The following is a 56799-nucleotide window of genomic DNA, read 5'->3' as shown; positions in this document are numbered from 1 at the left end:
GCTGGAATGAGTGGTTGGTGAAATGAAAGTCGCCATCAACGCCCTGCAAAACGCGCAAGGTGCCCCCACGGGCGCCGGCGCTCCGGGGACGGCCCCGCGCCGCATAAGCCTCGGCCAGCGCTGGAAAGGCAGCCGCAACCTGTTGCCCGCCCTGCTGTTCCTTGGCCTGTTCTTCTTCGCCCCGCTGATCGGCCTGTTGCTGCGCGGCGTGCTGGAGCCGGTACCGGGGCTGGGTAACTACGAGCAGCTGTTCGCCAACTCGGCGTATGCGCGGGTATTGTTCAACACCTTCTCGGTGGCCGGCGTCGTCACCCTGATCAGCGTGTTGCTGGGCTTCCCGCTGGCCTGGGCAATCACCCTGGTGCCCAACGGCTGGGGCCGCTGGTTGTTGAACATCGTGCTGTTGTCGATGTGGACCAGCCTGCTGGCGCGCACCTATTCGTGGCTGGTGCTGCTGCAGGGGTCAGGGGTAATCAACAAGGCGTTGATGGCGCTGGGCATCCTCGATGCCCCGCTGGAAATGGTGCACAACCTGACCGGGGTGGTGATCGGCATGAGCTACATCATGATCCCGTTCATCGTGCTGCCGCTGCAAGCGACCATGCATGCCATCGACCCGATGGTGCTGCAGGCAGGCTCCATCTGCGGCGCAAGCCCCTGGACCAACTTCTGGAAGGTGTTCCTGCCGCTGTGCCGCTCGGGGCTGTTCTCCGGTGCACTGATGGTATTCGTCATGTCGCTGGGCTACTACGTCACCCCGGCACTGCTTGGTGGCGCGCAAAACATGATGCTGCCCGAATTCATCATCCAGCAGGTGCAATCGTTCCTTAACTGGGGCCTGGCCAGCGCCGCCGCCGCACTGCTGGTGGTAATCACCCTGGTGCTCTTCTACCTGTACCTGAAGCTGCAACCGGAGTCCCCGGTCGGCAACGCGAGGTAAACCGCCATGCTTCTGTCTCCCAATGCCATGGGGCGCCCGCTGCGTACGGGCCTGTACCTGACCACCGGAGTGATTGCGGCCTTCCTGCTGCTGCCGGTAGTGTTCATCATCCTGCTGTCGTTCGGCTCATCACAGTGGCTGGTATTCCCGCCACCAGGCTGGACCTTCAAGTGGTATGCGCAGTTCTTCGCCAACCCGGAGTGGATGGACGCCGCCCTGGCCAGCTTCAAAGTCGCCGTGCTGACCACCATCGCCGCCGTGCTGCTGGGCCTGCCTACCGCATTCGCCCTGGTGCGCGGCCGCTTCCCCGGCCGCGAGATGCTCTACGGGCTTTTCACCATGCCCATGATCGTGCCGTTGGTGATCATTGCAGTGGCGGTGTATGCACTGTTTCTGAAGCTCGGCTACACGGGCACGCTGTTCGCCTTCGTGGTCAGCCATGTGATCGTCGCCCTGCCCTTCACCATCATTTCGATCATCAACTCGCTCAAGCTGTTCGACCAGTCGATCGAGGATGCCGCGGTGATCTGCGGTGCCTCGCGCCTGCAGGCGATCTTCAAGGTGACCTTCCCGGCCATTCGCCCGGGGATGATCGCCGGCGGTCTGTTCGCCTTCCTGGTCTCGTGGGACGAGGTAGTACTGAGCGTGATGATGGCCAGCCCCGACCTGCAAACCCTGCCCGTGAAGATGTGGACCACCCTGCGCCAGGACCTGAGCCCGGTGATCGCCGTCGCCTCGACGCTGCTGATCGGCCTGTCGCTGTTGGTCATGGTCATTGCCGCCGCCTTGCGCCGGCGCACCGAAACGAACGCCTGAGCGCCCGGAGAAAACAACAATGAGTGCAGTGATCAAAGACAACGCGCACAACAAGACCCTGGTCAGCCTGCGCGGCCTGAACAAGCATTACGGTGACTTCACCGCCGTGGATAACCTCGACCTGGAAATCCAGGACGGCGAGTTCCTCACCTTCCTCGGCTCCAGCGGCTCGGGCAAGTCCACCACCCTGTCGATGCTGGCCGGGTTCGAGACGCCCAGCAGCGGCGAGATTCTGGTCGAGGGGCAGTCGCTGGTGAATGTGCCACCGCACAAGCGCGACATCGGCATGGTGTTCCAGCGTTACTCGCTGTTCCCGCACCTGAATGTGCGTGACAACATCGCCTTCCCCCTGGCCATCCGCAAGCTCGGCGCTGCCGAAACCAAGAAGCGGGTCGACGCCATGCTCAAGCTGGTGCAACTGGAGGCGTTCGCCCATCGCAGGCCTTCGCAGATGTCGGGCGGCCAGCAACAGCGTGTGGCGATTGCCCGCGCCCTGGTGTACGAACCGCGCATCCTGCTGATGGACGAGCCACTCGGCGCGCTGGACAAGAAACTGCGCGAAGACCTGCAGGATGAACTGCGCCAGCTGCACCGCCGGCTGGGCATCACTATCGTCTACGTCACCCACGACCAGGAAGAAGCCATGCGCCTGTCCCAGCGCATCGCCATCTTCAGCCACGGCAAGATCGTTGGCCTGGGCACCGGCTATGACCTCTACCAGAACCCACCCAATGCCTTTGTCGCCTCGTTCCTGGGCAACTCCAACTTCCTGCGCATCACGGCCAGCAGCAACGGTGCCGGCAGTTTCGAAGGCCAGCCAGTGGCGATCCGCCTGACGCCTGGCCTTGCGGCGGGGCAGGATGCGCTGATCATGGTACGCCCGGAAAAGGCCCTGGCACTCACCACCGACCAGGCTGCACGCGAACCGTTGCCAGCGGGCTGGAACGAAGTGATCGCCAAGGTCGGCGAGGTGCTGTTCCTTGGCGAAAGCCAGACCTGCCACGTGATGACCCCAGGCGGTACTGAAATGACCGTGAAAGCACTGTCGGCTGCGGGTATGTCCATGCAGCCCGGAGACACCGTGAAGGTCCGCTGGGCGGTTGCAGATGCCTGCATCTACACCGAATGGGCGCAAAGCGACCTGAGCAAGTCGGCCGGCGCGCACTGAGCATCAGCAGCAGGTAAATGGTTGACGCGCATTCCGACCAATGGTCATATGCGCGCCAGTTTCAGGTGTCCTGCGCCGCCGCGCGCAGGGTGAAACGGGAAGCCGGTGCGTCGTGGTTCACGACAAGTCCGGCGCTGCCCCCGCAACGGTAAGCGAGCGAAGCCTTCGACACACCACTGTGCACACGCATGGGAAGGTGAAGGCCTCATGACCCTCGCAAGCCCGGAGACCGGCCTGAAGCTTCACTTGGCAACCCGCGGTGGGCGGGCGCAGGCCGGTATCCGCGTGCGCGCCTGCGCCCGTGGTGGTTGTGCCTTTGCGTGTTTTCCACCGGGATCCATTCATTCCTGCAGCAGTGGAAAGACATGTCCCGTTTCTTCAAGCTTCACCCTCTGGCAGCCTGCCTGGCCGTCGCCCTGCCGGCCCTGGCCGATGACCACGACAACCCTGCGGTGGCGCTGCCATCCACAGCCATCACCGACACCCGCGCTGAGCAAAAGGTCGACCTCGCCACGCCGACCCAGGCCGGTTCACGCCTGAACCTCAGCGCCCTGGAAACCCCGGCCAGCACCACGAGCATCACCGCCGAACAGATCCAGCAGCGCAACAACCTCACCGTGCAGGAGGCCGTGACCCGCTCGCCGGGCATCACCTTCATCGGCAGCCCAGGCGATGGCGGCACCGGCCTTTCGGCGCGCGGCTTTACCGGGCACGGTTCAGTGATGACCCTGTTCGACGGCGCACGCTTGTATACCGGGGCCGGCACCCAGACCTTTCCAGTCGACCCGTGGATGGTAGAGCGCATCGATGTGATCCGGGGCCCGGCCTCGGTACTGTATGGTGAAGGCGCCACCGGCGCGGTGATCAACGTCATCCCGAAAAAGCCGTTCACCGGCGACATTCACAACCACCTGCGCCTTGGCTATGGCTCCTGGGATCGCCAGCAACTGAGCCTGGACAGCGGTGGCAGCCTCAGCAAGCGCCTGAGTTACCGCCTGACCCTTGACCAGCAGGCTGGCAATGGCTGGGTCGACCGCACCAACTCGCGCAGCCTTGCCCTGAGTGCCGCACTGCAATTCGATGCCACTGACGACCTGAGCTTTACCCTGGCCCACGAGCGCGGCGACGCCGAGCCCGCCAATTACTACGGTACGCCGCTGATCGACGGCCACTACCGCAGCAGCCTGCGCAAGAAGAACTACAACATTCAGAATGACGTGCAGCGCTACCATGACGAATGGACCCGCTTCACCACTGACTGGGCTATCAGTGACCAGCTCAGTGCCAGCAACCAGCTGTACTACATCAAGAGCCGCCGGCATTGGCGCAATGCCGAGGATTACAGCTGGGACGCCGACCGCCAACAGCTGCTGCGCCAGAGCTACCTGCAGATCAAGCATGATCAGGAGCAGATAGGCGATCGCCAGACGTTCACCTTCGACCATGCGTTGTTCGGGCTTGCCAGCAGGACGATGGTTGGCGCCGAGTACAATAAGGTGCGCTTCAACGTTGACAGCAACTCGCCGTACAACGATGTGGGCGGCGACTACATCGACCCGTGGCAACCAGCCCCGGGCTGGTTCCACAGTGCTTCGCCCCTGCGACCGCAAACCTTGTCCACGACCCACACCTTCGCTCTGTTCGCCGAAAACCGCCTGCAGCTGACCGATCGCCTGTCGCTGGTGACCGGCGTGCGTCGCGACCAGAACCACATTGACCGCAACAACCTCACCGACGGCACGCGCAGCGACCGTAGCCTGCAAGGTGGCAACTGGCGCGCAGGGCTGGTGTTCGCCGTCAGTGACGACCTATCGCTGTACGGCCAGTACTCCACCAGCGAGGACGGGGTGAACGACCTGATCAGCCTCAATCCTGCGCAACTGAACTACGACCTCACCGAGTCCAAGCAGACCGAGCTGGGCCTGAAGCAGCGCTTCTGGGAAGGCCGTGGTGAATGGACGCTGGCGGCCTATCACATCGTCAAGAAAAAGCTGCTGGTGGATGACCCTATCACCCATGAAAAACAGCAGGCTGGGCAACAAACCTCCGATGGCCTGGAGGCGAGCCTTGAGCTGGCCTTGCCGCAGCAGTGGCAGGTCTCAGCCAATGCGTCACTGGTGCGCGCAAAGTACGATGAGTTCGACGAAATGGTGGCTGGTGTAACACAGGATCGCGCCGGCAATCGCCCGTCCAACGTGCCACGGCGTACTGCCAACCTGTGGCTGACCAAGGGCTTCGGTCAGCAAGTGGAGGCCGGCATTGGCGCACGGTACGTGGACGACCGCTATGCCAATACGGCCAACACTCAGCGTGCGCCGGGCTATACCGTGGTCGATGCCAACATCGGCTGGCAGCTGTTGCCGGATGTGCGCCTGGGGCTGCAGATAAACAACCTGTTTGACCGGGAATATGTGGCTTCGGCGTTCAGTGGCACGCAATGGATCATGGGCACGCCGCGGTCGTATTTCGCGACAGTGGATCACAGCTTCTGATTTGAGCTGACTCTAATGGCCTTATCGCCACTACAAAAACCACTACCCGGCACAAATGAAATTGTTATAAGATAACGTTTCATTTGACATCCATTCCTGCCTGCGACCCCTCCATGACAAGTGCCGCCGCCACCCCCACCCAGCTCACCCAGCGCCTGCAGAGCATCGATGCCCTGCGCGGCCTGGTGATCCTGTTCATGCTGCTTGACCACGTGCGCGAGACATTCTTCCTGCACCGCCAGGTCAGCGACCCGATGAGCATCGACGCCACCGACCCGTCCCTGTTCTTCAGCCGCACCCTGGCCCACCTGTGTGCACCAGTGTTCGTACTGCTCACTGGCCTGTCAGCCTGGCTGTACGGCGAGAAGTATCAGGGCCGCAGCGATGTCTCGGCGTTCCTGTTCAAGCGCGGCCTGTTCCTGGTTGTGCTGGAGTTCACCTTGGTGAATTTCGCCTGGACGTTCCAGCTGCCGCCCAGCGTCATCTACCTGCAGGTGATCTGGGCCATCGGGGTCAGCATGATCGCCCTGTCGCTGCTGGTGTGGCTGCCGCGCCCGGTGCTGGTTGTGCTGGGCGCAGTGATCATCGCCGGCCACAACCTGCTCGACGGCCTGCACTTTGGCACGGAGTCGGCGATGCATGTGCCGTGGGCGATCCTGCATGACCGTGGCTGGCTGGAACTCTCTGAAAGCCTGCGCCTGCGCACCTCCTACCCGGTACTGCCGTGGATCGGCGTAATTGCCTTGGGCTACGGCCTGGGCCCTTGGTTCGCCCGTGGCAGCGATGCCGGCCAGCGTCAGTATCGGCTGCTGCTGGCAGGGCTAATCGCCCTGCTCGGCTTCATGGCGCTGCGCATGCTCAATGGCTACGGCGAAGCGCCGTGGAGCGGCTACCCGACGCTTACCCAGACCGTGATGAGTTTCTTCAACATCACCAAGTACCCGCCTTCGCTGTTGTTCCTGGCCTTGACCCTGGGCTGCGGCCTGCTGTTGCTGCGCGCCTTTGAACGCGCAGGGCAAGCCCGCTGGATCGGCGCTCTGGCGGTGTTCGGCGCGGCGCCGATGTTCTTCTATCTGCTGCACCTTTATGTACTGAAACTGATGTACCTGGCCAGCGTCGCCCTGTTCGGCCGCAATCACGGCGACTACTTCGGTTTCGACGGCATTGGCGCTGTGTGGCTGGGTGCTGTGCTGCTTGCCGTGGCGCTGTACCTGCCGGTGCGCTGGTTTGCCAGGCTCAAGGCGCGCCGACGCGACATCACCTGGCTGAAGTACTTCTGATTTAGCGTTTTCACCGGCTGCCTGATGGTCTACCATGCGGGCCGCCGGTTTCCACCACGGAAATAATAGGGAATCCCAGGCCGCCCAGGCGCGCCAAACGGAACTGCCCCCGCAACTGTAAGTGCCGAGCCCGCTCCATCGATGCCACTGGATCAGCCGATCCGGGAAGGCTGGAGCCGGGTGATGACGCACCAGTCAGGAGACCTGCCGGCTTACATTCACCAACCGGCGGGGTGTCCGGGATTGGCCATCAGAGTTGCCCCTGTCGCCTGCAGGGGCTCGGCGATGCCTGTCCGTGCGTTCCTTCCGTGAACTGTCTGATAGGAGATCGCCCCGCATGCTGTCCCGTTTCGCCACCCTGCTCGTCGGCTTGAGCCTCACCGGTGCGGCACAGGCCGCCGCCACGCACTACCCGCTGACTGTGGACAACTGCGGCATGCCGCAAACCTTCACCCACGCCCCAAAACGTGCAGTGACCATCGGCCAGGCCGGCACCGAAATCCTCTACGCGCTGGGGTTGGGCGACAAACTGGCCGGCACATCGCTGTGGTTCAACAACGTCCTGCCCGAGTACAAGGCGCAGAACGACAAGGTGCCGCGCCTGGCCGACAATGACCCGAGCTTCGAAGCGGTAGTGGGCAAGCGCCCCGAACTTGTGGCGGTGCAGTTTGAGTGGATGGTCGGCGCCCAGGGCGTGGTCGCGACCCGTGAGCAGTTCAACGAACTGAAGATCCCCACCTATCTGCTGCCCTCGGACTGCGAAGGCAAGGACAACCTGGTGGGGGCCGATGGCACTCGACTGCAGGCATTTCAGGTCCAGAGCATCTACAAGAGCGTCAGCCAGCTGGCGGAAATCTTCGACGTCCAGGACCGCGGCGCGGCACTGAACAGCGACCTCAAGGCACGCCTGGACAGCGCCAGGCAACAACTGGCCGGCAAAGACCTGAGCCAGACCTCGGCACTGTTCTGGTTCTCTAGCGCCGACCTCGACATCGACCCTTATGTTGCGGGTCGCCAGGGCGTGGCGGACTTCATGCTGCGCACCCTGGGTGTACGCAACGTGGTCGAGTCCACCGAAGAATGGCCCACAGTGGGCTGGGAAACCATCGCCAAGGCCAACCCTACGTGGCTGATCATCGCCCGCATGGATCGCCGCCGCTTTCCGGCCGACGACTACCAGAAGAAGCTCGAATTCCTGCGCAACGACCCGGTAACCCAGCACATGGATGCCGTGAAGAACAACCGCATCATCATCCTCGACGCCGATGCCATGCAGGCCGGTATCCGTCTGTTCCAGGGCCTGCAGACCCTGTCGGCAGCCTTCGCCAGCGGTAAAGCTGCACCGTGATGAACCGTATGCTGCCTTACTGTGCCCTGGCCCTGGTTGCCTTGCTCGGCGCGCTGCTTGCCGGCACTGCCATTGGCGAGACCACCGTGTCACCCAGCGTGGTGTACCAGGTACTGGCCAACCACCTGTGGCAGGCCGGTTACCCGGTTGACCCGATCGACGCCGGTATCGTCTGGAACTACCGCCTGACCCGCACGCTGGTCGCCGCAGCCTGTGGCGCAGGGCTGGCGACCTGCGGGGTGATCCTGCAGGCGCTGCTGCGCAATCCGCTGGCCGAACCCTACTTGCTGGGCCTGTCAGCCGGGGCTTCGACCGGCGCCGTGCTGGTGGGCCTGCTGGGCCTGGGCAGCGTTGCCCTGAGCATGTCGGGCGGCGCCTTCGTCGGCGCCGTCGCGGCCTTCGCCCTGGTCCTGGTGCTGGCCCGCGCAGCCGGCCCGAGCAACAACAATGCCCAAGTGATCCTGGCAGGGATTGCCGGCTCGCAACTGTTCAACGCCCTGACGGCGTTTCTGATCACCAAATCAGCCACCGCCGAACAGGCTCGCGGCATCCTGTTCTGGCTGCTGGGCAACCTCAGTGGCGTGCGCTGGCCGTCAGTATGGCTGGCGCTGCCAGTGGCACTGTTCGGCCTGGTGGTGTGCCTGTGGCACCGGCGCACACTCGACGCTTTTACCTTCGGCACCGATTCGGCGGCGTCGCTGGGCATCGCGGTGCGGCGCAGCCAGTTGCTGCTGATCAGCTGCGCAGCGCTGGTGACGGCGGTGATGGTGTCGATCGTCGGCGCCATCGGTTTTGTCGGGCTGGTGATCCCCCATGCGCTGCGGCTGTTGCTCGGCCCCGGTCACAGCCGCCTGCTGCCGGCCAGTGCCCTGGGCGGAGCGCTGTTCCTGATCGCCGCGGACATGCTTTCCCGCACGCTGATCCCCGGCCAGGTGATTCCGGTGGGCGTGGTCACAGCGCTGATCGGTGCACCTGTGTTTGCGTTGATCCTGGTCAGCCGCAGGGGGCGCGCATGACGGCCATGACACCCCCAAAGGTCGCCCCGCTCGCCTGCCAAGGCTTGAGTTTGCAACTGTCGGGCAACCCCGTGCTGCGCGATATCAACCTGACGGTCGCCGCGGGTGAAACCCTCGGCATCGTCGGCCCGAATGGCTCCGGCAAATCGTCCCTGCTCAAACTGCTGGCCGGGCTGCGCACGCCGCATAGCGGCAGTGTGCAATTGCTCGGCGAGCCGCTTGCGCGCCTGCCGCGTCGGCGCATCGCCCAGGCCTTGGCGCTGGTCGAGCAACAGGCCGACACCCTCGACGCCATCAGCGTGTTCGACGCCGTGGCGCTAGGACGTACACCTTGGTTGTCCGCCCTGGCGCCGTTTTCCCAGGAAGATCGCGTGGTCGTCGAGCAGGCCCTGGCCGACCTCGATGCCTCGCACCTGCGTACTCGCATCTGGAGTTCGCTGTCCGGTGGCGAACGCCAGCGCGTCCACATTGCCCGCGCCCTGGCCCAGCGCCCGCAGGTACTGCTGCTCGATGAGCCAACCAATCATCTCGACATCCAGCACCAGTTGAGCCTGCTGCAACAGGTACAGGCGTTGCCGGTGACCACCCTGGTGGCCCTGCATGACCTTAACCAGGCGCTGACCTGCGACCGCGTGGCGGTGCTCGAACACGGCCGTCTGGTCGCCCTCGGCAAGCCGCTGGAGGTACTCACCCCCGAGCGTTTGCTGAGCACCTTTGGCGTCCATGCCCACTACCTCACCGACCCCTTCGACGGCGCGCGCATCCTGCGCTTTCGCGCCCCCTGAACCAGGAAGCTCCCGCATGCTGTTGCGCACTACCGTCCTGCTGATCGCCAACGCTCTGCTACCTTTCGCGGCGCTGGCCGACGTGCACGAAGTGAAGATGCTCACCCGCGGGGCGGCCGGTGCCATGGTCTACGAGCCCGACCACCTGCGTATTGCACCAGGTGATACGGTACGCTTCGTGCCGACCCAGAGCGGCCACAACGCGGCCAGCCTGCCCGGGTTGCTGCCGGCAGGTGCCGAGGCGTTCAAGAGCAAGCTGAACCAGCCCTTCGAGCAGTCCTTTACGGTGCCAGGGGTGTACGGAGTCCAGTGCATCCCACACCTGGCCATGGGTATGGTGATGCTGATCCAGGTGGGCGATACCGGCTTGACCGAATTGCCAGCGGATTTGCCTGCGCGGGCACGTACGCGCCTGGCAGCCCAACTGCAGCAGTTGGAGGCCGGCCAATGAACCGTTTGCTTCTTGCCCTGCCACTACTGGGCCTGGCGCCCTTGGCGCTGGCTGAATCCGCACAGTCGCAGAGCAACGGCTTGGTCGAAGACAGCAGCTGGAGCATCCTCAACCGCACGGTCTACGACCAGCGTGATTACAAGCATGGCGGGCGCAACAGTGCCGGCCGTAATGCCTACAAACCCCGCAGCGAACGCAATGGCCTGGCCGAGGAATGGGCCTACGGTTTGATGGGTACATTCCAGTCCGGTTTTACCCAAGGCCTGATCGGTGTTGGCATCGATGCCCATGCCTACCTTGGTGTACAACTCGACAGCGGTGGGGGTCGAACCGGCAAGGCCCGCTTACTGGGTGTGGACAACCAGGGCCACCCCAAGAACGAATACAGCCGGGGCGGTGCGGCATTGAAGCTGCGCGTCTCCAACACCGTGCTGTCTTATGGCGAGCAGCGGGTGAAAACGCCGGTATTCAGCTCTTCCGACAGCCGTTTGCTACCCGAAACCGCCACCGGGTTCTTTCTCACCAGCAATGAAATCGATAAGGTCAAGCTGATTGCCGGCCACTTCAACGAAAGCACCGACCGCAACGCTTCAAGCCATGACCAGGGCTTCGTCGTGAATTACTCCAACGGTCGCCAGGGCAACAGCTTCGACGTTGCCGGTGCGGTGTGGAACCCCAGTGCTGCCTTGGGCGCCAGCCTGTACACCTCCCGCTATGAAGACACCTGGAACCAGCATTACCTGGGCAGCACCCTCACCCATGCGCTGGATGACCGGCGCAGCCTGAGCCTGGACCTCAACCTGTACCGCACCACCGACACCGGCAAAGCGCTGTCCGGGCGCATCGACAACACCACCTGGAGCCTGGTTTCGCGCTATAGCCATGGCCCACATGCTTTCAGCCTGGGCTGGCAGCAGGTGGATGGCAACACGCCGTTCGACTACGTGACCCGCGGCGCTATCTACATTGCCAACGCCGTGCAGATGTCTGACTTCAACGCACCCAACGAAAAGTCCTGGCAAGCGCGCTATGACCTGAACATGGGTGCTTTTGGGGTGCCGGGGTTGAACCTGACGGCACTGTATGTGCGCGGGTTCGATATCGATGGCACGCACGTAGACCCCAACGGCGGGTATGCGTACCTGGGCTATGGCAAGGGTGGCAAGCACTGGGAGAGAGACCTTGAGGCGCGGTATGTGGTGCAGAGTGGCAAGGCCAAGGGCACGGCGTTTTCATTGAGGCACAATGTGCACCGCGGGGATACGGCGCAGGCCGAACTGGACGGCAACCAGATCCGCCTGGCCGTGGAGTGGCCGTTGTCGGGCGGGCTCTGAGTGGTTTCATCCTCCTTGTGCGCCGCATTGATGATGCCCTTGCCGTTCCCGGCATCCACCCTTGTCACTGCAAAGCAGGAAAGATCCTAAACCGCCTGCCACTGTTGCATGTGCGTAGTCCGCCACACCGGGTCATCCTCTACGTTGATCACCGTGAAGCCCTGCCGCTCCCAGAACCGGATCGCCCCCGCCAGAAACGGATGGGTGTGCAGGTACAGACATTCAATACCTGCCCGGACGGCGTGCTCTCGCAAGGCCTGGAACAGTGCCGCGGCCAGGCCGTTGCGGCGGTATTCGGGGAGCACGAACAGGCGCACGATTTCGACGACGCGTTTGCCGTGGTAATCGAGTTGGCGGAAGCGATGGTCATAGGGCAGGTAGCCAATGACGGCGATCAACGTGCCACGATCTCGGGCTTCCAGAAAGTGTCCGTCGCCATCCAGGTAGGTCGCCTCGAAATGGGCCAGGTCTTTGGGCAAAGGCGAATGGGCGAGCATGGGGAACAGCTCGCGTCGCGCACTGTCGACGAAGGCAACGACTTCATCGATGGCGTCACGGCCGGGTGATTGGAAGGTCCAGTCGGGCATGGGATTGATGCGATGGCTTGGGGAACGTGTTTCTACCCTACAGCATCTGACGGCGCAATGCAGGGCCGGCCCGACCTCGCTATAATCCTCGGCCGCAAACGCGCCCAAGGCCAGCCCATGCCCCGCCTCTCCAAGTTGTTGCTGCCGCTGCTGTTCGCCGCCGCTCTCGCCGCATGCGACCAGAAGCCGACCCGCGAAGAGCAGATCCTGGCCAACCTGCCCTTGCAGGAAGCCTATGAGCACAACATCGACCGTATGGCGTTGCTGCTGACCCGTAGCCACCCGCGACTCGATGAAGAAACAATCCGCAGCGTGCTGCGCAAGCACCTCACGGTCGAGGATCAGCGCCAGGACCTGTTCAAGCTCTACAGCGAAAAGAACTTCAGCGACGCCGAGTTCGCCACTATCGTCGAGGTGACTCGGGACCCGGCAAAGGCCAAGGCCTTGGCGCAGACCGAGGACGGCCAGCAACTGAGCGCGAAACTTACCCGGCTGATGCGCGAGACAGCACGCGATGAAAAGGCCCAGGCATTGGCCGAACAGCGCCTGCAGCAGGTGCAGGACGAGCTGAACGCATTGGAAAACGCCGGTTCCTGACCGATTGCGACAGCCCCACATCCATCCCGTAGCCGTACAATCCCATAACGAGTAAGGTTATTTCTTTTGCGCCAGTGAGGTCTGGATTGCCACACGCCAAGCATGGACTGCGCCTGGACTTGCGCACGCTGATCCTCATCCTTTGCACACTCACCGCCCTGGTGATGCTCTGTGCCAGCTACTTCGCCAGCTACCGGGTGCAGCGCCAGTTGCTCATCGATAACGCCCTGGAAGCCAACCGGGTATATGCGGCGAAGCTGGCGGCAATCACCGAAACCTTCATCGCGACTGCCTTGCAACAGCTGTCATTCAGCGCCAGTGTGCAGGGGCGGCAACTGGCCGACGGTGCGGCGCTGGAAGCAGAAACCACACGGTTGCTGCGCCAGAGCATGGCCTTCAACTCCACCTTCGTGGTCGATGCCGAAGGTATCGTGAGGGCGATTTCACCCGCTGCGCTGCGTCATTACCTTGGCCGCAAGGTACAGACGCCCGGTACTGAAGAGGCATTGCGCGAACGCCGGCCCTTGGTGTCGACGCCTTACCTGTCGGCGGCCAACAACCTGGTGGTGGCGCTTTCGCAGCCGATCTTCGATGCCAACGGCCGCTACCTGGGCTATGTCGGCGGCAGCCTCTACCTGCGCGAACGCAACATACTCAACAGCCTGCTGGGCAAGCATTTCTACAAGGACGGCTCCTACCTCTATGTAGTCGATCGCAACCGCCGCCTGCTCTATCACCCCAATGCCGAACGGGTAGGCAGCGTGGTCGAGGGCAATACCCTGATCGACCAGCTGAAAGAACTGCAGCACGGCACGCGGCAGGTCATCAACAGCCAAGGGGTAGCCATGCTGGCGGGCTTCGCCACAGTGCCCAGTACCGGTTGGGGCGTGGTCGCGCAACAACCGCTGGCGCAAACGGTGGCGCCGTTGAGTCATCTGATTCTCACGGTCATGGGCATCTCGGCCCCCCTGGCACTGGTGGGCAGCCTGCTGCTGTGGTGGCTGGCGTTGACCATCGCCAGGCCACTTTGGCAACTGGCCGCCGGTGCCCGCACCATGGACCGCACCGGCACCGCCGAACGGCTGCACAGGGTACACGCCTGGTAATTCGAGGTCGCCGAACTCAAACGGGCCATGCTGTTCGGCCTGAATCTGCTGCAAGAGCGCATCGGCCGGCTCAACCGCGATGCCCAGACCGATCCGCTCACCGGCCTGGGCAACCGCCGCAGCCTGGAATTCAAGCTGTCGCTGCTGGAGGCCGAAGGCCGCGCATTTTCAGTCATCGTGCTGGATATCGACCACTTCAAGCGGATCAATGATGGGCATGGGCATGATGTCGGGGACCAGGTGCTGCAGCGCTTGGCGGCAATCATGCGTGGCTGTTGCCGTGAAGGTGACCTGCTGTGCCGGACCGGTGGGGAGGAGTTCCTTATGCTGCTGCCTGGGGCCAGTGAGGCGGTCGCGACGGCGGTCGCGCAGCGGCTGCGCGTGATGGTGCAGGACACCGCGATAGAACCGGTAGGCGCGGTGACCATCTCACTGGGGGTGGCACATTGGCAGGCCGAGCAGGAACGCGAGCCGGGTGCAGCGCTCAGCCAGGCGGATAGCGCGTTATACCGGGCCAAGCGCGAAGGACGAAATAGGGTGTGCAGCGAAGCTGGCAGGCATTGACTGGCGGCCATCCGTCGGTTGCACGGCACCTTGCAGCCGGCCAACCAGCCGAAGATTGGGTAATCAATCCAACAGGAGATCCCCATGAAGCGGATTACCCATCATGCGCTGTTGCTCGCCCTTTGCCTGGGCGCCGGCACATCCGTCGCTCTGGCGGCGACCGACATGAACGACAACGGTAACTCGCCCCCCGGCTCCGGCACGATGGCAGGCGACAAGGGCGGTGCGACGGGGTCGGGTGTGCCTGCCGATGCCACCGGCAGCGGAACGGGTAGCAATGACACTGACAATACCGGGGGAGATGGAACTACCAAGGGCTCGGGCAGCAATGGCTCAGGGGGCTCCGGTGGGGCTTCGGGCTCGGAAAGTGGTAGCGGCGGCAGTGGTGGTACTGGTGGTAGTAGCGGTGGGTCGGGTAGTGGCGGCTGAGCAAATCCCCCCACGGGCGGGTTATCTGGACCGAATGTAACAAGTATTGTCATAAAACTGTCGTGTATTGGTCATAGGATTGACCCCAACCTGACATTTACCTTCTTCATGGATGAGCGTCTAAATGCGTCGTGTGGTTTTCAATCAGAAAGGTGGCGTGGGCAAGTCAAGCATCGCCTGCAACCTTGCCGCCGCCAGTGCCGCCGAGGGTTATCGCACGTTGCTGGTGGACCTCGACCCGCAGGCCAACGCCACCTACTACCTCACTGGCCTCACCAACGACGCCATCCCCGCCGGCATCGCCGACTTTTTTCGCCAGACGCTGTCGCCCGTCACCGCTGCCGGCAAAAAGCACCGCGTGGCCATCACTGAAACCCGCTACCGCAACCTGCACCTGGTGACCGCCAGCCCAGACCTCAGCGACTTGCAGAGCAAGCTTGAAAGCAAGTTCAAGATCAACAAGCTGCGCAAGCTGTTGGTGGAGCTGGGCGAGGACTACGAACGGATCTACATCGACACCCCGCCTGCGCTCAACTTCTATACCTTCAGCGCTTTGGTAGCAGCTGAGCGCCTGTTGATCCCGTTCGATTGCGACAGCTTCTCGCGCCAGGCGCTGCACAGTGTCATGGCCGAAGTCGAGGAGCTGCGCCTGGACCACAACCCGGCGCTGCAAGTGGAAGGCGTTGTGGTCAACCAGTTCGCCGGGCGCACAGCGTTGCACCAGAGGTTGGTTGACCAACTGCGCAGCGAGGGCATGCCCGTGCTGCCGGTGTACTTGAGCAGCTCGATCAAGATGCGAGAGTCGCACCTGGCGTCGGTACCTCTGGTACACCTGGCGCCACGGCACAAACTGGCGATGGAGTTCGTCGACCTGCTCGATGCGCTGGAGCGGGCTGCCTGAGCTGCACCGACCGATACAGGCTCAGGCCGATACCACTGAGCCTATGAAATTGGCCAGTTCGGCCGTTTTCGGTGCCGCGAAGACTTCACGCGGGTTACCCACTTCATGCACCTTGCCATGGTGCATGAACACCAGTTTATCGCCCACTTCGCGGGCAAAGCGCATCTCATGGGTGACCATGATCAGGGTCATGCCTTCACTGGCCAGCTGGCGCACCACGCCCAACACCTCGTTGACCAGTTCGGGGTCGAGCGCCGAGGTGATCTCGTCGCACAGCAGCACCTTGGGCGACATGGCCAGCGCCCTCGCGATCGCCACCCGCTGTTGCTGGCCACCGGAAAGCCGGTCGGGGTAGGCATCGAATTTTTCCGCCAGGCCCACCCGCGCCAGCATCTGTTCAGCCAGTTGGCGCGCCTGGGCCCTGCTGGCCTTCTTCACCACCTGGGGCGCGAGCATCACGTTCTCGCCCACGCTCAGGTGCGGGAACAGGTTGAACTGCTGGAACACCATGCCCACTTTCTGACGCAGGGAACGCAGGTCAGCGCGGCCGGCATCGAGGTATTCACCGTCCACCTCGATCACGCCATCGCTGATCGACTCCAGGCCATTGAGCGTGCGCAACAAGGTACTTTTGCCCGAGCCGCTGCGGCCGATGATCGCTACCACCTCGCCCTCTTCGATGCTCAGGTCGACGCCCTTGAGCACATGGTTGTCGCCGTAGTATTTGTGCAGCGCGGACACTCTAAGCAGGGGCATGCAGCCTCCTTTCCAGATAACGGGCGCTCAGCGAGAGCGGGTAACAGAGGATGAAATAGCCCAGCGCGACCAGCCCATAGACCATGAACGGCTCGAAGGTGGCGTTGGCCAGCATGCCGCCGGTCTTGGTCAACTCGGTGAAGCCGATGATCGACGTGACCGCCGTGCCTTTGACCACCTGCACCGAAAAGCCCACGGTCGGTGCTACGGCAATGCGCAACGCCTGTGGCAGGATCACATGGCGCAGCTGCTCCATGCGGCTCAGTGCCAGGCTGCCGGACGCCTCCCACTGGCCGTTTGGAATGGACTCGACACAGCCGCGCCAGATCTCGGCAAGGAACGCACTGGTGAACAGGGTCAGGGCAATGGCAGCCGCCATCCAGGCAGACACATCCAGGCCGAACAAGGCAATGCCGAAAAACACCATGAACAGTTGCATCAGCAATGGCGTGCCTTGAAACAGCTCGATGTAGCCCCGCGCCAGGCCACGCAGCCACGGCCATTGAGCAATGCGTGCGACCAGCACCAGCAGCCCGGCCAGGCCACCAAAGAAGAAGGCCACCAGCGACAACAGCAAGGTCCATTGCAGACCGATCAGCAGGTTGCGCAGGATGTCCCAGAAGGTGAAGTCCATTCAGCGTCTCCCCATCAGCAAGCGCTGCCCCAACCATGCCAGCAATTGACGCAAGGCGATGGCCATGACCAGGTACAGCACGGTGGTCAGCAGGTAGGTTTCAAATGCACGGAAATTGCGCGACTGGATGAAGTTGGCGGCGAACGACAGTTCCTCGGTGGCGATTTGCGAACACACCGCCGAGCCGAGCATGACGATCACGATCTGGCTCGTCAGTGCCGGCCATACCTTGGCCAGGGCAGGCTGCAACACCACATGACGGAACGCCTCGAAGCGGCTCATGGCCAGGGCTGCAGCAGCTTCCAGCTGGCCCTTGGGAATGGCCTGAATACCCGCCCTGATGATCTCGGTGGAGTAGGCACCCAGGTTGATCACCATAGCCAGCACCGCTGCCTGCCACTCGGTCAGGCGAATGCCCAGCGCCGGCAGGCCGAAGAAGATGAAGAACAGCTGGACGATGAAGGGCGTGTTACGGATCAGCTCCACATACAGGCCAAACAGCATGTCGAATGGGCGCACACGCCAGGCGCGAACCCCCGCGCCGAGCACGCCGATGGCCACGCCCAGCAAGGTGCCGACCACCGTCAGCTGCAGGGTGAACCAGGCGCCCTTGAGCAATAGGGGGGCCTGGGCCAGCACGGGGGCGAAGTCGAATTCATAGGCCATGGTGACAGGCTCCGGGTACAGCTCAGAGGTCGGCCGGCAGCGGCTGCTTCAGCCATTTTTCGGCATTGCGGTTAAGGCTACCGTCGGCCTTGGCGGCTTCAAGCGTGGCATTGACTTTGTCCAGCAGCGCCGGCTCGTTCTTGGCCAGGCCCACATAGACAGGCGAGTCCTTGAGCTTGACCTTGACTACCGGCACCTTGGCCGGGTTCTTCTGGGCAATGGCGGCCATCACCACGCTGCCGCTAGCGATCAGTTCGACCTGGCCAGAGAGGTAGGCGGCGATGGTCGAGTTGTTGTCTTCAAAGCGCTTGATCACCGCCCCCTTCGGCGCTACGGCGCTCAGTTCCATGTCCTCGATCGAGCCACGGGTGACGCTGATGGTCTTGCCAGCGACTGCGTCGATCCCCGCGATGTCCACCTCGGCCGGGCCGAATACGGCCAGGTAGAAAGGCGCATAAGGGCGGGAGAAATCGATCACCGCCGCACGCTCCGGGTTCTTGCCCAGGCTGGAAATCACCAGGTCGACCTTGCCTGTGGTGAGGAACGGTATGCGGTTGGTGCTGTTTACCGGGGTCAGGGCCAGCTTCACACCCAGCTTGTCTGCCAAAAGCTGTGCAGTGTCGATGTCCAGGCCACGGGGCTTGAGGTCTGGCCCGACCGAGCCGAAGGGTGGGAAGTCCTGGGGCACTGCCACCTTGAGCACGCCACGGGCGCTGATGTCGGCCAAGGCATCAGCCTGGGCGGTTGGCAGCATGAGGGCGCTGCTGCAGAACAGGCTGGCCAGGAACAAGGTGCGGAATGTCTTCATGGTGTGGCCTCGCAGATAACCAGGGAAAAGAGTGCTGGCTGGCCAGTGCACGGGCCATGCCAAAGTCCATGCTGGCACTGGCTTTACGTGCGCATGCCCTGCGCTGAACGGTCTTACTGGTCTGAACAGTCGCCTGCCTGCCCAGTCGCCCCGCCGCCGTCACGCCCCGCTTTTGTGCAAGGCCGCATTTGCCTGCATCAGCGCGGAGCAATGCTTGCAAGCGCCTGACAATGGCCGTAAAAAGCCAAGGTCATCGCCCTCCGACCGGTCTGAACAGCATGCTCGACACCCTACCCCGCGCCGTCCCCGAACAGGCCCTGCAAGGCATCCGCAAATTGATCGAAGACGGCGGCTATCAGCCCGGTGATGCCCTGCCCTCGCAGCGCGACCTTGCCGAGCAGCTGGGGGTCAGCAGAGCCTCTCTGCGAGAAGCGCTCTCCTCCCTCAGCGCTTTAGGGTTGGTGAGCGTGCAGCCGGGCAAGGGTGTGTTCGTGCAAGCGCCAACGCCTTCGGCATTTGCCTGGCCCTATGCCGAACAGGTCTCTGCAAGCGACACCTTCCAGCTGCGTTACGCCTTGGAGGGTTTCGCCGCTGGGCAGGCGGCACTGGCACTGACTGCGGACGACATCGATCGCCTGGAAGTGAATGTAGAGGCGATGCATCAGGAGTTGCGCGCGGGCCGCTTCGAAGCCGCCGCACGGCTGGATTTCGCCTTTCACCAGCAGTTGCTGCAAGCCTGCGGCAACCAAGCCATGCTGCAGGTGATCACCGCCAGCCAGGAGATTTTTCTGGAAAGCCAGAAGCTGCCCTTCATCCGCCCGGAACGGGCGATGGAAACCTGGCAGGAACACCGCAAGATTTTGCGCGCCCTGGCTCGACGCTCACAGTCGGCGGCGCAGAAGGCGATGCAGGAGCATATTCGCAACGCGGCTTCGCGAACCGGGGTGGTTTTTTCGGTGTAACGCCCGCTAATTGCTGCACTGACGGCGGCGTGGCCACGAAGGGGCTCACGCGGTCAAAACAGATATCTGGGCGTCGTCCTCGAAGAAGCGCCCTGTCGCTCGCACCGGTTTACTGCCTGCAACAACAACGATGACGCGGCCAGACCGCTTCACTAATCCGCCAGGCTGCCTTTGAAAACCGGAGCGCTTCCACATGTCCGCATCTCACGAGGTATCCCCCGCCACCCTGCGCCGGGTCATCGCCGCCTCCGCCATCGGCAACTTCGTCGAATGGTTCGACTTTGCCGTCTATGGCTTTCTCGCAACGATTATTGCCAGTCAGTTCTTCGCCAGCGGCGACGCCAGCGTGGCCTTGCTGAAGACCTTTGCCGTTTTCGCCGTGGCCTTCGCCTTGCGGCCACTGGGCGGGATCGTGTTCGGGGCGCTGGGTGACCGGCTGGGACGCAAACGCATCCTGTCACTGACCATCCTGCTGATGGCCGGCTCCACCACACTGATCGGCCTGCTGCCGACCTACGCCAGCATCGGCCTTGCAGCCCCTGCCCTGCTGACCCTTGCACGCTGCTTGCAGGGCTTTTCTGCCGGCGGCGAATATGCCGGTGCCTGCGCGTACCTCATGGAGCACGCACCGCAGAACAAGCGCGCGTTCTACGGCAGCTTCGTGCCCGTTTCGACCTTTTCTGCCTTCGCCTGCGCGGCGGTGATCGCCTACGGCCTTGAGGCAAGCCTGTCGGCCGAAGCGATGGCAGCCTGGGGCTGGCGCATACCGTTCCTGGTGGCTGCGCCGCTCGGCCTGGTGGGCTTGTACCTGCGCTGGCGCATGGAGGAAACCCCGGCATTTCGCGAGGCCATCGCTCAAGGCAAAACCCATGAACATTCGCCACTCAAGGACACGTTGCGTAACCATGGCCGGGCCATCCGCAACCTGGGTGCCTTCATCTCGCTTACAGCGTTGTCCTTCTACATGTTCACCACTTACTTCGCCACCTACCTGCAGATGGTCGGCAACCTGACCCGCGCCCAGTCGCTGCTGGTGACCACCGTGGCCCTGCTGTTCGCTGCCATCGGTTGTCCGCTGGCCGGCGCGTTCTCAGACCGGGTCGGGCGGCGCAAGACCATTGGTTTCACCTGCCTGTGGGTAATGGTGTGTGTATTCCCGGCTTATTGGTTGGCCAGTTCCGGGTCGGTGACGGCCGCGCTGATGGGGGTCATCCTGTTGGCGGTGGGCGCACTGTGCAGTGGTGTGGTAACCGCCGCGTTGCTGTCGGAGAGTTTCCCGACCCGCACCCGCTACACCGCATCGGCGATTACCTACAACGTGGCCTATACGCTGTTTGGCGGCACCGCACCGCTGGTGGCGACCTGGCTGATCGGACAGACCGGCAGCAGCCTGGCGCCGGCGTTCTACCTGGTGGTCATCGCGCTGGTGGCGCTGGTGGGTGGGTTGGCTTTGCCGGAGACATCGCGAATATCGTTGCATGAGGAAACAGCCGGGGGTGAGGTGGGTCGCGAGGCCGCCAGCACGGTTTGAGAGGTGGGGCTGCATTGCAGCCCTTTCACAACAAATGGTGCCTTCAAGAGCACGCGCGCTGAGAACGCTTTGCTCCGAGTCCGATAATCGCCCACTTTCCACGATGCGACACCTAACCCAATTGACGAAACTAACCAGGTGGTACAAACATACGGGCATTCAACAACAACAAAGTGATGCCCGCCATGAAGCCCCTTATCCTTGTGCTCAACGGCCCCAACTTGAACATGCTGGGTACTCGCGAGCCTGCCCAGTACGGCCGTGAAACCCTTGCTGACCTGGCTCAGAGCTGCGCAGACACCGCGCAGGCCCACGACCTGGAAATCGAATTTCGCCAGACCAATCACGAAGGCGATCTGATCGACTGGATCCACGCTGCCCGTGGTCGCTGCGCCGGTATCGTGATCAACCCAGGTGCCTGGACCCACACCTCGGTCGCCATCCGCGACGCGCTGGTCGCCAGCGAGTTGCCTGTGATCGAAGTGCACCTCTCAAACGTGCACAAGCGCGAGCCGTTCCGCCACCTGTCGTTCGTCTCGTCGATCGCGGTTGGTGTTATCTGCGGTCTGGGTAGCCACGGCTACCGTATGGCTCTGGCGCACTTCGCCGAAATGTTCCAGGAGCAGGCAGCATGACTCAGCCGGCCATCCTTGCCGGCCTGATCGGCCGTGGTATTCAGCTGTCGCGCACCCCTGCCCTGCATGAACATGAAGGCGATGCGCAGGACTTACGCTACCTCTATCGCTTGATTGACGCCGACCAACTGCAGCTGGACGACAGCGCCTTGGCGCAATTGCTCGAAGCCGCCCAGCACACGGGCTTCACCGGGCTCAATATCACCTACCCGTTCAAGCAGGCGATCCTGCCACTGCTCGACGAGCTGTCCGATGAGGCCAGGGGTATCGGTGCGGTCAACACTGTGGTCCTCAAGGACGGCAAGCGTGTGGGCCATAACACTGACTGCCTGGGCTTCGCCGAGGGCTTGCGTCGCGGCCTGCCCGACGTAGCGCGCCGGCAAGTGGTGCAGATGGGTGCCGGCGGTGCTGGCTCGGCAGTGGCCCATGCGTTGCTGGGCGAAGGGGTCGAGCGGCTGGTGCTGTTCGAAGTGGACGCAGCGCGCGCACAAGCACTGGTCGACAACCTCAACGGCCACTTCGGCGCAGGTCGAGCCATTGTGGGCACAGACTTGGCGGCTGAGATTGCCGAGGCGGACGGGCTGGTCAACACCACGCCGGTCGGCATGGCCAAACTGCCGGGCACACCGCTGCCGGTCAAGCTGCTGCATGCCCGGCTGTGGGTGGCGGAGATCATCTATTTCCCGCTGGAAACCGAGCTGCTGCGCGCCGCACGGGCACTGGGCTGCCGGACCCTGGATGGCAGCAACATGGCTGTGTTCCAGGCGGTGAAAGCGTTCGAACTGTTCAGTGGCCGCCAGGCCAATGCCGAGCGCATGCAGGCGCATTTCGCCAGCTTCATCTGAGCAAGTACCGTTCCTTTGGCGGGTTCCCGCGAAAGGAACGGCGAACACCTCAGCCTTTTTCATCCAGCAACGCCTTTATCACCTTCTCCTGCCCTTCGTAGTCACCTTCACCAAAGTGCACATGCCGCACTTGGCCCTGGCGATCGACAAAGTAGTGCGCTGGCCAGAACTGATTACCCCAGGTATTCCAAACCCGATAATCGTTGTCCACCGCCACCGGGTAAGCGATCCCCAGGCTGGCCACCTTGCGTTTCAACTGGCTGACATCATGCTCGTAGTCATACTCCGGCGTGTGCACACCAACCACCACCAGCCCCTGATCGGCGTACCGCCGTGCCCAGTCGTTGACATGTGGCAGGCTGCGCTGGCAGTTGATGCAGTCCCACGTCCAGAAGTCCACCAGCACTACCTTGCCTTTGAGTTGCGTGGCATCCAGCGCTGGCGAGTTGAGCCACTGACTGGCCCCGGACAGCGATGGCATGGCCCCGTAACTGTCGCGGGCCGCCAGATGGCCAGCCAGCCCCAGGCCGAAGAGCGCCATGGCCACACCGCCCACTTTCAACAGCATGCGGCGCTCAGTTGTCATGGCAACCGCTCGTGGCATAGGTGCGGTATTGCACACTCTGGCGCTGGCCCTGGGAGTTGATGTAATCCATGCGGCTGTTGACCAGGCCACAGGCATCACTCTGGTCATCCTTCACCGACAGCACTTTCTGGATATCAAGCCGGTCGCCATAGCGGTACTGCATGACGCTGGCGTCCTCCATCGGCGGCGTGGATGCCTGGGCAGCCAGGCCGCCGAAGCTGAGCGCGGCGAACAGGCTGGTGCTGGCGAGGGTTTTCATGTTCATGGCATCTCTCCTGTGCATCTTCTGAGGGTGGGGCGTTGTGTTCCCCGGTGAGAGCCATTTCACGCTCGCCAGGTATCAGGCATGTGTCGCCTGACCCTGCGCCCTGCCTCCTGCTGTATCTGTTGCATGGCCAGATACACTGCAATACAAACCTCTGCAGGCAAGCTCATACCTGCTCGGTACACTGCGCCCATTCCCCTTGCACAGGACCCCACCGATGGAGCATGTCGATCACATCCTGATCGTCGACGACGACCGCGAAATCCGCGAACTGGTCGGCAACTACCTCAAGAAGAATGGCCTGCGCACCAGCATCGTCGCCGATGGCCGGCAGATGCGCGCCTTCCTCGAAGCCAACAGCGTCGACCTGATCGTCCTCGACATCATGATGCCGGGCGATGACGGCCTGCTGCTGTGCCGCGAACTGCGCGCCGGCAAGCACCGCAATACGCCTGTGCTGATGCTGACCGCGCGCAACGACGAGACTGACCGCATCATCGGCCTGGAGATGGGCGCCGACGATTACCTGACCAAGCCATTCTCAGCCCGCGAATTGCTGGCCCGCATCAATGCCGTGCTGCGCCGCACACGCATGTTGCCGCCCAACCTGACCATCAGCGAAAGCGGGCGCCTGATCGGTTTCGGCCAGTGGCGTCTGGATACAACCGCGCGCCACCTGCTCGACCGCGAGGGCACGCTGGTGGCCCTCAGTGGCGCAGAATACCGCCTGTTGCGCGTGTTCCTCGACCACCCACAACGGGTGCTCAGCCGCGAGCAGTTGCTCAACCTGACCCAGGGCCGCGAGGCCGATATCTTCGATCGCTCCATCGACCTGCTGGTCAGCCGCTTGCGTCAGCGCCTGGGCGACGACGCGCGCGAACCCAGCTGCATCAAGACAGTGCGCAGTGAAGGTTATGTGTTCTCGCTGCCAGTGCAATTGCTCGAGTCGCCATCATGAAGTGGCCGCGCACCCTCGCCTCGCGCCTGGCACTGATCTTCATCACCGGATTGGTGCTGGCCTACGGGCTGTCGTTCAGCCTGCAGGCCTATGAGCGCTATATCAGCAGCCGCTCGATGATGCTCAGCAATCTGGAACAGGACGTCGCCACTTCGGTGGCCATCCTCGACCGCCTGCCCGCTGCTGAACGCCCCGCCTGGCTGCCCCGCCTGGAGCGGCGCACCTACCGCTATCGGCTGGACGCTGGCGTAACGGGTGCGGCGATGCCAAGCGACGACCCGCCCATGGCCGCCGACTCGATCGTCAAGGCCATCGGTAGCGACTACCGCCTGACCTTCCTGGATATCCCCGGCCCGAATGCCCACTTCCAGGCACACCTGAACCTGGCTGACGGCGCACCGCTGACCATCGACGTCACCCCATCGCCGGTCCCGTTGGCCCGTTGGCTGCCCGTGGTTTTGCTGATCCAGCTGGCGGTATTGTTGCTGTGCACCTGGTTGGCAGTGCACCTGGCCATAGGCCCTCTGACCCGCTTGGCCCGCGCAGTGGACAACCTGGACCCGGACAAGCCCGGCGTACAGCTGGACGAAAGCGGCCCGCGAGAGGTGCGCTACGCCGCTGTGGCCTTCAACGCTCTGCAGGCGCGCATTGCCGCCCACCTCAAGGAGCGCATGCAGTTGCTGGCGGCGATCTCTCACGACCTGCAAACGCCGATCACACGTATGAAGCTGCGTGTCGAGGTGATGGACGAAGGGGTCGAGAAGGACAAGCTGTGGAGCGACCTGGGCGAGATGGAGCACCTGGTGCGCGAAGGCGTAGCGTACGCCCGCAGCATGGATACCAGCACTGAAACCCCGTGCCGGGTCAACCTCGATGCCTTTCTCGACAGCCTGGTGTTCGACTACCAGGACAGCGGCGCCCAAGTGCAGCGCCATGGCAGCACTGGCAGCCTGCTGGAAACCCGCCCCCATGCCCTTCGCCGAGTGCTTGTGAACCTGGTGGACAACGCCCTGAAGTTTGCCGGCGCCGCGGAGCTTGAGGTGTGTCGCGAGGGTGGCATGACCGTGATCCGGGTGCTCGACAACGGGCCTGGCATTCCCGGCGACGAGCTGGACGAAGTGCTCAAGCCGTTCTACCGGGTGGAGGGTTCACGCAATCGCAGCACTGGCGGCACCGGACTGGGGCTGGCCATTGCCCACCAGTTGATCCAGGCCATGGGTGGTCGACTGACCCTGAGCAATCGCGACAGTGGCGGTTTGTGCGCTCAGATCGAACTGGCCTGAAATAAAAATGCGACGCTTTGCAGGAGCGGCCTTGTGTCGCGCCTGCAACAGGCAAGCGATGTACCTACAGTTCGATACACAACGCCATCTCCCCCGACACACTGCAGATACCCCACCCCGACACACTCCCGGTCACACAACCACTCCCCGGGAGCCCCCTGATGAAAGCCCTTGCCTTACCCTCCGGCTGGAAACTGTTCGCAGCCCTCGCCACCCTTACCCTGGCGATGACCGCCTTGGTGCTGGCCAGCCAACCTGACCCGGACGGTTTGCGCAGCGCCATCCGTGCCACCGCCCGCAGCTCCTTCGCGCTGTTCCTGCTGGCGTTTCTGGCGTCGTCGCTGGTGACGTTGCTGCCAGGCACATCAAGCCGTCGCATTCTCCAGGAGCGACGCTACATAGGGCTGGCATTCGCTTTCTCCCACACCGTGCATGGCTTGTTGATCTACCGCTATGCCCAGCATTTTCCCGAGCTGTTCTGGGCCGGCCGTACATTCGCGTCCAGCCTGCCCGGCACCGTCGGCTACCTGTTCCTGCTACTGCTCACCGCCACCTCCTTCAAAGCCCCCATGCGGCTGTTGGGCGGTCGCAACTGGCAGGCCCTGCACAGCAGCGGCATGTGGGTGCTGGCGGCCGTGTTCTGCCTGTCGTTCTACAAACGCATCCCCATGGGTGGCTGGTACCCGCTAGCGTTCGCCCTGATGTTCAGCGCTATCGCCGTCAAGCTCACCGCCAAGCTGGCCCGCCAACAACGCCGCAGCGCTCGTACCCTTTCCTGAAGAGACAACAGCAAATGACTACCTTGACCCGCACCCTGTCCGCCTTCGATCGCTTCGGAACCTGGAGCGCCGACCTGCCGTTACGGCTGTTCCTGGCCTGGGAATTTTTTGAATCCGGCCTGGAGAAATTCAACGCCAGCAACTGGTTCGGCGACATTCAAGGCAGCTTCCCGTTCCCCTTCAACCAGCTGCCGGCAGAGCTGAACTGGCAGCTGTCGATGTGGGCTGAGCTGATACTGCCGTTGCTGCTGTTGCTGGGCCTGGGGACGCGGCTGGCGTCATTGGGGCTGATGGTGGTGACCGTAGTGGCAATTGCGGCGGTGCACTGGCCGGCGCACTGGTCGGGCCTGGCTGAGCTCGCCCAGGGATATACGATTACTGACCAAGGTTTTGGCAACTTCAAATTGCCCTTGATCTACCTGGTAGCGTTGTTGCCACTGCTGCTGAAAGGGGCCGGGCGATTGAGCCTCGATCATTGGCTTGGAATGCAGTTCAGCAAGTGATCGCCGGGGCTGCTCTGCAGCCCCCTCAAACGGCGCCAGGCGCGCAAAGCGCACCTTCAGCGCGGCATCGCGATGAAGCCATCATGGTTACCTCAGGCCCCAAACAACCCTGGGGCCATGATATGAGTTCAGTCTTCCAGCGGTTTGGGCGGGGCCGCCGGTTTGGCTGGCTTGGCCGGCTTGCTGTCCTTGGCCTTGGCTTCAGGGGCCGCCGCTACGGGCTCGGGCGCCGCTACCGCCTTTTCGCTGGCAGGCAGTTCATCGACCGCCTTGAAAATCACCTGCGGATCGATGGGCTCGCCAGTCTCGTCGTCCTTGAGCATGTGCCGCTCGCCGTCCTTGCCCACCAGGATTACCTTGGTACCCTTGCTCGCGCCCAGTTTCAGTTCACGAATCAGGGCCATGGTGGTCTGCTGCTCAAGGTTCTTGTCCTCTCGCTTGCCCATCATGTTGGCGACGCTGTACAGCACAAGGTTGCGTTCCTTGAAGGCTGCCTGGGTAGCCGGGTCCTCAAGTGCCTTGTTCAGCCCGCGCAAGGTGGGGTCGGCACTGCTCGGGGCGATAACCACCAATGGCCTGGCCTTGCCCAGTTCCTTGGCTAAAGGCGCATCACTGTCTGCGGCAAACAGGGGGCCGGTAACAGCAAGCAGGGTAGCGAGGGTCAGTGACCGGACGAGCATGCGTATCTCCTTATTGTCTCGATAAACCAATGACTACAGATCACGGAGAAAAATCCGACAGGGAGCCTAAACCACTTCACGCAAGAACGGGCTGGGGAAAAGTAACCGTCGATTTCCGAGCTTCCTGAAGCCAAAGCAACGGCGCTGGCGCCAACCACCGTCACCTTGACTGAGCATAGCCCAAAGCCGCTTTGGACAGGACCCGGCAAGCCCTTACCCTGAATGCCGTCAACGCACATGGATCCCTGATTCTTCTGGCCCCACTTCCATGGCCCGAATTGTCATGTCCAGCATCAGCCCCCTGCGTGCAGCGCGCTGCGCATCACGAATGCCATCCGCCTGTTCCAGCTTTGCTCCCTCGGTGAGCGCTTCATCGTCAAGCAGCGTTTCAAGCTGGCGCCTGAACGGCAGATCGACCGCAGCGAATCGGTCAGGGTGGGTACGCTCGAGGTGCGCCTGCCAGAATTCGCGGTCGACCATCGACCTGGCAATCTCGCTTGGGTTTTCCGAACCCCGCACCGCAGCTTCTGCCTCTGCCAGGTCCGCGTCCAAAACGCCTGAAATAGCATGGAAGCTCATACCTCCCACCTGCACGGGCAGGTCAAGCCGCTCCCTTAGCCCGACCCTGAAGGCCAACCCCACTTCGCTCCCTTCCTGTTCCCTGCCATGCTGGAGTGCCCAACTGGCAGCAAACCGGTCGACTTTGTCCTGGCGCCATAAACGCCGGCCCAGGCTCAGCAAGGCACGCTCGCTTTTCCCGGGAGCGGCATGTTCAACTTGCCAAACCAGCAGGTTCAGCTCGAGGTTGCTCAAGCACCAGGTTGCACCATCCTGGCACCCCCACTCATCATTGGCCACGGACAGCAGGTTCTCCCTCAGTTCCGGCGTCATGGCCATCGCCTGCAGTACCGCCATCACCCGATTGCCCATGGCACGTGCATCGACACGAAAATCCTCGGACAGCAACAGCTGGCGCAGGACACGGAAAAAACGTTCAGTGTCTTGCTCTCCATCCAGCGAGTCCCAGGCCGCAAGTATCAAGCCGCGATGCTCCGGGGCCACCGCATCCCCCCATACTTCACGAGCGTAATTCAGCCGCAGAAGAACCTGCTCGTCGTCCATTGCAGGAATGTCGCTCCTCAACGAGGCTTGCAAGCGAAGCGTCTGGGCCTCGCCCAAGGGGTTCGCACTCAGGCGGATCCTGCGCCTACGCTGCACGGGCAACTGGTAGAAATGCTCTGGAATCTGCCTGATCCGGTTCTCCCTCAAGTCCACGGATATCAGCTGAGCGCGGTCGAACAGGCCCGGTGGGAATTGCGTTATCTGTGTGTCGCGCAGGTTCAGCCAACGCAGTTCGGTCAAACCGGCCAGCGTAAATCGACGCCCCAGCGGGTTGTGGGACAGGTCGAGGGATTGCAGGCTCGTACAACTGGCCAGTGTGGCGGATTGCGCCAGGTTCAGACGGATCCGGTTGTTGGGCAGACTGAGGTGCCGTAGTTGCGTTATCTGCAGCAACGGGCGCGGTAGGCACGTCAGCAGGTTACCCCCCAGATCGAGGGTTCGCAGGTTAGGGAAAGCCAGCAGGAAGCTGCTGGGCACCTCCAGAAGATCCAGGTGCAGTAGCGAAAGGTTGGTAACGCCTCTGAAGCTGACCTGCGCGGGTATGTTGGGCAGTCTGCCCGCCCTGAAGTTGCAGAACATGACATGCAGGTTCTGTTGCGCCTCGATTTGCAGTTCCCCCACACCAACCGATCGACTCCAGCTACTGAGTAACGTCTCGCGCAAGGTATCCCGATCTTCCCTGGCATCGCCCTGTTCCTGTGCAACCCATGTATCCAGTGTGTTGCGAAGAGCCATGAGTTCATTGCGAAGGTCGGTCAGTTCCCGTTCAAGTTGGTGCCCTGAGCGCCGAGCATCAGCGGCGAAAGTCTCGATCTGCTCATCACTCAACCAAGGAAAGAGATCCCGCAGCGCCGCCCTCAGGGCACTGCCTCTTGACGCGAAGCCACTCACTCCACCGCCACCTAGCGGGTAACCTAATCGCCCATCGGCCAGGCGTATGGGCGTTCGAACAGCACCCGGGCGTACCGCACCGAGCAGACGACTCATCTCATCACGACGCCGGACCGCTTCACGCCCCAGCATCACCCTGAGGTTATGCGAAAACGGGTCGCCGATCCCCATCGCCTCACGCTGCTCTTGGGTATAGGCCGGCGCCATGACGTCGAACAACTCCCCCGCCTCACCGATCGCCGTGCCTTGGTCATCAAGCAACTGGAACGTGCCGTTCGTGTGCAGCAAGTCAAACGTACGCAGCCCTTGTTCGGTCCGCGTCAACAACGGCCCGCCCAGGTAACCTTCATGCAAACGCCAGCGCACACCGTGTTGGCGCCCAGGCAGATACCGCAACAGGCCCAGAGCTACCCTTGCCAAGTCTGCATTCTGCGGCGTATCGAGGTAAAAGGCTTCCAATACCCGAGCCTGACGGATAGCCAGCAGGCTGGTCCTTGCCGCTTCCGCCAAACCCAGCGCAACTCTGCCACTGGACAGCAGACGCCGGCGATCAACGCCGCTGGCGGCGTGTACCAGCGCACGTGCGGCACGTGCGTGCAGCCCGGGGAAGATCCGGCGCAGCGCAGCGCTGCCAGGACTGTCGCCGGGCTGCAGCGCTTCGTACAAGCGCTGCAGCAATGTTCGGCGCTGAATCCGTACCAGCTCAGCCAGCGCCTGATCTGACAACCCTCTCGCGCCGGGCAACCCCCGTGCATGATCAAGTGCTGCCGTATCTGCAACCAGCTCGCCGCTGCGCAAACAGCCAACCAGGCTGCGAATACGCTGATCGAGCCCGGCTCGCTGCACGCTGTCGAGCATTTCTGGGCTTGGTGCCTGGGCATATACATGCAAGCCACGCACGTCGTCGCCATCAAGGCCATGAAACAGGAGAACCAGATCGATCCCTTCGTCATCCAGCCTGCTGAATGGTTCGCCCAGGCGACGGAACATACGGTAGGTATTGCGCCACAGGGCCGGTTGATCATTCCATAACCGCCAGGCGCCTGCACCATTGTGACGTAGCATCGGACCATGGCCGTCGACGGGGCGCAGGCGCCATTGACCGTCGCCGGCCGCCTCGGTCACGCGATAGTGATGCCCGTCCATTTCGATCCAGGCCCGCCCATCCAGGCGCCGGATGCCCAGGGCGTCCGGGCTTGCGGCTGCAACGGGGGCCTGGGTTTGAAACGGGGCCAAGTCTTGTTGCCAGAGTTTGACGGTGCCGTCATCCAGCCGAGCCGGCACCATGGCGTCGACCCGCATGGAACGGGCCCAGAGCCGTCGGGCCACGCCAACCCCCACTGCGGTGGTCGCAAGCACGGCAAGGTCGGTGGCAACATGGGTCAAATGGTCGAGCGCCTCTTGGCGATCCCCTTCGTGCCAGGCCTCGAAGCCATGGTAGACCTCCCCCAACAGCTCCCAGGCCGTCACGGCAAGCAGCGCCAGGCCAAGGCCCGGCACAAAGAAACTGGCCAGGTTGAGCAGCGTCCATCCTTCGGCCGCCAGGCGCTGGTCATGCTCGCGTTGAACCGCACGATCAAGCCGTGCTACAGGCACCGCGATCAACGCTGCATCTTCCTTGATCTGGCGGATACATGCCTGTGCCAGGCTGTTGAACAACGGTTGCGGGTACGCGTGCAAGCGCGGATCGAGATCGCGAAAAGCCCAGTCCGCCAGATCATCGAAGAGCGCCGTGACCTGCGTGAAAAACGCCTGGCTGTCACGTCGCAGCACCAAGCGGCTGAAAAACCGCTGATAGGTTTTGTCTCGCAGGCGACGCCCCAGCTCACGGTTCAGTTTGTCGAGGCTCTCGAACGTGCTCCACGGCGCTACAGGATCCCCTGGCACATAGAGCAGGACACGGCGCGTTGTGTCGAACAAGACGCCCTGGTCAATCACATCGAACACCACCACCTGCTGGATGTGGCAACCCAGCAACCTCAGCTGCCTGGCCTGCACAAGATCGCCCCCCAGGCGCAGCAGCTTTCCATCTGTGCACACTGCCACCACCCACTGGAGCTCGCTGTCATCCAGTTTTCCCTCCTGCCTGGCTTTGTAGGCATCCACCAGCATGGCGTAGCGGCTGGCATCCACAAGCTGAGATTCCACACGCCTGGTATCACCCTCAGGTTTTAAAATGGCATCCAGATAACGTTGATACCGTTCACCCAGGTCCAGTTCACGGCACAGTGCGGCAAGCTCGATGCTCGTGGGCTCTGTAGCCCTCCCCTGGCACGGGACCAGCAGTCGGTTGCCGGGAGGCTGGCCACCTGCCCGGGCCTGTTCGGCAGTGAAGTTGCGCAATACCACCTCAAGCAGCGGCTTTTCTTCATACACCACTTCGGTGAGGTGAGCGCCTACCGGCTGACTGTTGATCACAGGTTCTCGATGGCCCTCCACAAACTTGAGCGAGCGCGAGTTGCAGTCAAGCCCGTAACGCTCGCCAAGGGCCTCTTCCAGTTTCGATGCTACGAAACTGTCGATGCCTTCGATGCCGCGCAGCAGCGCATCTACCTGCTCACGGCTGCGAAGGCTGTTTGCCAATGCCTTGCTGATTGCTGGCAATTGCTCGGTAGGTGCCTGACGCAACCAGAGCGGCAGGCGCTTGCCGAGTATGGCGTCCTGGAAAGCATCGATGGCTGCCTGTGCGCTTGATAGCGGAGGAGTGTGCATTGCTCGAGGCCTCTTCATGAAAAGAGGCCAGCTTAGGCAGCGTGCTCTGCGACAGGCGCTAGATAGCTAATGCCTGTGGTCAGAACAACTGCAACTGGCGGCCGGTCAAGGTCGCAAAATCATCGCCAACGAACGGCAGGATTGCATCAGCTACCGGCTGCAACTGCCGGCTGAGGTAATGTTCGTAGTCGATCGGCGATTGCAGGTTTTCCATCGGCTCGGGGCCGGCGGTAGTGATGACGTAACTGATCCAGCCCCCACGCTGGTACTGGCGAGGGCGACCAAGGCGGCTGTTGTACTCATCGGCCTGGCGCGCGGCACGCACATGGGGCGGCACATTGCGCTGGTAATCGGCCAGCGGCCGGCGCAGGCGCTTGCGGTACACCAGCAGGTTGTCCAGGTCGCCCGCCAGGGTCTGCTGCACATAGTGGCGCACATAGTCGCGATACGGCTGGCCGCGAAAAATCCGCCCATACAGCTCCTGCTGAAACTGCTGTGCCAGCGCAGACCAGTCTGTACGCACCGACTCCAGGCCTTTGTAGACCACATTCTCGCTGCCATCGGTACGCTGCACCAGGCCCGCATAACGCTTCTTGCTACCCTCATCGGTGCCACGGATGGTAGGCATCAGAAAACGCCGGTAGTGCACTTCGAACTGCAATTCCAGTGCGCTTTCCAGGTTCATCTGCTCGCGCAGGTGCTCACGCCACCACCGGTTGACATGGGCCACCAGTTCGTGACCGATCTGCGCGGCAGCCGCTTCGCCATGAGCGCCCTTGAGCCAGACAAAGGTGGAGTCGGTATCGCCATAGATGACCTCATAGCCCTTGTCCTCGATCAGCGCGCGGGTCTGGCGCATGATCTGGTGACCGCGCATGGTGATCGACGAGGCCAGGCGCGGATCAAAAAAGCGGCACCCGCTCGACCCTAGCACCCCGTAAAAAGCATTCATGATGATCTTCAGCGCCTGCGACAGCGGCGCATTACCCTCACGCTTGGCCGCTTCCCGGCCCTGCCAGACACGCTCGACAATGGCCGGCAGGCAATGCTGACTGCGCGAGAAACGCGCACCGCGAAAACCTTCTACCGAGTGCTCATCGTCGGGCAAGCGCAGGCCTTCGACCAGCCCCACCGGGTCGATCAGAAAGGTACGGATGATCGACGGGTAGAGGCTCTTGTAGTCCAGCACCAGCACCGAGTCGTACAAGCCTGGGCGCGAGTCCATGACAAAGCCACCGGGGCTGGATTCGTCGGGGCGGCTGCCAAGGTTGGGGGCAACAAAGCCCATACGGTGCATCTGCGGTATGTACAAGTGGCAAAACGCAGCGACCGATCCGCCGCTGCGGTCTACCGCCAGGCCGGTGACCGAAGACCGCTCCAGGAGGAACTCGAGCAGGCGGGTATGGGCAAAGATGCGCGTAACGAGCTCACAGTCCTTGAGGTTGTAACGTGCCAGGGCCGGTTTGTCCTCGGCAAAGCGACGGTTGATCTCGTCCATGCGCTGGTAAGGCGTGTCGATGGCCTTGCCTTCACCCAGCAGCGTCTGGGCAACGCTCTCGAGGCTGAAGGACGGGAAGCTCCAGGTCGCCGAGCGCAGTGCTTCGATACCATCGATCAACAGCCGTCCCGGAGCGTCGGCGAATACATGGCCGCCACCGGAGTGGCTGCGCACGGTCATCGGAGCGCCGTTGCGCCCCAGGGCCAACGGTACCTGCAACGACCTGGCGTGCTCATGCAGCAGGCGCAGGTCGAACTGCACAAGGTTCCAGCCGATGATCGCGTCCGGGTCATGCCTGGCCATCCACTGGTTAAGGCAGGTAATCAAGGCGGCGCGGTCGGGGCAATACTCCAGGTCGAAGTCCAGCCCGGTGGCATCGCCGTTGGCCGGGCCCAGCATGTACACCTGCCGCTGGCCGCAGCCTTCCAGAGCGATGCTGTACAGCTCGCCATGCTCGCTGGTTTCGATGTCCAGCGACACCAGGCGCAGTGCCGGGCGATAGCCGGGCAGTGGCCTGAGCTGGGCTTCACGGTAAACACCCTGTGCATCCGGTTGCCCGGCGAACTGCACCGGCGCCGTGATGAAGCGCTCCATCAGGTAGCGCTCCGGCGGGCGGATATCGGCCTCGAATACGTCGATACCGGCAGTGCGCAGGCGCTGCTCCAGTTGCATTAGTTGGCGATGCTGGCGTGTATAGAGGCCGAGCATCGGGCGATGCTCGAAGTCCTTCAGGCGCAGCGGCTTGAACTGCGTACCTGTTTCGTTGGCCAGCAGCAAACGGGCGTGCTCGGCCTGCGCCTGAGGAATGAACGCCACCGACTCCTGCGCCGCCAACCGCAGCAGCCGCGGCCCAGCATCGGTGGCCAGCCAGAATTCCACGCAGGTGCCTTCCGGCGTATCGTGCCAATGCCGGGTCAGTACAAAGCCCTGCTGCAACTCCACCGTGACGACCTCTGCTTGAAAAAGACGATTCTACGCTAGCGCGCCACCGTCACGAAGCCGCTTCGACTGGTGTTCAACCGTACAGGTAGTTGATGTCCTTGTAGGCCAATGGCGGCACCTGCCCCAACAGGAAGTCGCGCATCTTGTGCATTTGCCGCGCCTTGGGGCTGGACTTGAGCCAGGTCATGTAATACCCGTCTCCGGTCGCCACTGCATGCTTGAACGGGGTGACCAGGCGCCCTGCGGTCAGGTCGGCACTGGCCAGCACCAGGTCGACCACGGAAATTCCCAGGCCCTGCTGGGCCGCAGAAATGCCCTGGTCAAGGGTGTCGAACACCTGGCCCTGATCGATGCTGATGTCCAGGGCATCCATGCGCGCCAGCCAGCGCCGCCAGTCGCGCCGGTCCGATGAAGGATGCAGCAGTTCACACTGGCGCAGGTCACCCAGTGCCGGCTGCTCATGCGCCATGTAGTCTGGGTGACACACCGGAATCAGCCATTCGTCGAACAGCTTGAAACTCTCGATGTCGGAGGCAAACCGTCCGTTGGACAAAAGAAAGGCGCAATCGTAGGGCTCGGAGTAAAAGTCCACCGTGTCGATGTCCATCCAGACGCTCGACAATTGTACGCTGCAGCTGTCATCGACTTTCTTGAAGGCATCCAGCGCCCGCAGCAACCAGCGGACCGTCAGCGTCGAGGGCGCCTTCAAGCGCAAGCCGTAGCGGTCCTGACGCAGCAGTGCACAGGCGTTCTCGATGATCTTGAAGCCCACCTTGAGCTCCTGGGCCAGCAGGCGCCCATGTTCAGTGAGGCTCAACTTGGGCCCACGTCGCTCGAACAGATTGCAGCCGAACAGGCCTTCGAGGGTCTTGATGTGGTGGCTGACGGCGCCTTGGGTCAGTGCCAGCTCTTCGGCCGCGCGGGTGAACGACCCGTAACGTGAGGCGACCTCGAAGGCACGCAGAGCGTGCAACGCCTGGATCCGTTCCGACATGATGCCCCCAAAGCATGAGTGAGACTAATAGTAGGTCATAGTACCACGCGTTTTACAACGTTAGGTACGCCTCAGAAAATGCAGGTAAACAACCAAGATAAGCCAATAACCTGCCTGCATGTGTCTTGAATTTTCTACTTATTAAACGCCTGGGGAAATCATGTTTACGGGTTATGGAAACTGCTATCGCCTGGACGCGCTAGAGCTGGCCGCTGAACATGTCCGGAACACGCAGCACTGGACGCACAAAACGATACAACATTTTCGCAACATCCTCGCCAACCCTGACTTTCCGTGCCTGTTCGGGCGCAAGGCAGTGGCCGGGGAATCCTGCCACATCCTGTTCGCCCGCGCCGAGCAGCTCGCCGATGACATCGCACAAGGGCTGGCCGAATACGTGCGCACCATAGCACCGGTGCCGGTCAAGCAACGCATTGGCAGCCCGCTGGTGGTGTTTCTCGAAACTGCCGCCGACAGCAGCCTGGCCGAACAGCAGGCACTGGCCTGGAAGGTGCTGCGCGGCGTCCATGCCCGTGACCCGCACCCATGGCCGCAAGCGATCCCGGCCGACCCACACGACAGTGGCTGGTCGTTCTGCTACGCCGGCATGGCGTTGTTCATCAACATGAACTTTCCCGGCCACCATCAAATGAAAAGTCGCAACCTGGGCAATCACATCACCTTCGTCATCAATCCGCGGGAAAACTTCGATGAAGTGGCCAATGCCGATACCGAGAGCGGCAAGCGCATCCGTGCACGCATCCGCGAACGCGTACAGCACTACAACGACGGCGTGATGCCCGACAGCCTGGGTTTCTTCGGCCAGGCCGACAACTTCGAATGGAAGCAATACCAACTGCAGGAAGCAGGCTCGCTCAACCCGTCGCGCTGCCCCTTTCATGCCCCCGTCCACGCAACACCAGACACCCAGATCGAGAACTGACCGTGAATACCGCACTGACCGCTACCTACGCCCTGACCGTACTGCTGCTGATCGCCACACCAGGCCCGGTCGTGGCATTGATCGTCAACACCGCCGCGGCCTCTGGTTCGCGCAAGGCCATGTTCACCGCCGTGGGCACCAACTGGGCTTCCCTGGTGCTGATCGGCGCCGCGGCCTGGATCATCCTCACCAGTGCAGCCATCGACAAGGCCTGGCTCAGCGGCATGAGCCTGCTCGGCTGCCTGTTCATCGGCTACATCGCCGTAGGCACCTTGCGCGAATACCTGCAGGCGCCGGCCTGCCAGGCACTGGCGCAAACGCCCAAAGCTGGGCGTGGCGGTTTGTGGCAAGGATTCATGGTCGGTATTTCCAACCCCAAAGACATCATCTTTTTCATTGCCTTCTTCCCACAGTTCATCCAGATCACCGAATCGTTCGGCAAAAGCATGATGGTGCTGTCCCTGCTGTGGGTAGCCATCGACTTCGCCGTGCTCAGCCTTTACATCTTTGCCATCGGCAAGATCGCCTCGCAGCGTAGCAATCGGATGATTTCACTGGCCTCGGGGGTTGCGCTGTTGCTGATCGCAGTCGGCGGCCTGGCCTACAACATCAAGGAGCTGGCGGGCTGACGCCTCGGTGCGAGACGCCACGCCGGACAACAAGGAGCGCCCATGACCCAGTCCAATACCGCAACATTAGGCCCGGGCTTGCCTGCGCCACTGTCGCTCGACTACCAGCGTTTCCTGCAACTGGGTAGCCGCCGTGCCCCGCACACCCTGCATGTGCACGAAAGCGGCTACCGTTCCGGCACCATCAACACCGATGCGCTCGGTTTGCGCTACAGCCATTGTGCCGGCAAGCGATTCTCGGCCGCCGAGTATGGCGGCACCGGCCGTGTCAACTTGCTCGTTGGCGGTTCGACCGCATTGGGGATCGGTGCCAGTTCCGATGAGAATACGGTGGCATCACACCTGTCGATGCTCACCGGAGAAGTGTGGTTGAGCTTGGCCGGCTGTGGGCTCAATGCCAGCCAGGAACTGCTGCTGTTTCTCACCCATCAGCATCGCTTCGGCGAAGTCGGCCACGTGGTGGTGCTCAGCGGCATCAACACCTTGGCCCACGAGGGCCTCGGCGAAATGCTAGGCGGCCCGCACGCTGCGCTGCATGCCAAGGCCTATCGGAACTACCTCAACAGTTTCAACGAAGGCGTGCTACCTGCCAGCCCGGCGCGCCGGGACTCGCTGTGGCAACGCCTTGGCCAGGCCCTGGCTCCGCGTCGGCAGCTGCCGCCCCCCGCCTGGCCATTGTCCGCCCCACAGAAACGCCTGGCACAGGCTGCCGACCGCATTGGCCGTACCTTGCGTCAATGGGAACGCTTGCTTGCCGACAGCCACGCCACCCTTACCTTCATTCTCCAACCGCTGCTGCCATGGTGCCGTGAAACGCTGCCTGCCGCAGAGCGAGCCATGCTGTCGGCATTGGAACAGCAACCGACCAACTTCGACCGACTGCTTGAAGGTGCCTTTGACAGTCAACTGCACATGGCCTTCTTCAGGCGCATCAAGAGCCAGGCAGACCCGGTGCCGTGTTACGACATGAACAGCATGCTGAGCAGCTCCCCTGTATTCGGGGCCGAGCTGTTCATTGATCGCTTGCACCTCAATGATTTGGGCAACAATGCGCTGGCCAAGGTGATCACCGCCAAACTGGGCCTTGCCCAGGAAAAAATTGCCCAACGCAAGGTCACACCGATCAAGCTCGTCTGACAAATGTGCGTTGCCCTTTCGGTCGGGCCTTCCGGTTGGCTAGAATAGGCCGTCGTTCCGATACGCCTGAGGCGCAAGTGTACTTGTCATGAACACCCGAGCCGTCCACCAGTACCTTTCTACTTATCCGGGCTGTGTTGCCAGTGAGGCCCGCCTGTGAGTGGTTTCGCCCGCGTGCCCGCACTCCTCATCTCGCTGATGCCGTTTGCCGCACAAGCGCTCGACGTGCGTATCGACCCGCATGCCGACCTGCTTTATCGCCAGGCCCTGCCATTGCTGGAGCAGGCCGATAACCCGGACGCTAACGGCAACACGCTGCGCACTGCCATTGGCGGCGATCCGGAACTCAAACGCCAAGGCCAGGCCATGGCCCGTACGCTTCCGACTGCGGTAGCCCTGCTTGAAAAGTCAGTGGAACTCGGCCATCCCGTGGCCCAATACCGTCTGGCACTGTACTACACGACCTACCTGCCAGCGGCGCAAATCCCTGATGCTGCATGCCCATTGCTCGAGGCCAGCCTCCAGCAGGGCTTTGCCCCGCCCGCTACGGCGATCGCCACCTGGTGCCCACCGTATAACGCCAGCCCCCGGTACCGCGAAGCACTCGAAGCGATCCCGGGCATGGCCACGCTGTATGCGCCCTACTACCCGCAACCGGCCACACGTCTGGCTTGCAGCCGCAGCCAGCCACAAGGGTTGGAAATGCAGTGGGGGCGCCAACGCGACTATCAGGCTGAGGTGTATCGGTTACTGGGCGACCTCGATCCGCAGCACCGCCGGGATTTGCTGCAAAAGGCGGTGGAAATTAATGGTTGCGTAGCTGCACAACGGCGGTTGACCAGCCAGCGTTGATCGTTGTTCTGGCCGTGGCAAACCAGCAAGATCGTTCAAGCAACCTGCCCCACCCTCTGGCATGCTGCGCTACCGAACAATAGTGTTGCAGCCATCATGCAAAGCAGTCCGCCTATCGCCCGCCAAGCTTTTCTGCACGGCGCCATCGCCATTCTTCCGTTATCACTGGCCGTTGCTCCTTGGGGCCTGCTTGCTGGCTCGATGGCCATCGAGGCCAACCTCAGTGCCTGGGAGGGTCAGGGCCTTTCGGCGATCGTGTTCGCTGGCGCCGCGCAACTGGTGGCGATCGGCATGCTCAAGGGCGGCGCCAACCTGCTATCGATTCTGCTGACCACACTGCTGCTCACCTCGCAGCATCTGCTTTACGGCTTGTCGATGCGCCCGGTGCTATCGAACCAGCCGCTGCGCTGGCGCCTGGGCCTGGGTTTCCTGTTGACCGATGAGTTCTTCGCGTTGACCAGCCACTATGACCAACAGCAATTCAACCGCTGGTACGCGCTGGGTGTCGGCCTGACCTTCTACGTGGCCTGGAACCTGTTCACCCTGGCCGGGATCGTGCTGGGCCAGAACATCCCGCATCTGGACCAGCTGGGTCTGGATTTTTCCATTGTCGCCACCTTCGTCGCCCTGATCGCCCCGCTCGTGCGCAACCTCGCCACGGTAGTGTGCGTGGCGGTGTCGCTGTTCTGTTCAGTCCTTTTCAGCTACTGGCACTGGGAAACCGCGCTGGTGGCCGCTGGCCTGCTGGGTATGGCTGCCGGCTTTATCTGCCAGAAATTTTCCGGAGGCCGCGTATGACCTGGTTACTGATCTTTGCCATGGGCGCCGTAGTGTTCCTCAATCGCTACGCTTTCCTGGAACCGCGCCTACCGCTGCGCCTGAGCTCCAATGCCCGGCAGTTTCTGGGCTTTGCCGTGCCGGGCATGCTCACCGCCATTTGCGGGCCTATCGTCTTCCTGCCCGGCCACCAGCTGGACCTGAGCCCGCTCAACCCCTACTTGCTGGGGGCTGTAGTGGCCATCGTCCTGGTGTTGTTGACCCGCAGTGTATTGCTGAGCATGCTGGTGAGCATGTTTATCTTCTTCCTGCTGCGCAGCTGGCTGACATGAGCACACCCCTGCGCGAACAGACCCACCTTTGGCAGGCGCCCGCGCTGGGCGATGTCGAGATGCTGCATGCGCGCTACATTCAGCAACGCTTCGCCCCACATGTTCACGAGGGTTACGTGTTCACCGTGATCGAGTCGGGTGCCCAGCGCTTCTGGCACCGCGGCAGCGAGCACCTGGCACCCGTGGGCAGCATGGTGCTGATCAACCCGGACGAACTGCATACCGGCGCTACAGCCCATGAGGCTGGCTGGCGCTACCGCGGGTTTTATCCGGAGCATGAACGGGTGACCGGCGTGCTCGACGAGCTGGAACTGGGCCGCCACGGCATGCCCTGCTTCAAGGACAGCGTGATCCAGGACCCGGCCCTGGCCATCGCCTTCAGCAAGCTGCATCGGCTGTCCGAAGCCAGCGCCAGTGCCCTGCAGCAACAGACCGCCTGGCGCCAGGCGGTTCTGGCCTTGGTACAACGACACGGCCAATGCGCTGAACCCGCGCCCCCTGGCCACGAACCACTGGCCGTAGCCCGCGCCCGCGAGCTGCTGGAGAGCCAACTGGCAGAACCGCCTTCGCTCGAAGCACTGGCAGGCGCGGTTAATCTATCGCCGTTCCATTTCGCCCGGGTGTTCCGCCAGGCCACCGGCCTGCCGCCGCATGCCTGGCTGAAGCAACGGCGCCTGGCCCGTGCCCGGGAAATGCTCAAGAGCGGCGTGACTGCAACCGGCGTGGCTTTCAACCTGGGCTTCGCTGACCAGAGCCACCTCAGCCGGCAATTCAAACAGGCCTATGGCGTGACCCCGGGCGCCTATCGCACCGCCTGCCTGCACGGGTAACTGCTGCTACACTGACAAGGCTGAATTGGAGGATCCTGCCATGTCCGAAAGAGAGTTCACCACCCTCATATCGTTGATGAACCAGCGCCAGGCCTGCCTGAGCAGTGCCTGCAAAGAGATCGCCGACTGGATCGACCGGCAGGGTGACGTGCCCGCCGCTGGCAAGATCCGTGCAAGTCTCAAGGCCCTGGAGGCCGACGAAGCCCAGGTCCGCAAGACCTTGACCTCGCTGACCCTGGAAAGGCCGCTGCCGCGTTTTCGCAGCTGAATGAAGTGGGGCCGCTTAGCGGCCCCGGATCAATCAGTGCTTCATGTGCATGTGGTCGTGCCCACCGCCCGTCTCGGCGTTGAGCGCCCGTACCGCTGCCTGCACTTCCAAGGTTTCCTTGCCACCCTTGGCATCTTCCACAGTCAGGGTCAGCGGGACTTTGTCGCCCTCCTTCACCTGCTGCGTCAAGCCCATCAGCATCACGTGATAGCCATTGGGGTCCAGGCTCACCGGCTTGCCGGCTGGCAGCTGCACGGCCTCGACCTGTTTCATGCCCATCACATCACCGTTCATGGTCATCTCATGCACTTGCACAGTCTTGGCCACAGGCGATGCTACCCCAATCAGCTTGCTGTCGCTGCTGGCAGTCAGGGTCATGAACGCACCGGTGGACTGCTGGTGCGGTACGCTTGCGCGTACCCAGGCATCACTGACGGTGGTCTGGGCCAAAGCCGGCAGCGCCAGGCCCAGCAGGGCAATAGCGGCCAGGCCGCGCTTGAACGGGTGCAGTGAAACAGCCATTAGCAGATCTCCATCAGGGTGACCAGGTCTTCGGCGCATTCCTTGGCGTTCAGGGAATGGCCCAGGCTCAGGCGCAGGGTGCCACGCGTATCGTAGACGTAGCTGGTGGACGAATGAGAGATGGTGTAGGTATCGCCGGCAGGGACCTTCTCGTAGAACACCTTGAACTCCTTGGCCACCTCGGCGATTTCCTCCGGGGTGCCAGTCAGGGCCATGAACGAGGGGTCGAAGGCCTTGACGTAGGCGTCGAGCACTTCGGGCGTGTCGCGCTCCGGGTCCAGGGTGATGAACACCACCTGGAACAGATCGCGGTCGCGGCCCCGGAGCTGCTTGCGGATTTGCGCCGCTCGCGCCAGGGTGGTCGGGCAGACTGCCGGGCACTGGGTGAACCCGAAGAAGATCATCGGCATGCTGCCGTAGAAGCTCGACAGGGTGACGTCATTGCCCTTGGTATCCTTGAGACGGAACTTACGCCCCAGGATTTCGTTGCTCATGTTCTTGCCGTACTTGAACTCAAGCCCTCGGGCCGGATTGCAGCCTGCCAGCAGGCCGAGCCCGAGAACGCCCATCCCGGCGACGACTGCGCGCCGGGTCAACAGATCATTCATGGAACCATCCTTTAAAGGGAAGGTGCCGACCCTCGGGACGGGCCGGCCGAAAAACCCGGGCATTCTGGCATGACACCCCGAGCGCTTCTACCCGACCAAGGCGGTGGTGGCCTGCAGCCCTTTAAACACGGGCTGCGGCCTGTTGTCGCAGGGGTTGAATCCGTAACAGTTTGTTGCTAAGAGCTTGTGGCCAGCCGTTCGCCGAACTACCGGTCAGTAGTACGCGTTTTCTTTCTGGGTGTGGTCAGTCACATCCCGCACGCCCTTGAGTTCTGGAATACGTTCGAGCAGGGTCCGCTCGATGCCGTCCTTCAGGGTTACGTCTGCCTGACCGCAGCCTTGGCAACCGCCACCGAACTGCAACACGGCAATGCCGTCGTCGACCACATCCACCAGGCTGACCTGGCCACCGTGGCTGGCCAGACCCGGGTTGATCTCGGTCTGCAGGTAGTAGTTGATACGCTCGTTGATCGGGCTGTCTTCGTTGACCATCGGCACTTTGGCGTTCGGCGCCTTGATGGTCAGCTGGCCGCCCATGCGGTCGGTGGCGTAGTCGACCAGCGCGTCTTCCAGAAACGGCACGCTGACGGCATCCAGGTAGGCAGTGAAGCTCTTCAGACCCACGGCGGTGTCGTCAGGCTTTTCTTCGCCCGGCTTGCAGTAGGCAATGCAGGTTTCGGCGTACTGGGTGCCCGGCTGGGTGATGAAAACGCGGATGCCGATACCAGGCGTGTTCTGCTTGGAAAGCAGATCGGCCAGGTAATCATGGGCGGCGTCGGTAATGGTTATAGCGCTCATGGAAGTTCCTCACAGACTTGCGGCCAAGTGTACGCCAACCTGGCCTTCGAACAAAGTCCTAGCATTTGACTCGGGAAAGAGCAAACGCCGGCGTTTGCTCCCGCGGTGCCGCCAGCCACGCCTGCATCCGCCGGTACAGGCCCCGCTCCAGCCACTGGTAGCTGAACCACGACATTAGTCCAATGGACGGCACGCACAGAGCAAAGACCAGGTAGGGATTCAAGTGCAGGCGCTGGCTGGCGAACCAGCCCGCGTACAGTACCAGTACGTGGATCAGGTACACCGAGTACGAGCAGTCCCCCAATGCCTTGAGCACCCGGTTGCCCTGGAAGTACCGCTCAAGTGCTACAAACGCCAACACTATCAGTGCGCTGGGAAGGCCCCAATGCAACAAGCGCTGGGACGCGTCCAGGTGGTAGATCGCGTAGCACGCCACACCCAGCACCGCCAGCGGCAACCACAGCCCTTCGCGCACCAGGCCGCGGCGGTACAGCACACCGATGCCGATACCGAGCAAGAATTCGTAGATGATGCCGTTGTTGTAGAAGCGGCTGAGCACGCCAAGGCGGCCCAGCACTTCGCTGACCAGCACCAGCGCAGCGGTCACCAGCAACAACTGGTGGCGCTGCCGGACAAGGAATGCCAGGCCAAACAACAGGTAGAAGAACATCTCGAAGTTCAGCGTCCAGCCCACGTTCAAGGTCGGGTACAGGCCGTAGCCACCCGGGTTCTCTGCCGGAATAAACAGCATCGACAGCAACAGGTGATGCCAGGTGAATGCCTGGTGTGGCATCCATTGGCTGAAGGCCAGTAGCAGTAGCGCCATCAGCACGGTGTAGAACCAATAGGCAGGGATGATTCGTAACGCGCGGTTGAGCAGGAACCGACGCGGCTCCACGGGCTTGTCTCGGGTCGAAAAGTAGATCACCAGCCCGCTGATGACGAAGAAGATGTCGACGCCCACGGCGCCGCGGTCAGTGAGCAACTGGCCAACGGGGCCAGTGGCATGGAAGTCGAAAAAGATCTGCATGAAATGGTGGCAGACCACCACCCAGGCGGCGAACGCCCGCAGTGCCTGAAGCGAATACAGCATGGATCACCCTGCGATTGCCTTGGTGCATTGAGGCCACAGTGGGGCTGCCTGGCAGCCCCGGACCACCCAACCTCTCCGACCGCAGGTGTGCCGGAAAGGTCAGCGCAACCGATCAGAGGTTCTCGTAGCGGTTCATGTCCAGCACCCCGGCCTCCAACGGCTGGGTTTCCTTGATGAAGGTGTTCAGGTCATGGAAGTAACGCCAGAACTGCGGGTGGCTGCGGCGCACGCCCCAACGCATGACGATGCGCTCGAACTTGGCGGCATCGTCGCGCGCGTACTCCATGTCTTCGACGAACTCAGGCACATCCGCCACCGGGATATTGAAGATGAAGTTCGGGTAACTGCTGAGCACCCCGGGGTACAAGGTCAGGGTATCGAGCCCCGGCTGGTAGCGCGCAGCCTCGCCCAGCAGGAACGCGACATTGCTGTGCGCACGGTTGCGCAGCAGGCTGTAGACCTGACGCTGGCCGCCCTGCCCTTCGATGCGCAACATTGTGGCTTCGGGTAATTGATTGATCACCTTTAGGCCTGCGGCCGGGCGAGATACCAGGCGGCTGAGCGACTGCTCGACGTTACGGAATTCTTCATTCATCTGCGGCCGCGAGCAATAGGCGCCCTGGCATCGGTTGATCGGATCAGGCGCTGCATTCAGGCTGCCGGTGCGCTGCAGCAGCTTGAGACCGAAGTCGCGCTTGGGATCGCGGGGGTCGAGCCTGATACCGCTTGGCGTGTCGCTGTCGATGTCTTCATAGTCGAGCCACATCTTCACCTTGCCACTGTTCTGGTACCAGTCGCTGAGAATTGCGCCACGCTGGTCCGCTGGCATCAGGCGCAGGAAGTTGACCTCGGCACCATTGCGGATCAGGTCGAAGTACAGCCGCGTCTGCAACTGGTGCGAGACATTGCCGAATACATCGAAATTGACCGCCAGCTGGTAATAGGTACGTTCGAGCAGCGGGTAGTCGAACAGCCACACAGTCAGTGGCACATCGCCGACCAGGCCCTTGGTCACCGCAGCGCTGTCGAAGTGGCGGAAGATGCTAAGCAGCGCATTGTCGTTGCCGGCCCACAGGGTCGACCAGCCCGGCGCCGGCATTTCGGCGTAGGCCTCACGACGCAACTTTTCATACTCGTTGCGCTTGTCACGGTAGGCATGCCACAGGCTGAGCACACTGCCCACGTCATCGATCTGGCCCGGCATGGCGAGCAACGGTGTGGCTTGGCCTCGGTACGCAGCATCGGTGACATAGCGGTCGTGCGCCGGCTCCTGGAACAGCGCCCAGAAGTTATCGCGAATCACATCGGTAGCGATCTGCCCACGGCATACCGGCCCGCGAATGAAGGTACGTACGAAGTACTCGGCGTTATCCAGCATGAACTGATAGCGCGCCACCGCCGGGATCGCCTCGAAGGTTTCGAACGGGTTGGCGCGGTGGCGCGGCCCATAGCCCGGCAGCGCGCTGGCGTGCCAGTCACCGGCATAGAACAGCTGCTTCACGCGCTTGAGCTTTTGCGGCCCCATCGGGTAAGTGATGTGGGTTTTATGCACGATCACACCCTGCACCGGAATCAATCGGTAATAGAAGTCGGTGCCCGGCGGGTCGTTAGGGCGGCGCGTGGCAATCAGATCGACTGGCTGGCCGCTGGGCGTGCGCGAACGTACCCACTGAAAGAAGTGGCCCTGCTCGCCGCCGACGAAATGGATGTGCGCCAGAAACAGGTGCTCGTAAAGCCAGCGCCCTACCAAGGCCTCCGTAGACCCCGGGCGATTGAGCAGTTCTTCCCATTCGGCGATCTGTTTTGCCTCGGCCGCGCTTGGTTGAATCGGCTCATACTCGACCGGCGCACCTGCAGCCAGCCAACCCTGCAGGGTCTGGTATTCCTTATCGGTCAGGCCGGTGACCGCCAGTGGCATCCCCTCTTTGGGGTGAGCGCCGGCATAGGCATCGAACTCATGGGGCAATGGGCACATGTTGTTGCGTTCAAGCCCCAAGACGATATCGTCAGGCAGCTTGGCGTTGGGGGTAAGCGGCGCCTTGTGCCCCAGCTCCAGCATGCGTGCCATCAATGCGGCCTGGCTGCCCTGGCCGTCGAGCACCGAATAGAAGCCCTTCTTGCGCCACTGCTCTTCGCTGTGCGCGTCGTAGAAAAGCCGCGTGGTCGGGACTGCCTTGCTCCTTTCACCCTGGTAGACCGGTATCTTGGTTGCACCACGCACAGCGCCTTCTGGGCTCTCCAGCTTCAGCTGACAGGCGGCGTCGTTGCAGGCGTGGCAGGCCACGCACTTCTCGGTGAAGATCGGTTGAATATCCCGCGTGTAGGAAATTACCGCGCTCGATTGGGGGGCTTGTGCGAGCGCGACGCTGCTGAGCAGCAGCGCGAAAGCGCCGACAAGAAAACGATGCACCATGTGCCGAAAGTCCTGGGTTCTAGTAAAGCCATCACGTTTGCCTGGTCGACCTTGGGTGCTTCACGGCGCAACATGAACGAAATTCATGCAAATGGCCAATGCGCCTAAAAACCGCGCAGCTTTGTTATGATTCCGCACCTTCTGATATTCGCCCGACCAGGTAGTTCCTATGTCCGACCGCAGCGCTCGTCTCCAAGCACTCCAGCACGCACTCAATGAGCGCATTCTGATCCTCGACGGCGGCATGGGTACTATGATCCAGAGTTACCGCCTCGAGGAACACGACTATCGTGGCACGCGCTTCGCCGATTGGCCAAGCGATGTAAAAGGTAACAACGACCTGCTGCTGCTTAGCCGCCCCGATGTCATCGCTGCCATCGAGAAGGCGTACCTGGACGCTGGCGCCGACATTCTCGAAACCAACACCTTCAACGCCACGCAGATTTCCCAGGCCGATTACGGCATGGAGTCGCTGGTCTACGAACTGAACGTCCAGGGCGCGCGCATCGCCCGCCAGGTTGCCGACGCCAAGACCCTGGAAACGCCGGACAAGCCACGCTTCGTTGCCGGCGTGCTCGGCCCGACCAGCCGAACCTGCTCGATTTCCCCGGACGTCAACGACCCCGGCTACCGCAACGTCACCTTCGACGAACTGGTGGAAAACTACATCGAGGCGACCCGCGGCCTGATCGAGGGCGGCGCCGACCTGATCCTCATCGAGACCATCTTCGACACGCTCAACGCCAAGGCAGCGATCTTCGCCGTGCAGCAGGTGTTCGAAGATGACGGCATCGAACTGCCGATCATGATCTCCGGCACCATCACCGATGCCTCGGGCCGTACCCTGTCCGGCCAGACCACCGAAGCGTTCTGGAACTCGGTACGCCATGCCAAGCCGATTTCCGTTGGCCTGAACTGCGCGCTGGGGGCGAAGGACCTGCGCCCTTACCTTGAAGAGCTGTCGACCAAGGCCGACACCCACGTTTCCGCCCACCCCAATGCCGGCCTGCCAAACGCCTTCGGCGAGTACGACGAAACCCCGGCCGAGATGGCTGCAGTGGTCGAGGAGTTCGCGGCCAGTGGTTTCCTCAACATCATCGGCGGTTGCTGCGGTACCACGCCCGGGCACATCCAGGCCATCGCCGAGGCAGTGGCCAAATACAAGCCGCGCCAGATTCCAAAGATCGCCAAGGCCTGCCGGCTGTCGGGCCTGGAACCGTTCACCATCGATCGCCAGTCGCTGTTCGTCAACGTCGGTGAGCGCACCAACATCACCGGCTCCGCCAAGTTCGCCCGGCTGATCCGCGAAGAGAATTACACCGAAGCGCTGGAGGTCGCCCTGCAGCAGGTAGAGGCCGGTGCTCAGGTAATCGACATCAACATGGACGAAGGGATGCTCGACTCCCAGGCAGCCATGGTCCGTTTCCTCAACATGATTGCGGGCGAGCCGGACATCTCTCGCGTGCCGATCATGATCGACTCGTCGAAATGGGAAGTGATCGAAGCGGGCCTCAAATGCATCCAGGGCAAGGGTATCGTCAACTCGATCTCCATGAAAGAAGGCGTCGAGCAATTCAAGCACCACGCACGCCTGTGCAAACGCTACGGCGCGGCCGTGGTAGTGATGGCCTTCGACGAGGTCGGCCAGGCCGACACCGCTGCCCGCAAGAAGGAAATCTGCCAGCGCAGCTACGACATTCTGGTCAATGAAGTCGGTTTCCCGCCGGAAGACATCATTTTCGACCCGAACATCTTCGCCGTCGCTACCGGCATCGAAGAGCACAACAACTATGCCGTGGACTTCATCGAGGCCTGCGCCTACATCCGTGACCACCTGCCACATGCGCTGAGCTCGGGCGGCGTGTCCAACGTGTCGTTCTCGTTCCGCGGCAACAACCCGGTGCGCGAGGCGATCCACTCGGTATTCCTGTTCCACGCCATCCGCAACGGCCTGACGATGGGTATCGTCAACGCCGGCCAGCTGGAGATCTACGACGAGATCCCGGCCGAGCTGCGCGAGCGGGTCGAGGACGTGGTGCTCAACCGCACCCCTGAAGGTACCGATGCGCTGCTGGCCATCGCCGATGATTACAAAGGCGGGGGTGCCACCAAGGAAGTCGAGAACGAGGCCTGGCGCTCACTGCCGGTCGGCAAGCGTCTGGAACATGCGCTGGTCAAAGGCATCACCGCACACATCGTCGAAGACACCGAGGAGTGCCGCCAGCAATGTGCGCGCCCGATCGAAGTCATCGAAGGGCCGCTGATGAGCGGTATGAACGTGGTTGGCGACCTGTTCGGCGCGGGCAAGATGTTCCTGCCGCAGGTGGTCAAGTCGGCGCGGGTGATGAAGCAGGCCGTGGCCCACCTGATCCCGTTCATCGAGGCCGAAAAAGGCGACAAGCCCGAAGCCAAGGGCAAGATCCTCATGGCGACGGTCAAGGGCGACGTGCACGACATCGGCAAGAACATTGTCGGCGTGGTCCTGGGCTGCAACGGCTATGACATCGTCGACCTCGGCGTGATGGTACCGGCAGAGAAGATCCTGCAGACCGCCCGCGACGAGAAGTGCGACATCATCGGTTTGTCCGGCCTGATCACCCCGTCGCTGGACGAGATGGTTCATGTTGCCCGCGAAATGCAGCGCCAGGGCTTCGAGCTGCCGTTGATGATCGGCGGCGCCACCACGTCCAAGGCCCATACCGCAGTCAAGATCGAGCCCAAGTACAGCAACGATGCGGTGATCTATGTGACCGACGCCTCCCGCGCGGTAGGTGTGGCCACCCAGTTGCTGTCCAAGGAACTCAAGCCCGGCTTCGTTGAAAAAACCCGCCTGGACTACATCGAAGTGCGTGAACGCACTGCCAACCGCAGTGCCCGCACCGAGCGCCTGAGCTACGCGCAGGCCGTGGCGGCCAAGCCAAAATACGACTGGGCCGCTTATCAGCCGGCGGTCCCTGCCTTCACAGGCGTCAAGGTGCTGGACAACATCGACCTGCGCACCCTGGCCGAGTACATCGACTGGACGCCGTTCTTCATTTCCTGGGACCTGGCCGGCAAATTCCCACGCATCCTCACCGATGAAGTGGTGGGTGAAGCGGCAACCTCGCTGTACAAGGATGCCCGCGAGATGCTCGACAAACTGATCGACGAGAAGCTGATCAGTGCGCGCGCCGTGTTCGGCTTCTGGCCAGCCAACCAGGTTGCCGATGACGACATTCAGGTCTACGGCGACAACGGTCAGCCCCTGGCCACCTTGCACCACCTGCGCCAGCAGACCATCAAGCCCGATGGCAAGCCGAACCTCTCCCTGGCCGACTTCGTCGCGCCCAAAGACAGTGGCGTCACCGACTACGTGGGTGGCTTCATCACCACCGCCGGCATTGGTGCCGAGGAAGTGGCAAAGGCTTACCAGGACAAGGGCGACGACTACAACTCGATCATGGTCAAGGCCCTCGCCGACCGCCTGGCCGAGGCATGCGCCGAGTGGCTGCACGAGCAGGTGCGTAAAGAGCACTGGGGTTATGCGCGCGACGAACACCTGGACAACGAGGCACTGATCAAGGAACAGTACAGCGGCATCCGCCCTGCACCAGGCTACCCGGCCTGCCCGGACCATACCGAAAAAGAAACGCTGTTCCGCCTGCTCGATGGCACAGCCATCGGTGAAACCGGCCCCAGCGGCGTGTTCCTCACTGAACACTTTGCCATGTTCCCCGCGGCTGCGGTCAGCGGTTGGTACTTTGCTCACCCACAGGCGCAGTACTTTGCCGTGGGCAAGATCGACAAGGACCAGATAGACAGCTACAGCGCACGCAAAGGTCAGGATGTGAGCGTCAGCGAGCGCTGGCTGGCGCCTAACCTGGGCTACGACAGCTGACATTCATGGGGCCGCTTTGCGGCCCCATTTGCCATCTACACTGTCCCTGATTGCCTCCGAATATCCAAGGAGCCAGCATGGACGATTCCAGCCAAGGCAAACCCCCTACCTTCTGGCAGATGCTGCACAGCATCCTCGCCGCCGCGCTGGGTGTGCAGAGCGGCAAAAACCGCGCGCGTGACTTTACCCACGGCAAGGCCAGCCACTTCATCGCACTGGGCGCACTATTCACCTTGGTGTTCATTCTGATTCTGGTCGGCCTGGTACAACTGGCGCTGCACCTGACAGCACACTGAAACGCAACCCGCCCGCGCAACTCCCTTGCGCGGGCGGCTCAGTTTGCGTCACGGCGTGGAGCTAAGGCTATTGGTGGCTGACCCAGTACACGGCGGTGACCACCACCAGGACGATAAGGCAGAGGATCGCCCAGGCATCGACGCTACTGTCAGCTTTGCGGACCTTGGTTGTATTTCCCATTGCATTGCCTCTTGTAGTGATTATGGGAATGCACTTCACAACCAGCAGTTAAGACGACCAATGCCCTTCTCTCAAGCAGGGTTTTTCAGTACTCGACAGGTGACGTCAGGAAGGGATAACGGTAAGCCGGCGGGCGCTCTCTGGCGCTGAAACGCTGGAAGTCGACACCAAAGTCGTCCTGTTCCGCCAGTTTGAGCCAGCGCTTTGCCTTGAGCGGATCGATCGACTGCAAAACAGGCATCACATGGTCGCGTTTACCGTCCCGGGCGATCTCCACACCATAGGCATCGTCATGGAGCATTACCATGGCCCAGCCGCCGAGACTGAAATGCCCACCCATCAACACCCCCAGGCGCCCATCGATGCGCGCTCGCAAGGCCTCGGGGGAGCTATTGACGGCGCTGAACACTACATCCCGCCCAGGCTTGCGCCCCGCAGCCTCGAACGCACGCATGGCGCCAAAGGCCATTTCGTCGTTGGCCGACCATACCAGCTTGGTATCCGGGTAGCGCTGCAGTAACTGCTGCGCCTGTTCAAAGGCGCGCTGGCGGTTCCAGCCACCGTAAACCACCTGCCGCAGGCGCACCTGAGGGAAATCGGCCAAGGCGCGACGCATGCCTTGTTCGCGCAACTGCGAGGCGGGTGTGGTCTTGAGCCCGGCGAAAGCCACCAGGTCCACCGGCTCGTTACTGCGCGGTAGCAAAGCTACCATCTGGTGCAGCATCTGGTAACCGGCCTGCTCGTCATTGGCCGTCAAGGCCCCTAACAAAGCGCCGTACTTTGAGGGCTGGGCTTGAATGCTGCTCGCCTGGCTGGCAGTCAGCCCGTTGTTGACCAGTAACAGCTTGACCCCGCTACCTTGCGACAAGCGAATGATTTGCGGCGCAACGTATTGCTCGTTGACCAGCACGAGGTATTCCGGGCGCTGCGGCCCCTTGAGCACAGCCCGCGCCTGGCTTAGTGCGCGCTCGGCATTGCGCGCGCTGTATTGCACCTTCAGCGTCATGCCCAAGTCGTCAGCGGCCGCCTGCATGAAACGCGAGTAACTGGCCCAGAACGTCTCACTGGGCAGGCCCGGGTTGAGGAACACCACCGAAGCGGCCTGAGCACTGGCCGCCAGCGGCAGGCTCAGGCACAAGCTGTAGCACAATGCCTTGAGCATGCGGTTACATCCTTACCAACAAACCCGCGAGTATAAACCTGCGGCAGTGAGTGCCGGATAAATGCCAGTCGATCTCACTTAGTTCGTTTGGTTCTTTTCATATGCAAAAACATCACTTTAGCGCATAAACGCAACCTGATATCGTTTCCCCGCTCCGAACCGGAGTGCGCGGCCGTGCGCGCGAATAGCTGCATGCAGCCTGAGACAGGACTTTTATGTACGTATACGACGAGTACGATCAGCGGATCATCGAGGACCGCGTCAAGCAGTTCCGTGATCAGACCCGCCGCTACCTGGCCGGTGAGCTGAGCGAAGAAGAATTCCGCCCTCTGCGCCTGCAGAACGGCCTCTATATCCAGCGTTTCGCCCCGATGCTGCGCGTCGCCGTGCCCTACGGCCAGCTGAACGCCCGCCAGGTGCGCACACTGGCCAAGATCGCCCGCGATTACGACAAGGGCTATGCCCACATTTCCACCCGCCAGAACGTGCAGTACAACTGGCCGGCACTTGAAGACATCCCGGACATCCTTGCCGAACTGGCCACCGTGCAGATGCACGCGATCCAGACCAGCGGCAACTGCCTGCGCAACACCACCACCGATCAGTTCGCCGGTGTTGCCGCAGACGAAATCATCGACCCGCGCCCCTGGTGCGAGATCGTCCGCCAGTGGACCACCTTCCACCCGGAATTCGCCTACCTGCCGCGCAAGTTCAAGATCGCGATCAACGGCTCGAAGGAAGACCGCGCGGCCATCGAAGTGCACGACATCGGCCTGGAGCCGGTGCGCAACGCTGCCGGTGAGCTGGGCTTCCGCGTGCTGGTCGGTGGCGGCCTGGGCCGTACTCCGGTGGTCGGTTCGTTCATCAACGAATTCCTGCCGTGGCAAGACCTGATCAGCTATCTGGACGCCATCCTGCGTGTGTACAACCGTTACGGCCGTCGTGACAACAAGTACAAGGCGCGGATCAAGATCCTGGTCAAGGCCCTGACCCCGGAAGTGTTCGCCGAGAAGGTCGAGGCCGAAATGGCCCACCTGCGTGGCGGCAGCACCACCCTGACCGAAGAAGAAGTACAGCGTGTTTCGCGCCACTTCGTCGATCCGGACTACCTGGCCCTGGACAACGTTGACTACAGCGCCCAGGACGCCGAATACCCTGGCTTCGCCCGCTGGCGCTCGCGCAACACCCGCGCCCACAAGCGCCCTGGCTACGTGGCCGTGACCCTGTCGCTCAAGCCCACCGGCGTTGCCCCGGGCGACCTGACCGACAAGCAGCTGGACGCCGTGGCAGACCTGTCAGAGCGCTACAGCTTTGGCTTCCTGCGCACCTCGCACGAGCAGAACATCATCCTCGCCGACGTCGAGCAGCGTCAGCTGCACGCCCTGTGGATGGAGCTGCGCGAAGGTGGTTTCGCCACGCCGAACATCGGCCTGCTGACCGACATCATCTGCTGCCCTGGCGGTGACTACTGCTCGCTGGCCAACGCCAAGTCGATCCCGATCGCCGAATCCATCCAGCGCCGCTTCGACGACCTGGATTACCTGTTCGACATCGGCGAGATCGACCTGAACATCTCCGGCTGCATGAACGCCTGCGGCCACCACCACGTCGGCCACATCGGCATCCTCGGCGTGGACAAGAAGGGCGAGGAGTTCTACCAGGTGTCCCTGGGCGGCAACGCCGCGCGCGACGCAAGCCTGGGCAAGATCCTCGGCCCGTCCTTCGCCCAGGATGACATGGCCGACGTGATCGAGAAGCTGATCGCCGTGTACGTGGAACAACGTACCGAGGAAGAGCGTTTCATCGACACCTATCAGCGTATCGGCATCGACCCCTTCAAGGAACGCGTCTATGCAGCGAATCATTAAGAACAACCAGATCGTCGACGAAACCTGGCACCTGCTGCCCAAGGAAACCACGATCGACGAGCTGACCAACTGCGACGACTACATCGTCCCGCTGCAACTGTGGCGTGACCATGCCCACATGCTCAAGGCTCGCGACGGTGGCCTGGGCGTGTGGCTGGACAGCGATGAACAAGCGGAAGAGATCGGTGATGACGTGCAGCACTTTCAGGTCATCGCCCTGAACTTCCCGGCCTTCACCGATGGGCGCAACTACTCCAATGCGCGCCTGCTGCGTGACCGCTACCAGTTCAAGGGCGAGCTGCGCGCCATCGGCGACGTACTGCGTGACCAGCTGTTCTACCTGGCACGCTGCGGCTTCGATGCCTTCGCCATCCGTGCCGACAAGGACCCGGAAGATGCCCTGCAAGGGTTGAAGGACTTCTCGGTGACCTATCAGGCCGCCACCGACGAGCCGCTGCCGCTGTTCCGCCGCCGTTGATCGTCTCCCGGCATGGTCCACCGCACGGTGGCCATGCCTCTGCTTCTACAACCATCTGGCTACACCGCTTCTCAGCCCCTGCGGTTCTGAGACCTTCTGCTTCCTGTTCCCGGCTGCGGCGCAGCAGCTCGCTCCCATTCGGCCCGCAGCCGGGCCAGTGCTTCACGCACGCGCTCCATGACCGTCTCACTCAGCTGATTCTGCTCGAGGTTGACCCTGTGCGGGTGCGCTTCGACCCAGCTCAACGCCTCCTCGCTCAAAGCCCCGATGCGATTGCCACGCAAGTCCAAGACCAACTCCGGGTAACGCTGCAACAACGTCAAAGGAAGACGGCGCAGGCCTGTTGCACACAACGATACGTAGTGAAGATGAACGTTGTAGCGTAACTGCGGCGCCACCCCCAACGGGTTCGCGTCAAGGTTGAGAATTTCAAGCCTGGGAAACCACTCCAGCCGCAGTTGGGATTGCGCGTCGAGGGTGATGAAATTGTTCTGCAGGTGCAACTGGGTCAGTCTACCCAAGTAATTCAGATTTTCCGGGATGGTGAGCAAGCGATTCGAGCCGACGTTCAGAGTGCTCAACTGCGCAAGGTTGCCGACACTGCTCGGTACAGCACTCAGGAGGTTGCCGCTCAATTGCAGGTTTTCAAGGCTGACCAGTTGCCCTACCCGATCATCCAGGACCGCGATCTGATTGAAGGAGAGATCGAGATGCGTCAGGCGGGCCAACTGCTCTAGCCCGGCGGGGAGGTCATCGAGCTGATTGCCACTGAGGTCCAGCTCGACCAGTTCGGTCAAGTACTCCAGGCCCACCACTGTATCGAGCATGTTACCCCCAAGGTTCACACTGCGCAGGTGCGGCAAATGCTCAAGTCCATCAAGCGCTCGCAGGCGATTGCCCGATAGGTCCATTGTTACCAAATTAGGAAACCGACTCAGGAAATCCGGCTCGATGACCGAAACCTGCTGGTTGCACAACGACAATTTACGCACCTGATCGAACACGATGCCCATGGGCAGCGCAGGTAACGAACTGACAGTCCAGCTTTCCTTGCTCGAGCGCAGGGGTGGCTCTTCATCGTGGTAACGCGACTGCCAGAAACCCCGCAGGAGCTCCGCCATATTGGATCGCGCTGCATACTCAGGGTCGCCAGGCAGCCCGCGCCAGATTGCCAGGCTGGCTTCAAGGCGACTGGACAGATGCGCAAATGCTCGCGAGCCAGGGCCATGGACAAGTCCGAGCTGAAACCACATCCGATAGTTGCCGCGGGCCAGCGCCAAGGTCAGGGCGTCCTCCTCCTCCCTGCGTTGCTCTGCAATTTGCTCCGCCGCACGTGTCGGGGCCGGGTCTTGTGCGCCCTCCCTGAAAAGTGCAGTTCGCCGTTCGTCGTAGGTTTGACGTATGGCTGCAAACTGATCGGCATAAGCGAGTTTGACGTGGTCCTGCCAGAACGCCTGTTGCGCCAGGAACAGGCTGAGTGCATCGGCTGTTTCGGCCTCGTATACGGCTGCCTCGGCTTCTATCAGGTCGTTTGGGGTCACACTTTCGACATGCCTGAAACTGAGGTAAGTCGGTTGGCCGTAAATACCCAATGGCTCTGCAAGCTGAACCCGAAAGGCCTGGTAGATCTCACCAGGGTTGAATGGCACAGAGCGCCGGCGCAAACCTTCGATGTGCCGTGCAGCAAAGCGGTTAACCTGATCAAGCCTGAACAACTCACGCCCAAGGCCGCGCAACTCATGCTCAAGGCGCCAACCACGCAGGCCTTCTGTGCGCAACGCTAGCTTCAAATTGACGAGCAGCACATCGAGGTCCACGCTGCGCCGTGGCACGGCAGCCTGCTGGAATACTGCCCGTCGAACATGAGCATG

General features: G+C 62.2%; 54 protein-coding genes and 2 riboswitches (2 of these 56 only partly in view). Of the genes, 36 read left to right on the top strand and 18 right to left on the bottom strand.

Translation table 11 applies throughout. The annotated features are described in order from the left end of the window. The 11 genes from ACW4TB_RS17020 to ACW4TB_RS16970 all read left to right on the top strand — a co-directional run. On the top strand, positions 1-26 hold the final stretch of the coding sequence (locus tag ACW4TB_RS17020) for a polyamine ABC transporter substrate-binding protein (protein WP_455828424.1). It extends 1000 nt beyond the left edge of the window; the window shows 26 of its 1026 coding nt (coding positions 1001-1026); the start codon falls outside the window, past its left edge; it ends in the stop codon at positions 24-26. After that, positions 23-940: an ABC transporter permease gene (locus ACW4TB_RS17015; protein ID WP_279928652.1), complete on the top strand. Its 918-nt coding sequence runs from the start codon at positions 23-25 to the stop codon at positions 938-940. Before ACW4TB_RS17020 ends, ACW4TB_RS17015 begins: the two co-directional genes overlap by 4 nt. A 6-nt stretch (positions 941-946) precedes the next feature. After that, on the top strand, positions 947-1756 hold the full coding sequence (locus ACW4TB_RS17010; protein WP_012313829.1) for an ABC transporter permease: 810 nt from the start codon (positions 947-949) through the stop codon (positions 1754-1756). A 19-nt stretch (positions 1757-1775) separates the two neighbouring features. Then, positions 1776-2924 (top strand): ABC transporter ATP-binding protein, encoded by a 1149-nt coding sequence (locus tag ACW4TB_RS17005; RefSeq protein WP_279928649.1) that lies wholly within the window; start codon positions 1776-1778, stop codon positions 2922-2924. A gap of 46 nt (positions 2925-2970) precedes the next feature. Beyond that, a riboswitch (cobalamin riboswitch) is annotated at positions 2971-3176 on the top strand. Positions 3177-3289: 113 nt separating this feature from the next. Next, positions 3290-5416 (top strand): TonB-dependent receptor, encoded by a 2127-nt coding sequence (locus ACW4TB_RS17000; protein ID WP_279928646.1) that lies wholly within the window; start codon positions 3290-3292, stop codon positions 5414-5416. A gap of 113 nt (positions 5417-5529) precedes the next feature. Next, positions 5530-6696, top strand: a complete 1167-nt coding sequence (locus ACW4TB_RS16995; RefSeq protein ID WP_012313826.1) for a DUF1624 domain-containing protein — start codon at positions 5530-5532, stop codon at positions 6694-6696. A gap of 28 nt (positions 6697-6724) precedes the next feature. Further along, a riboswitch (cobalamin riboswitch) is annotated at positions 6725-6922 on the top strand. 111 nt (positions 6923-7033) lie between these two features. Then, positions 7034-8044: an ABC transporter substrate-binding protein gene (locus ACW4TB_RS16990; RefSeq protein ID WP_279928641.1), complete on the top strand. Its 1011-nt coding sequence runs from the start codon at positions 7034-7036 to the stop codon at positions 8042-8044. Continuing rightward, positions 8044-9060, top strand: coding sequence for a FecCD family ABC transporter permease (locus ACW4TB_RS16985; RefSeq protein ID WP_042111316.1), 1017 nt, complete (start codon positions 8044-8046; stop codon positions 9058-9060). The genes ACW4TB_RS16990 and ACW4TB_RS16985 overlap by 1 nt, the downstream gene beginning before the upstream one ends. Further along, positions 9057-9845: an ABC transporter ATP-binding protein gene (locus ACW4TB_RS16980; RefSeq protein WP_279928638.1), complete on the top strand. Its 789-nt coding sequence runs from the start codon at positions 9057-9059 to the stop codon at positions 9843-9845. Before ACW4TB_RS16985 ends, ACW4TB_RS16980 begins: the two co-directional genes overlap by 4 nt. A 16-nt stretch (positions 9846-9861) precedes the next feature. After that, positions 9862-10296: a pseudoazurin gene (locus ACW4TB_RS16975; protein ID WP_012313822.1), complete on the top strand. Its 435-nt coding sequence runs from the start codon at positions 9862-9864 to the stop codon at positions 10294-10296. After that, positions 10293-11630, top strand: a complete 1338-nt coding sequence (locus tag ACW4TB_RS16970) for an OprD family porin (RefSeq protein ID WP_279928635.1) — start codon at positions 10293-10295, stop codon at positions 11628-11630. The genes ACW4TB_RS16975 and ACW4TB_RS16970 overlap by 4 nt, the downstream gene beginning before the upstream one ends. Positions 11631-11716: 86 nt before the next feature. Here the strand turns inward: ACW4TB_RS16970 and ACW4TB_RS16965 are convergent, their stop codons facing one another. Further along, entirely contained in the window at positions 11717-12217 is a 501-nt protein-coding gene (locus ACW4TB_RS16965) for a GNAT family N-acetyltransferase (protein WP_279928633.1), read from the bottom strand. 117 nt (positions 12218-12334) lie between these two features. On the opposite strand from ACW4TB_RS16965, the gene ACW4TB_RS16960 reads away from it, so the two are divergent. From ACW4TB_RS16960 to ACW4TB_RS16940, 5 genes are all read left to right on the top strand, one after another. Next, positions 12335-12814, top strand: a complete 480-nt coding sequence (locus tag ACW4TB_RS16960) for a hypothetical protein (RefSeq protein ID WP_012313819.1) — start codon at positions 12335-12337, stop codon at positions 12812-12814. 86 nt (positions 12815-12900) lie between these two features. Continuing rightward, the gene (locus ACW4TB_RS16955) at positions 12901-13920 is read left to right on the top strand and encodes a cache domain-containing protein (RefSeq protein ID WP_455843026.1); all 1020 of its coding nucleotides are present in this window, start codon (positions 12901-12903) and stop codon (positions 13918-13920) included. Between the two features lie 27 nt (positions 13921-13947). Beyond that, on the top strand, positions 13948-14484 hold the full coding sequence (locus ACW4TB_RS16950) for a GGDEF domain-containing protein (protein WP_455843025.1): 537 nt from the start codon (positions 13948-13950) through the stop codon (positions 14482-14484). A gap of 84 nt (positions 14485-14568) precedes the next feature. Further along, positions 14569-14913: a hypothetical protein gene (locus ACW4TB_RS16945; protein WP_012313817.1), complete on the top strand. Its 345-nt coding sequence runs from the start codon at positions 14569-14571 to the stop codon at positions 14911-14913. Positions 14914-15037: 124 nt separating this feature from the next. Next, entirely contained in the window at positions 15038-15814 is a 777-nt protein-coding gene (locus ACW4TB_RS16940; protein ID WP_012313816.1) for a ParA family protein, read from the top strand. Between the two features lie 21 nt (positions 15815-15835). Here ACW4TB_RS16940 and ACW4TB_RS16935 read toward each other — a convergent pair whose 3' ends face one another. From ACW4TB_RS16935 to ACW4TB_RS16920, 4 genes are read right to left on the bottom strand one after another with little or no spacing between them, the layout of a single operon-like run. After that, positions 15836-16570: an amino acid ABC transporter ATP-binding protein gene (locus ACW4TB_RS16935; RefSeq protein ID WP_012313815.1), complete on the bottom strand. Its 735-nt coding sequence runs from the start codon at positions 16568-16570 to the stop codon at positions 15836-15838. Further along, a complete protein-coding gene (locus ACW4TB_RS16930; RefSeq protein ID WP_012313814.1) occupies positions 16557-17204 on the bottom strand; it encodes an amino acid ABC transporter permease in 648 nt (215 codons plus the stop codon). The genes ACW4TB_RS16935 and ACW4TB_RS16930 overlap by 14 nt, the downstream gene beginning before the upstream one ends. Beyond that, a complete protein-coding gene (locus tag ACW4TB_RS16925) occupies positions 17205-17870 on the bottom strand; it encodes an amino acid ABC transporter permease (protein WP_012313813.1) in 666 nt (221 codons plus the stop codon). Positions 17871-17892: 22 nt separating this feature from the next. Beyond that, positions 17893-18624: a transporter substrate-binding domain-containing protein gene (locus tag ACW4TB_RS16920; protein ID WP_233100437.1), complete on the bottom strand. Its 732-nt coding sequence runs from the start codon at positions 18622-18624 to the stop codon at positions 17893-17895. Positions 18625-18956: 332 nt separating this feature from the next. Here ACW4TB_RS16920 and ACW4TB_RS16915 point away from each other — a divergent pair, with 332 nt between their 5' ends. The 4 genes from ACW4TB_RS16915 (at position 18957) to ACW4TB_RS16900 (ending at position 22651) form a co-directional block, all read left to right on the top strand. Further along, entirely contained in the window at positions 18957-19640 is a 684-nt protein-coding gene (locus ACW4TB_RS16915; protein WP_012313811.1) for a FadR/GntR family transcriptional regulator, read from the top strand. 193 nt (positions 19641-19833) lie between these two features. Further along, complete coding sequence (locus tag ACW4TB_RS16910; RefSeq protein ID WP_012313810.1) at positions 19834-21171, top strand: MFS transporter; 1338 nt, start codon at positions 19834-19836, stop codon at positions 21169-21171. Between the two features lie 185 nt (positions 21172-21356). Then, positions 21357-21806 carry a type II 3-dehydroquinate dehydratase gene (aroQ, locus tag ACW4TB_RS16905; protein ID WP_042111314.1) on the top strand — a complete coding sequence of 150 codons (450 nt, stop codon included), beginning with the start codon at positions 21357-21359 and terminating at the stop codon, positions 21804-21806. After that, entirely contained in the window at positions 21803-22651 is an 849-nt protein-coding gene (locus ACW4TB_RS16900) for a shikimate dehydrogenase (protein ID WP_279928624.1), read from the top strand. Before aroQ ends, ACW4TB_RS16900 begins: the two co-directional genes overlap by 4 nt. 49 nt (positions 22652-22700) lie before the next feature. Here ACW4TB_RS16900 and ACW4TB_RS16895 read toward each other — a convergent pair whose 3' ends face one another. Continuing rightward, a complete protein-coding gene (locus ACW4TB_RS16895; RefSeq protein WP_279928622.1) occupies positions 22701-23237 on the bottom strand; it encodes a thioredoxin family protein in 537 nt (178 codons plus the stop codon). Further along, positions 23227-23502, bottom strand: coding sequence for a DUF2790 domain-containing protein (locus ACW4TB_RS16890; protein WP_042111311.1), 276 nt, complete (start codon positions 23500-23502; stop codon positions 23227-23229). Before ACW4TB_RS16890 ends, ACW4TB_RS16895 begins: the two co-directional genes overlap by 11 nt. A 217-nt stretch (positions 23503-23719) precedes the next feature. Between ACW4TB_RS16890 and ACW4TB_RS16885 the strand changes: the two genes are divergently transcribed. The 4 genes from ACW4TB_RS16885 to ACW4TB_RS16870 all read left to right on the top strand — a co-directional run bounded on the left by ACW4TB_RS16885 (position 23720) and on the right by ACW4TB_RS16870 (position 27025). Continuing rightward, entirely contained in the window at positions 23720-24460 is a 741-nt protein-coding gene (locus tag ACW4TB_RS16885) for a response regulator (protein WP_012313805.1), read from the top strand. Further along, positions 24454-25743: a sensor histidine kinase gene (locus tag ACW4TB_RS16880; protein ID WP_455843027.1), complete on the top strand. Its 1290-nt coding sequence runs from the start codon at positions 24454-24456 to the stop codon at positions 25741-25743. Before ACW4TB_RS16885 ends, ACW4TB_RS16880 begins: the two co-directional genes overlap by 7 nt. 161 nt (positions 25744-25904) lie before the next feature. After that, positions 25905-26522 carry a ferric reductase-like transmembrane domain-containing protein gene (locus ACW4TB_RS16875; RefSeq protein ID WP_279928619.1) on the top strand — a complete coding sequence of 206 codons (618 nt, stop codon included), beginning with the start codon at positions 25905-25907 and terminating at the stop codon, positions 26520-26522. Positions 26523-26536: 14 nt separating this feature from the next. Next, positions 26537-27025 carry an HvfX family Cu-binding RiPP maturation protein gene (locus ACW4TB_RS16870; protein WP_279928616.1) on the top strand — a complete coding sequence of 163 codons (489 nt, stop codon included), beginning with the start codon at positions 26537-26539 and terminating at the stop codon, positions 27023-27025. Positions 27026-27153: 128 nt separating this feature from the next. Here the strand turns inward: ACW4TB_RS16870 and ACW4TB_RS16865 are convergent, their stop codons facing one another. The 4 genes from ACW4TB_RS16865 to ACW4TB_RS16850 all read right to left on the bottom strand — a co-directional run bounded on the left by ACW4TB_RS16865 (position 27154) and on the right by ACW4TB_RS16850 (position 35864). Further along, positions 27154-27705 (bottom strand): DUF4174 domain-containing protein, encoded by a 552-nt coding sequence (locus tag ACW4TB_RS16865; RefSeq protein WP_012313801.1) that lies wholly within the window; start codon positions 27703-27705, stop codon positions 27154-27156. A 228-nt stretch (positions 27706-27933) separates the two neighbouring features. Beyond that, complete coding sequence (locus ACW4TB_RS16860) at positions 27934-32430, bottom strand: NEL-type E3 ubiquitin ligase domain-containing protein (protein ID WP_279928582.1); 4497 nt, start codon at positions 32428-32430, stop codon at positions 27934-27936. 79 nt (positions 32431-32509) lie between these two features. Continuing rightward, a complete protein-coding gene (locus ACW4TB_RS16855; RefSeq protein WP_012313799.1) occupies positions 32510-34870 on the bottom strand; it encodes a DNA polymerase II in 2361 nt (786 codons plus the stop codon). A 73-nt stretch (positions 34871-34943) separates the two neighbouring features. Further along, a complete protein-coding gene (locus ACW4TB_RS16850) occupies positions 34944-35864 on the bottom strand; it encodes a LysR substrate-binding domain-containing protein (RefSeq protein ID WP_012313798.1) in 921 nt (306 codons plus the stop codon). Between the two features lie 160 nt (positions 35865-36024). Between ACW4TB_RS16850 and ACW4TB_RS16845 the strand changes: the two genes are divergently transcribed. From ACW4TB_RS16845 to ACW4TB_RS16810, 8 genes are all read left to right on the top strand, one after another. Then, positions 36025-36807 (top strand): YqcI/YcgG family protein, encoded by a 783-nt coding sequence (locus tag ACW4TB_RS16845; RefSeq protein WP_012313797.1) that lies wholly within the window; start codon positions 36025-36027, stop codon positions 36805-36807. Positions 36808-36809: 2 nt separating this feature from the next. After that, positions 36810-37436 (top strand): LysE family translocator, encoded by a 627-nt coding sequence (locus tag ACW4TB_RS16840; protein WP_012313796.1) that lies wholly within the window; start codon positions 36810-36812, stop codon positions 37434-37436. A gap of 42 nt (positions 37437-37478) precedes the next feature. Beyond that, complete coding sequence (locus ACW4TB_RS16835) at positions 37479-38573, top strand: protein kinase family protein (protein ID WP_012313795.1); 1095 nt, start codon at positions 37479-37481, stop codon at positions 38571-38573. Positions 38574-38747: 174 nt separating this feature from the next. Next, positions 38748-39425, top strand: a complete 678-nt coding sequence (locus ACW4TB_RS16830) for a hypothetical protein (RefSeq protein ID WP_455843024.1) — start codon at positions 38748-38750, stop codon at positions 39423-39425. Between the two features lie 96 nt (positions 39426-39521). Next, on the top strand, positions 39522-40223 hold the full coding sequence (locus ACW4TB_RS16825) for an AzlC family ABC transporter permease (protein ID WP_012313793.1): 702 nt from the start codon (positions 39522-39524) through the stop codon (positions 40221-40223). Beyond that, positions 40220-40534, top strand: coding sequence for an AzlD domain-containing protein (locus ACW4TB_RS16820; protein ID WP_012313792.1), 315 nt, complete (start codon positions 40220-40222; stop codon positions 40532-40534). Before ACW4TB_RS16825 ends, ACW4TB_RS16820 begins: the two co-directional genes overlap by 4 nt. Further along, the gene (locus ACW4TB_RS16815) at positions 40531-41364 is read left to right on the top strand and encodes an AraC family transcriptional regulator (RefSeq protein ID WP_012313791.1); all 834 of its coding nucleotides are present in this window, start codon (positions 40531-40533) and stop codon (positions 41362-41364) included. The genes ACW4TB_RS16820 and ACW4TB_RS16815 overlap by 4 nt, the downstream gene beginning before the upstream one ends. A 40-nt stretch (positions 41365-41404) precedes the next feature. Continuing rightward, positions 41405-41632, top strand: coding sequence for a hypothetical protein (locus tag ACW4TB_RS16810; RefSeq protein WP_279928570.1), 228 nt, complete (start codon positions 41405-41407; stop codon positions 41630-41632). Positions 41633-41665: 33 nt separating this feature from the next. Here the strand turns inward: ACW4TB_RS16810 and ACW4TB_RS16805 are convergent, their stop codons facing one another. The 5 genes from ACW4TB_RS16805 to ACW4TB_RS16785 all read right to left on the bottom strand — a co-directional run bounded on the left by ACW4TB_RS16805 (position 41666) and on the right by ACW4TB_RS16785 (position 47066). Further along, positions 41666-42154 carry a copper chaperone PCu(A)C gene (locus ACW4TB_RS16805; protein ID WP_279928568.1) on the bottom strand — a complete coding sequence of 163 codons (489 nt, stop codon included), beginning with the start codon at positions 42152-42154 and terminating at the stop codon, positions 41666-41668. Then, positions 42154-42762: an SCO family protein gene (locus ACW4TB_RS16800; protein WP_012313788.1), complete on the bottom strand. Its 609-nt coding sequence runs from the start codon at positions 42760-42762 to the stop codon at positions 42154-42156. The genes ACW4TB_RS16805 and ACW4TB_RS16800 overlap by 1 nt, the downstream gene beginning before the upstream one ends. 213 nt (positions 42763-42975) lie before the next feature. Beyond that, positions 42976-43560, bottom strand: coding sequence for a Fe-S biogenesis protein NfuA (gene nfuA, locus ACW4TB_RS16795; RefSeq protein WP_012313787.1), 585 nt, complete (start codon positions 43558-43560; stop codon positions 42976-42978). A 58-nt stretch (positions 43561-43618) separates the two neighbouring features. Then, the gene (locus tag ACW4TB_RS16790; protein WP_279928563.1) at positions 43619-44653 is read right to left on the bottom strand and encodes an acyltransferase family protein; all 1035 of its coding nucleotides are present in this window, start codon (positions 44651-44653) and stop codon (positions 43619-43621) included. A 112-nt stretch (positions 44654-44765) separates the two neighbouring features. Continuing rightward, positions 44766-47066, bottom strand: coding sequence for a fatty acid cis/trans isomerase (locus tag ACW4TB_RS16785; RefSeq protein WP_279928560.1), 2301 nt, complete (start codon positions 47064-47066; stop codon positions 44766-44768). Between the two features lie 169 nt (positions 47067-47235). Between ACW4TB_RS16785 and metH the strand changes: the two genes are divergently transcribed. Next, on the top strand, positions 47236-50943 hold the full coding sequence (gene metH / locus ACW4TB_RS16780; RefSeq protein WP_279928558.1) for a methionine synthase: 3708 nt from the start codon (positions 47236-47238) through the stop codon (positions 50941-50943). 77 nt (positions 50944-51020) lie between these two features. Beyond that, complete coding sequence (locus ACW4TB_RS16775) at positions 51021-51239, top strand: DUF2970 domain-containing protein (protein WP_012313783.1); 219 nt, start codon at positions 51021-51023, stop codon at positions 51237-51239. A gap of 266 nt (positions 51240-51505) precedes the next feature. Here the strand turns inward: ACW4TB_RS16775 and ACW4TB_RS16770 are convergent, their stop codons facing one another. Beyond that, entirely contained in the window at positions 51506-52582 is a 1077-nt protein-coding gene (locus ACW4TB_RS16770; protein ID WP_279928554.1) for an ABC transporter substrate-binding protein, read from the bottom strand. A 215-nt stretch (positions 52583-52797) separates the two neighbouring features. Here ACW4TB_RS16770 and ACW4TB_RS16765 point away from each other — a divergent pair, with 215 nt between their 5' ends. Together ACW4TB_RS16765 and ACW4TB_RS16760 are read left to right on the top strand one after the other, a co-directional pair. Next, the gene (locus tag ACW4TB_RS16765; RefSeq protein WP_012313780.1) at positions 52798-54450 is read left to right on the top strand and encodes a nitrite/sulfite reductase; all 1653 of its coding nucleotides are present in this window, start codon (positions 52798-52800) and stop codon (positions 54448-54450) included. Continuing rightward, entirely contained in the window at positions 54434-54928 is a 495-nt protein-coding gene (locus ACW4TB_RS16760; RefSeq protein WP_046787238.1) for a DUF934 domain-containing protein, read from the top strand. Before ACW4TB_RS16765 ends, ACW4TB_RS16760 begins: the two co-directional genes overlap by 17 nt. Positions 54929-54999: 71 nt before the next feature. Here the strand turns inward: ACW4TB_RS16760 and ACW4TB_RS16755 are convergent, their stop codons facing one another. Next, a protein-coding gene (locus tag ACW4TB_RS16755; protein ID WP_279928547.1) for an NEL-type E3 ubiquitin ligase domain-containing protein crosses the window boundary here: on the bottom strand, positions 55000-56799 show its 3' portion. 3435 nt of this gene lie beyond the right edge of the window; the window shows 1800 of its 5235 coding nt (coding positions 3436-5235); its start codon lies beyond the right edge, outside the window; it ends in the stop codon at positions 55000-55002.

The organism is Lelliottia jeotgali (assembly GCF_977070485.1).
The sequence above is the reverse complement of the archived record's forward strand: the minus strand, read 5'-3'. Positions and strand labels throughout refer to the sequence as shown.

What these genes read in the sequence shown, in the direction of transcription:
- ACW4TB_RS16850 (WP_012313798.1), bottom strand. Translation starts at nt 35,864, where the DNA reads ATGTCGGAACGGATCCAGGCGTTGCACGCTCTGCGTGCCTTCGAGGTC.
- ACW4TB_RS16835 (WP_012313795.1), top strand. Translation starts at nt 37,479, where the DNA reads ATGACCCAGTCCAATACCGCAACATTAGGCCCGGGCTTGCCTGCGCCA.
- ACW4TB_RS16865 (WP_012313801.1), bottom strand. Translation starts at nt 27,705, where the DNA reads ATGCTCGTCCGGTCACTGACCCTCGCTACCCTGCTTGCTGTTACCGGC.
- ACW4TB_RS17000 (WP_279928646.1), top strand. Translation starts at nt 3,290, where the DNA reads ATGTCCCGTTTCTTCAAGCTTCACCCTCTGGCAGCCTGCCTGGCCGTC.
- ACW4TB_RS16990 (WP_279928641.1), top strand. Translation starts at nt 7,034, where the DNA reads ATGCTGTCCCGTTTCGCCACCCTGCTCGTCGGCTTGAGCCTCACCGGT.
- ACW4TB_RS16885 (WP_012313805.1), top strand. Translation starts at nt 23,720, where the DNA reads ATGGAGCATGTCGATCACATCCTGATCGTCGACGACGACCGCGAAATC.
- ACW4TB_RS16920 (WP_233100437.1), bottom strand. Translation starts at nt 18,624, where the DNA reads ATGCTGCCAACCGCCCAGGCTGATGCCTTGGCCGACATCAGCGCCCGT.
- ACW4TB_RS16810 (WP_279928570.1), top strand. Translation starts at nt 41,405, where the DNA reads ATGTCCGAAAGAGAGTTCACCACCCTCATATCGTTGATGAACCAGCGC.
- ACW4TB_RS16895 (WP_279928622.1), bottom strand. Translation starts at nt 23,237, where the DNA reads ATGACAACTGAGCGCCGCATGCTGTTGAAAGTGGGCGGTGTGGCCATG.
- ACW4TB_RS16845 (WP_012313797.1), top strand. Translation starts at nt 36,025, where the DNA reads ATGTTTACGGGTTATGGAAACTGCTATCGCCTGGACGCGCTAGAGCTG.
- ACW4TB_RS16800 (WP_012313788.1), bottom strand. Translation starts at nt 42,762, where the DNA reads ATGAATGATCTGTTGACCCGGCGCGCAGTCGTCGCCGGGATGGGCGTT.
- ACW4TB_RS16875 (WP_279928619.1), top strand. Translation starts at nt 25,905, where the DNA reads ATGAAAGCCCTTGCCTTACCCTCCGGCTGGAAACTGTTCGCAGCCCTC.
- ACW4TB_RS16775 (WP_012313783.1), top strand. Translation starts at nt 51,021, where the DNA reads ATGGACGATTCCAGCCAAGGCAAACCCCCTACCTTCTGGCAGATGCTG.
- metH (WP_279928558.1), top strand. Translation starts at nt 47,236, where the DNA reads ATGTCCGACCGCAGCGCTCGTCTCCAAGCACTCCAGCACGCACTCAAT.
- ACW4TB_RS16770 (WP_279928554.1), bottom strand. Translation starts at nt 52,582, where the DNA reads ATGCTCAAGGCATTGTGCTACAGCTTGTGCCTGAGCCTGCCGCTGGCG.
- ACW4TB_RS16805 (WP_279928568.1), bottom strand. Translation starts at nt 42,154, where the DNA reads ATGGCTGTTTCACTGCACCCGTTCAAGCGCGGCCTGGCCGCTATTGCC.
- ACW4TB_RS17005 (WP_279928649.1), top strand. Translation starts at nt 1,776, where the DNA reads ATGAGTGCAGTGATCAAAGACAACGCGCACAACAAGACCCTGGTCAGC.
- ACW4TB_RS16890 (WP_042111311.1), bottom strand. Translation starts at nt 23,502, where the DNA reads ATGAACATGAAAACCCTCGCCAGCACCAGCCTGTTCGCCGCGCTCAGC.
- ACW4TB_RS16790 (WP_279928563.1), bottom strand. Translation starts at nt 44,653, where the DNA reads ATGCTGTATTCGCTTCAGGCACTGCGGGCGTTCGCCGCCTGGGTGGTG.
- ACW4TB_RS16960 (WP_012313819.1), top strand. Translation starts at nt 12,335, where the DNA reads ATGCCCCGCCTCTCCAAGTTGTTGCTGCCGCTGCTGTTCGCCGCCGCT.
- ACW4TB_RS16815 (WP_012313791.1), top strand. Translation starts at nt 40,531, where the DNA reads ATGAGCACACCCCTGCGCGAACAGACCCACCTTTGGCAGGCGCCCGCG.
- ACW4TB_RS16820 (WP_012313792.1), top strand. Translation starts at nt 40,220, where the DNA reads ATGACCTGGTTACTGATCTTTGCCATGGGCGCCGTAGTGTTCCTCAAT.
- ACW4TB_RS16860 (WP_279928582.1), bottom strand. Translation starts at nt 32,430, where the DNA reads ATGCACACTCCTCCGCTATCAAGCGCACAGGCAGCCATCGATGCTTTC.
- ACW4TB_RS16930 (WP_012313814.1), bottom strand. Translation starts at nt 17,204, where the DNA reads ATGGACTTCACCTTCTGGGACATCCTGCGCAACCTGCTGATCGGTCTG.
- ACW4TB_RS16975 (WP_012313822.1), top strand. Translation starts at nt 9,862, where the DNA reads ATGCTGTTGCGCACTACCGTCCTGCTGATCGCCAACGCTCTGCTACCT.
- ACW4TB_RS16910 (WP_012313810.1), top strand. Translation starts at nt 19,834, where the DNA reads ATGTCCGCATCTCACGAGGTATCCCCCGCCACCCTGCGCCGGGTCATC.
- ACW4TB_RS16945 (WP_012313817.1), top strand. Translation starts at nt 14,569, where the DNA reads ATGAAGCGGATTACCCATCATGCGCTGTTGCTCGCCCTTTGCCTGGGC.
- ACW4TB_RS17015 (WP_279928652.1), top strand. Translation starts at nt 23, where the DNA reads ATGAAAGTCGCCATCAACGCCCTGCAAAACGCGCAAGGTGCCCCCACG.
- ACW4TB_RS16915 (WP_012313811.1), top strand. Translation starts at nt 18,957, where the DNA reads ATGCTCGACACCCTACCCCGCGCCGTCCCCGAACAGGCCCTGCAAGGC.
- ACW4TB_RS16985 (WP_042111316.1), top strand. Translation starts at nt 8,044, where the DNA reads ATGAACCGTATGCTGCCTTACTGTGCCCTGGCCCTGGTTGCCTTGCTC.
- ACW4TB_RS16950 (WP_455843025.1), top strand. Translation starts at nt 13,948, where the DNA reads ATGCTGTTCGGCCTGAATCTGCTGCAAGAGCGCATCGGCCGGCTCAAC.
- ACW4TB_RS16825 (WP_012313793.1), top strand. Translation starts at nt 39,522, where the DNA reads ATGCAAAGCAGTCCGCCTATCGCCCGCCAAGCTTTTCTGCACGGCGCC.
- ACW4TB_RS16785 (WP_279928560.1), bottom strand. Translation starts at nt 47,066, where the DNA reads ATGGTGCATCGTTTTCTTGTCGGCGCTTTCGCGCTGCTGCTCAGCAGC.
- ACW4TB_RS16925 (WP_012313813.1), bottom strand. Translation starts at nt 17,870, where the DNA reads ATGGCCTATGAATTCGACTTCGCCCCCGTGCTGGCCCAGGCCCCCCTA.
- nfuA (WP_012313787.1), bottom strand. Translation starts at nt 43,560, where the DNA reads ATGAGCGCTATAACCATTACCGACGCCGCCCATGATTACCTGGCCGAT.
- ACW4TB_RS16965 (WP_279928633.1), bottom strand. Translation starts at nt 12,217, where the DNA reads ATGCCCGACTGGACCTTCCAATCACCCGGCCGTGACGCCATCGATGAA.
- ACW4TB_RS16980 (WP_279928638.1), top strand. Translation starts at nt 9,057, where the DNA reads ATGACGGCCATGACACCCCCAAAGGTCGCCCCGCTCGCCTGCCAAGGC.
- ACW4TB_RS16935 (WP_012313815.1), bottom strand. Translation starts at nt 16,570, where the DNA reads ATGCCCCTGCTTAGAGTGTCCGCGCTGCACAAATACTACGGCGACAAC.
- ACW4TB_RS16900 (WP_279928624.1), top strand. Translation starts at nt 21,803, where the DNA reads ATGACTCAGCCGGCCATCCTTGCCGGCCTGATCGGCCGTGGTATTCAG.
- ACW4TB_RS17010 (WP_012313829.1), top strand. Translation starts at nt 947, where the DNA reads ATGCTTCTGTCTCCCAATGCCATGGGGCGCCCGCTGCGTACGGGCCTG.
- ACW4TB_RS16870 (WP_279928616.1), top strand. Translation starts at nt 26,537, where the DNA reads ATGACTACCTTGACCCGCACCCTGTCCGCCTTCGATCGCTTCGGAACC.
- ACW4TB_RS16995 (WP_012313826.1), top strand. Translation starts at nt 5,530, where the DNA reads ATGACAAGTGCCGCCGCCACCCCCACCCAGCTCACCCAGCGCCTGCAG.
- aroQ (WP_042111314.1), top strand. Translation starts at nt 21,357, where the DNA reads ATGAAGCCCCTTATCCTTGTGCTCAACGGCCCCAACTTGAACATGCTG.
- ACW4TB_RS16765 (WP_012313780.1), top strand. Translation starts at nt 52,798, where the DNA reads ATGTACGTATACGACGAGTACGATCAGCGGATCATCGAGGACCGCGTC.
- ACW4TB_RS16760 (WP_046787238.1), top strand. Translation starts at nt 54,434, where the DNA reads ATGCAGCGAATCATTAAGAACAACCAGATCGTCGACGAAACCTGGCAC.
- ACW4TB_RS16970 (WP_279928635.1), top strand. Translation starts at nt 10,293, where the DNA reads ATGAACCGTTTGCTTCTTGCCCTGCCACTACTGGGCCTGGCGCCCTTG.
- ACW4TB_RS16940 (WP_012313816.1), top strand. Translation starts at nt 15,038, where the DNA reads ATGCGTCGTGTGGTTTTCAATCAGAAAGGTGGCGTGGGCAAGTCAAGC.